Genomic DNA, 49199 nt, shown 5'->3' with positions numbered 1-49199 from the left:
AGTTAAGCTCTACAGCGTCGATGGTACTGCATGGGAGACTGTGTGGGAGAGTAGAACGTTGCCAGGTTATTTTTTTTATGGGGGTATAGCTCAGTTGGGAGAGCACTTGCCTTGCACGCAAGGGGTCAAGGGTTCGAATCCCTTTACCTCCACCAAGCTACGATTTATTTCGTGGCTTTTTTTGTTTATAAAACTATATAATTGCTAATAAAAATATATAATGTTATTATTTTTATATATACTAAATAAGGGTGAGTAGAATGGCTTTTTATAGGATAAAACAATTTATTTGGGGATTTACTTCATTATTTAAAGATATAGATTACGAATATATAAGTAAGTTTTTAAATGATGATGAGATTAAGGTATTTAATAAACTAAAGCATAATGATAAGCATCATTGTATAAGGGTTTGTAAAGATTCAATAAAAATGAGAAAAGAGTTAAATATAGATGTAGATGTTTATAAGTTAGGAAAGGCAGCATTGCTACATGATGTTGGTAAGAGCATAAGACCTTTAAGTTTGATCGAAAAATCAATGGTAGTTTTATTAGATAAGACTACTAAAGGAAAGATAAAAAAATATGATAATATTAAGCAAATAGACATATATTATAATCATCCTAAAATAGGGCAAGAAATTCTGAAAAAGTTTAATTATGATAAAGAGTTTTTACAAGTGGTTAGATATCATCATAATAAAAATAAAATTGAGGATAATGATATACTCAATATTATAAGTGCTTGTGATGATAAAAACTAATATGGAGGTGAATTTATGGGATCTATAGAGAGAAGAGAAGAAATTATAAAATTACTTATTGAAAAAAATAAAGCTATAAAGGGTACTGAACTTGCTTCATTATTTAATGTTACAAGACAAATTATAGTAAAAGATATAGCTATACTTAGAGCAGCAGGAAAGAATATAATAGCAACGCCTGATGGATATATTTACAACAAAAGTACAAATAAGATAAAGGCTATAATTGCAGTGAATCATGAAAGTAACAAAACAATAGATGAATTAGAAGTAGTAGTTAAATATGGAGGAATAATAGAGGATGTTATTATAGATCATCCTTTGTACGGAGAAATAAGAGGAAATTTAATGATAAAAAATTTAAATGATTTAAACAAGTTTGAAAATGAATTTAAGCGAAAAAATGCAAAACCTCTTTCAAATTTAACTAATGGAGTTCACCTTCATACAATAGCAGCAGATAGTGAAGAAGATATTAAAGCTATAAAAAAAGAATTAAAAGAAAAAGGTTTTTTACTATAGAGTATGGGAGTGGTAAACTATGGATTATGATATTCTTATATTAGGTGGAGGAATAATAGGTTGTTCTGTTGCATATGAGCTATCAAAATATAATTTTAATATTGCATTAATAGAAAGGGATTATGATATAGCTGATGATATATCATTTGTGAATACATCCATTGTATATGATGGGTCCGAGACCTCAGATGATGTTATGGCAGGACTTGAGTATATAGGTAATTCAATAATGCAGGAAACATGTGAAAAATTTAAAGTTCCATTTAAAAAAATTGGTGCATTAAGGGTAGTAAGTGATGATAATGGAGTTAAAAAACTTGAGGAAATGTATGATAGAGCTAAAAAGAGAGGTATAGATGGTGTTTATTTAATAGATGATAAGGATGTGTACGATATTGAACCTAATATAAATTCTGATATAAAAAAGGGATTATATTCTGAAAACATAGCAATTGTTGCTCCTTATGATTTAGCAATAGCATATGCTGAAGTTGCATCAGATAACGGCGTTAATTTTAGGTTAGAAGAAGAGGTTTTGAATATACAAAATTTAGCTAAGGGGTTTAGAGTAACTACAAATAAAAACAAGTTTACTTGTAAAGTTGTTGTTAATACAATTCCACATGAAATATATATAAGAGAAAATGGAAAGGTAGAAGATAAAGAATTTGTTAGTGATGAATCTTATTTTAAAAATATGAGTTATTTATTAGTAGATGACAATTATAAGAATAAACTAAATAAGATAATTATTGAAACACTAGATAAAAATACATTTATAATAAGTTCTCCTACAACTACTACAGGATCATTAATAGGAATAAAAAGTACAGAAAAAACAAGTTTAGAAGATAATTTAATATATGCAAATAAACTATTAAGAGGTTTAGATAAAAATAATATAAATAATTTATTTAGAGAAGCGTATAATAAGGATTCAATGCTTATAGACGATAGCGAAATAGATAAAGGATATATAAGAGTTACAGGTACACATTATGGTAAAATAACAATTGCACCAGCAATTGCTAAAATGCTTTGTGATACTATAGCTAATAATTTAAATTGTACATTGAAAAAGAATTTTATAGATAAGAGAAGAGAGGTTTATAAATTTAGAGAGCTTGGAAAAAAAGAAGCAAATGAAATAATAGATTTAGATGAGAGGTATGGCAAGATAATATGTATATGTAATAGTATATCAGAAGGAGAGATTGTAGATTGTATAAGAAGACCATTAGGAGCTAGAACAGTAGAAGGGGTAAAAAGGAGAACAGGATCAGGTTTTGGAAGCTGTCATGGATCTTATTGTTATGAGAAAATAGTAAATATTTTAGCAAGAGAACTAGATAAAAATATAACAGATATAGTTGATGATTCTAAGAATTCTAAGGTTATTTCAAGTAGAATAAAGGAGTTTAAAGATGTATAATTCACAAGATAAAAATATGGGAAAGGATATATTTACATCTATAGTTAGAGTAAAAGGAAATGATAGACATAAAGTTGTTCCTGTAAGATCTAGCAAAGAGGTTGAAAAAGGCTTATGGTTAGAATTATCTAAGGTATTAGCTAGAATATATGTTAGTGTACCTATAAAATCAGGAAGTATAATCTGTAAAAATATATTAAATACAGATATTGATATTATAAGTACAAAAGATATAAATAACGAATAAATATAACAAGAATGTATAACAATATATATAAATCAACTTAGTAAAATATTGACATATATATTTTTTTATAATATATTAAGAGTAAATAAAAATAAACTGCTGAAAAGGCTAGTAATAACATTATTTATTTTAAGAGAGTCGATGTTTGGTGCAAATCGATAATAGTATGTTATGAATCCACCTTGGAGGGATTGCGATGAGCAGTACGGCTTAAACCGTTAAATTTATTAAAGAGAATAGTATTTCATAATACTATTAATTAGGGTGGCAACGCGGAATCTTTCGTCCCTTTAGGGGAAAGGTTCTTTTTTTATTGAAAAAATTAATGAACATAAATTATTAGGAGGTATACATATGTTAGATTTAAAATTTGTAAGAGAAAATCCAGAGATAGTTAAGAAAAATATAAAAAATAAGTTTCAAGATAGCAAGCTTCCATTAGTAGATGAGGTTATAGAACTAGATAAAAATCTTAGAGAAGCTAAACAACAAGCAGAAGCTTTAAGAGCTGATAGAAATAAGCTTTCAAAACAAATAGGAACTTTAATGGCTCAAGGAAAAAGAGAAGAAGCAGAAGAAATAAAAGAAAGGGTAACTGAAAATTCAGAACGTTTAGCTGAGTTAGAAGTTAAAGAAGTAGAATTAGCTGAAAGAGTTAATACAATAATGATGACTTTACCAAATATAATTGATCCAAGTGTTCCTGTTGGTAAAGATGATAGTGAAAATGTAGAAGTTGAACGCTTTGGAGAACCAAGGGTACCTAATTTTGAAGTTCCATATCATACAGATATAATGGAAAAATTAAGTGGATTAGATTTAGATAGTGCTAGAAAAGTAGCTGGAAGTGGGTTTTATTACTTAATGGGTAATGTTGCAAGACTTCATTCAGCAATAATTTCATATGCTAGAGATTTTATGATAGATCGTGGATTTACTTATTGTATTCCTCCATATATGATTCGTAGTGAGGTTGTAACCGGTGTTATGAGTTTTGCTGAAATGGATGCTATGATGTATAAAATTGAAGGTGAAGATTTGTATCTAATTGGAACAAGTGAACACTCTATGATAGGTAAGTATATAGATACTATATTACCTGAAGAGTCATTACCACAAACATTAACAAGTTATTCTCCTTGTTTTAGAAAAGAAAAGGGAGCTCATGGAATAGAAGAAAGAGGCGTGTATAGAATACATCAATTTGAAAAACAAGAAATGATAGTTGTATGTAAACCAGAAGAAAGCATGGAGTGGTACGAAAAGTTATGGGTGAATACTGTAGATTTATTCCGTTCTTTAGATATACCAGTTAGAACTTTAGAATGCTGTTCTGGAGATTTAGCAGACCTTAAAGTCAAGTCAGTAGATGTTGAAGCTTGGTCACCAAGACAAAAGAAATATTTTGAAGTAGGAAGTTGTTCAAACTTAGGAGATGCACAAGCTCGTCGCTTAAAGATTCGTGTAAATTCTAAAGATGGGAAATATTTTGCTCATACATTGAATAATACAGTTGTTGCACCACCAAGAATGTTAATAGCATTCTTAGAGAATAACTTAAATGAAGATGGTTCAGTTAATATTCCAACGGCTCTTCAACCATACATGGGAAACATGAAAGTAATTAAATAGTTTTAGAGTTTAAGGGCTAAATCTGATTTATTAGATTTAGCCTATATTTTTATTATATTAATATAATAAAAATATATAAATTTATAATTGACAATCTATAATGTCATTGCTATAATAATATTTGTCGTTAGACGGAGTATGGAGAGATGGTCGAGCTGGCTTAAGGCACCGGTCTTGAAAACCGGCGTACCTTTGCGGGTACCGTGGGTTCAAATCCCACTCTCTCCGCCATAAAAGCATCTAAGGTTTCTTAGATGCTTTTATTATAACTTATATAATAATTAGAATTATAAATAGCACCATAAATACAAAAGAGTCTAATAAAAAATATAATATTTTATTGAAAAGCTATTATAAATTTAAAATTAGTTTACTAAAAAGTTATTATGTTATAAAAACACTAAAAAATTTAAAATAATAATTGACAATATATATAGTGGTTGTTATAATAATATTTGTCGCAGGACATAAGATGGAGAGATGGTCGAGCTGGCTTAAGGCACCGGTCTTGAAAACCGGCGTACCTTTGCGGGTACCGTGGGTTCAAATCCCACTCTCTCCGCCATAAAATTTTAAAAGAAGGCACATGGAGAAATACTCAAGTGGCTGAAGAGGCGCCCCTGCTAAGGGCGTAGGTCGGGTAACTGGCGCCCGGGTTCAAATCCCGGTTTCTCCGCCAGAAAACATCTAACAATGTTAGGTGTTTTTTTTATTCATAAATAAAAAAGCATAAAATAAAAAAGATAATTATAAAATATTTTTATAAATGTAATACTAGAGAAATAGATTTATTTTACATATGAAATATACTATAATTTTATTAAGTACTTTTTAGGGGGAAGATAAGATGAAAGTTACAATTAAAGATGTAGCTAGGGAAGCAAATGTTGCAACATCAACAGTTTCTAGAGTATTATCTAATAGCCATAAAATAAGTGATAAAACTAAAGAAAGAGTAAACGAAGCAATAAAGAAATTAAATTATACTCCAAATATAATTGCAAGGGGACTTGCTAATAGTAAAACAAGAATTTTAGCTGTAATATTGCCAAAAGAAGCAGAGGATATATTTTCAAATCCATTTTTTGTTCAAGCTATGAAAGGAATAAGTATATATGCCCAGAAAGAAAACTACTATATAATGTATGCTTTTAAGCAAGAAGAAAAAGATGATAAGGAATGGTTTAATAAGTTTATAGACAGCAATTTAGTCGATGGAATCTGTTTATTAAATTCTAAAGAAAATGATGATACAATAAAGTATTTAAACGATATAGAATTCCCATTTGTAGTTATAGGAAGACCAGATGAAATTAATAATGTATTATGGGTAGATAATGATAATGTAAAGGCTATGTATGATCTAGTACAAACGCTTATAGATTATGGCCACCAAAATATAGCTTTTATTGGTGCAAAGTCTAATTTAAATGTGTCTAAAGATAGATTAAGAGGATATAAGCAAGCATTACTAGATAATGGTATAGAAGTAAAAGGTGATTTGGTCTATGAAGCAGAAGAATTTACGCAAAGCAATGGAAGTTTCGCGGCAGATAGGATTCTAAGCCAAAATAAGCCAACAGCCATAGTAGCAACAGATGATTTGCTTGCATTTGGAGTTCAAGAAGTTTTAAATAAGCTTGAAATAAAGGATATATCAGTTGTAGGATTTAATAACATACCAATGTCAGAGTATCAAAATCCTTCATTATCCTCTGTAGACATTAATTCAGAAAAGCTAGGGTTTTATGCATCAAAACTTATTATAGATAAACTAGAGGAAAAAGGTAATAGCCAAAATTCATATATAATAGAAACAAAATTAATAGAAAGAGACTCTATAAAAAAAGTTTAAGTTTCAAATAAATGCAATCGCTTGCACAATAAGCTTTAAATAGTAGAGAAATATAAAGATAATTCAAATTAAATCAAAATTTTGGATTAATTTGAATGTTAAAATTATTGTAAACAGTTTCTCAAAATGATATACTATGTCTATCATGATGAGAGAAATAAAATTAAGTTTATATCTAGGGGGATTGAAATGGAAAAAAAATATGTAGTAGGTGTTGATTTAGGTGGAACTAAAATATACACTGCTTTAGTTGATTTAGAAGGATCTATAATAAAGGAAGTCACTGTTAAAACTGAAGCTAATAAGGGTGAAACTGTAGTTTTAGAAAAATTATTAAAAACAATAGATGATGTATTAGAAGGAACAGACATAAATGAAGTTAAAGCAATAGGTATAGGTTCTCCAGGACCTTTAGATGTTGAAAAAGGGTTAATAGTTTACACTCCTAATTTACCATTTAAGAATTTTAATATAGTTCAGCCTATAAAAGATAGATATAAATTAGATACTTACTTAGACAATGATGCAAATGTAGCTACATTAAGTGAATTTATGTTTGGCGCAGGTAAGGGAAGTAAAAACATGGTTTTCATTACTGTAAGCACAGGAATAGGTGGAGGAGCCATAATAAATGGCAGCTTATTCAGAGGCAGTACGTCAAACGCATTAGAAGTAGGACATACTACTGTAATGAAGGGTGGTCCTAGATGCGGATGCGGTAATACAGGATGTGCAGAAGCAGTTGCGTCAGGAACAGCGATTATGAAAAGAGCGAAAGAAGCACTAGAAAGTAAAGTAGAAACATCATTAAATAGTTACGATCAAGTAACAGCTAAAGAAGTATTTTTAGAAGCAGAAAAGGGAGATAAAGTTTCAAAGGATATATTAAATGATGCATTATCTTACTTAGGAATAACTGTTGCTAATTTAGCAAATACATTTGATCCAGATAAAATTGTTATTGGCGGCGGAGTAAGTGAAGCCGGAAGGATTGTATTTGATAAAATAGAAGAGGAAATGGAAAGAAGATGCCTAAAAACAATTTATAATCATTGTAATGTAGAAAAAGCTGTTTTAGGTAATCAAGCAGGCGTTTTAGGTGCAGCAGCACTAGCTATTTTAGAAAGTAAATAGAATAATGTGTACAGATATATCTGTACACATATTTTAAACCATTTTAGGCAAACGGTTGCACAATTAACTTGATTAAACTGGAGGAAAATATGAAGAAAGTTTGGTGGAAAGAAGTAGTAGCATATCAAATATATCCAAGAAGTTTTATGGACTATAATAACGATGGAATAGGAGATTTAAAAGGAATAATATCAAAGTTAGATTATTTAAAAAATTTAGGTATAGATGTTATTTGGATTTGTCCAATGTATAAGTCACCTAATGATGACAATGGTTATGATATAAGTGATTATCAAGATATAATGAATGATTTTGGAACTATGGACGATTTTAATGAATTATTAATGGAAACTCATAAAAGAAAGATGAAGCTAATAATAGATTTAGTAATTAATCATACTAGTGATGAACATAAGTGGTTTATAGAATCAAAGTCATCAAAGGATAATCCAAAAAGGGATTGGTATATTTGGAGAAAAGGTAAAAATGAATCAGAGCCTAATAATTGGGAAAGTATTTTTAAAGGATCAGCATGGGAATATGACGAACATACTGATGAGTATTTCTTACATTTGTTTACTAAAAGGCAACCGGATTTAAATTGGGAAAATGATGAGGTAAGAAAAGAAATATATAAGATGGTAAACTGGTGGCTTGATAAAGGGATAGATGGATTTAGAATAGATGCCATAAGCCATATAAAGAAAGATATAGAATTTAGTGATATGCCTAATGTAGAAGGTAATAGATATGCAAGTTGCTTTGAAAAGCACATGAATGTTGAAGGGATACATGATTTTTTAGATGAGTTAACTGAAAATACATTTGCAAAATATGATGTTATGACAGTAGCGGAAGCTAATGGGGTAAAGGCTGAAGAAGCAGAAGAGTGGGTTGGAGAAGAAAAAGGTAAATTCAATATGGTCTTTCAATTTGAACATTTGGATTTATGGAATAATGAAGATAATCAAACATTTAATGTAAAGGAATGCAAAGACATATTAACTAGATGGCAAAATGGATTAAATAATAAGGGATGGAATGCATTATTCATAGAAAATCATGATATACCTAGAGTTGTATCAACATGGGGGAATGATAATGAATATTGGAGAGAAAGTGCAACAGCATTAGGACTAATGTATTTCATGCAGCAAGGAACTCCATTTATTTATCAAGGACAAGAAATTGGAATGACAAATGTAAAATATTCATCTGTAGATAAGTACAATGATATAAAGAGTATAAACGCTTATATTGAAATGAAAGAAAATGGATTTAGTGAGGAAGAATGTATTAAGAGTTTATGGGCTACATCTAGAGATAATTCTAGAACACCAATGCAATGGAGTGATTCTAAAAATGCAGGATTTTCTAACAATAAACCTTGGATAGAAGTTAATAAAAATTATAAAGACATAAACGTTGAAAAGCAAATTAATGATGAAAATTCAATATTTAATTTTTATAAAACTATGATAAAAATAAGAAAAAATAATAAAGCAGTTATATATGGAGAATATAAATTAATATTAAAGGATGATAATAGCATATATGCTTATATAAGAGAATTAAAGGATGAAAAGTTTATTATAATAACAAACTTAACAAATAAAACAGCTATATATAATTATAAAGATGAATTACTAAAATATGAAAACTTATTGATATCAAATTATAAGGTTTCTAGACATGCTGAATTAAATAATATAAGTTTAAAGCCATATGAAGCAAGAATGTACAAAATAGATTAAATCTATTAATAAGGAGAGAAATAGTAATGGGAAAAATAAATAAAAATAATAAATTAATATCATTTGATTTTTGGCAAAAGTTTGGTAAGGCGCTACTAGTTGTAGTAGCCGTTATGCCAGCAGCTGGACTTATGATTTCTATCGGAAAATTAATAGGGATGTCTGCTGATATATCTATAATAGATACAATTGCAAGGGTTATGGAAGATATAGGGTGGGCTATAATTGGAAACTTACACGTATTGTTTGCAGTTGCTATAGGAGGATCTTGGGCTAAGGAAAGAGCTGGTGGTGCTTTTGCTGGATTGTTATCGTTTATATTAATTAATCGTATCACAGGAGCTATGTTTGGTGTAAACTCAGGTATGCTATCTGATTCAACAGCAACAGTAAATTCATTATTTGGGTCAAAACTTGTTGTAGCTAACTATTTTACAGATATATTAGGTGCTCCAGCATTAAACATGGGAGTATTTATAGGTATAATTGCAGGATTCTTAGGTGCAGCTTTATATAATAAATATTACAATTACAATAAGTTACCTAAAGCGTTAGATTTCTTTAATGGAAAAAGATTTGTTCCTTTCGTAGTTATTCTAGGATCAGTGGTTACAGCTATAGTACTATCAATTGTTTGGCCATTTATACAAGGAGCTTTAAATAGCTTTGGAGTTTGGTTAGCAGAATCACAAGACACAGCACCAGTTTTAGCGCCATTTGTATATGGAGCATTAGAACGTTTATTATTACCATTTGGGTTACATCATATGCTAACAGTTCCAGTAAACTATACAGAACTTGGTGGTGTATATCAAATATTAACAGGTCAATCAGCAGGCACATTAGTAGCGGGTCAAGATCCATTATGGTTAGCATGGATAGGTGATTTAATAAACTTAAAAGATGCAGGTAATATCTCAGAATACAACACATTATTAACTAGTATAGTTCCAGCAAGGTTTAAAGCTGGTCAAGTTATTCTTTCAAGTGCATCATTATTAGGAGTAGCACTTGCAATGTATAAGAATGTTGAACCAGATAAAAAAAGTAAATATAAGACAATATTTTTATCCGGCGGGTTAGCAGTATTTTTAACTGGTGTTACAGAACCAATTGAATTTATGTTTATGTTTATATCACCTATATTATATGTAGTATATTCTATAATAACAGGTATAGGCTTTGCATTAGCAGATATTATTCAATTAAGAGTCCATGCCTTTGGATTTATAGAATTATTGACAAGAATTCCAATGATGGTTAATGCAGGATTAGTAAGAGATATAATTAATTTTATAATTGCATGCTTAGTATTCTTTGGATTAAATTATGGAATATTTAGTGTATTAATTAAAAGATTCAATATTCCAACCCCAGGACGAAACGGGAACTATATAGATTCAGAAACTGAAGATACAAACATTTCATCTAATAATAATAATTTAAATACAGCAAATGATTTACAAGCAGTTAGGATAATATCACTATTAGGGGAAAAGGATAACATAGAAGATATAGATGCATGTATGACAAGATTAAGAGTTACTGTTAAAGATATGAATTTAGTAGCCGAAGAAAAAGAATGGAAAAGGAATGGAGCTTTAGGACTTATATTAAAAGATAAGGGAGTTCAAGCTATATATGGTCCAAAAGCGGATGTGTTAAAATCAAATATACAAGATATATTAGGAGTTTAAGATGAAGTTATTAACACTTAATTGCCATTCATGGATGGAAGAAAACCAATTAGAAAAAATAAGGTATTTGGCAGAAACAATAAAGGAAAAACAATATGATGTTATAGCGCTTCAAGAGGTAAGTCAAGGTATACAAAAGAAAATAGTTAGTGAAGATATAAAAGAAGATAATTTCATTTATCTACTAAATAAAGAGCTTAATAACTTGGGAGAGTTTAATTACAAATATGTATGGGATTTCTCACATATAGGATATGATATATACGAAGAAGGCTTATCTATACTCACTAGGCATAAAATTAAAGACATAGAATCATTTTATATAACCAAAAGTAGTGAAAAAACTTTCTATAAAAGCAGAAAGATAATAAAATGTACTATAGTTATAGAGAACAAGAGTATTGATTTTTTTACATGTCACTTAGGATGGTGGAATGATGAATCTGAACCCTTTAAATATCAAGTAGATAATCTAGTAAGTAAGATTAATAAGTTAAGTTTTATAATGGGGGATATTAATAATAATGCTTTTATTAGAAATGAGGGATATGATTATTTATTAAATAAAGGATTAATTGACACTTATAATATTGCATTAGATAAAGATAGTGGTATAACAGTTCAAGGAGAAATTGCAGGATGGGAAGGCAAACGAGAAAGTAAAAGGCTAGATATAATATTTACAAATGAAAGTGTTAATGTAAAAAAATCTAATATAATATTCAATGATATAAATAAAAATATTATTTCTGATCATTATGGAGTAGAGGTAGAGATTATATAGAAGAAAAGAGTTCAATTATAAAATTGAACTCTTTTTAATTGTTCTCTTTTTTGCTTGTAAAAATAGATTTATAATTAAAGTATACAAAATTTAAAAATATTGTATAAGCTTTATTAGGAGATGGCAGTATGGTATATGGAGAAAATATATATTTAAGAGATCCAGTAAGAGAAGATATAGATATTTTATATGATATTTGTGCAGATAAAGAAGTACTTAAGTATAATGGTTTATATACAGGAATTATGACTAAGGAATATATAAGAAGTCAATTTCATCATTTTACAAAACCAAATAAAAAAGAATTAGTTATAGTAACCAAAGATAGTGACATGATAGGTTATGTTTATTATAAGGAAAATAGTTATACAAGAGATGTATATTCAATAGGTATAACTATTGGTAAGGGATATTGGGGGAACGGATATGGTAAAGACTCAATAAGAACATTATGTAATTATCTATTTAATAAAAGGAAAGCCCATAAAATTGAATTAGAAGTTGTAAAAGAAAATATTAGGGCTATAAACTGTTATAAGAAATGTGGTTTTAAAGAAGAAGGTATAAGAAGAAGTAAATATTATATTGGTGGTAAATATTTAGATACTATAGTTATGGGATTACTTAAAGAAGAATTTATTCAATACATAGGGGAATAATTTAATATAGAATACTTTTAGGAGTGTGGTTATGGGAATAAGATTTATATTTGGAAGGGCAGGTACAGGAAAAAGTAGATTTTGCCTTGAGCAAATAAAAAAGAAAATAGAGAATTATGATAGTCAAAATAAATTAATTCTAATAGTACCGGAGCAGTATACTTTTGATACAGAAAAAAAATTCCTTGATATAGTAACAGAAAAAGGCTTATTAAGAGGAGAAGTATTAAGCTTTAAGAGAATGGCTCATAGAGTATCAGAAGAATGTGGTGGACGAACAGAGCTTAGAATAAGTGACGCAGGAAGAAACATGCTTATTTATAAGTTATTAAAGGATAAGGTTGATGAATTACAATACTTTAATAGAATGGCTAAACAACAAGGATTTTCATCAATAATATCAAAAATAATAACAGAATTTAAAAAATATAATATTTCCACGGAAATATTAAGTTCAAAAGAAGAAGAAATAAATGATGAAGAACTTAAGAAAAAAATGAATGATTTAAAATTAATATATAATAATTTTAATAATATTCTTCATAAAAATTTTATTGATTCAGATGATGAATTAACCTTTTTAGCAAAGAGATTAAAAGGTTGTAATACTTATGATGATGCAGAAATCTGGATAGATGAATTTACTACATTTACACCTCAACAATTAGAGGTTATAAAAGTGCTTGCAAAGAAGGCTAAGGTTGTAAACATAACTTTATGTAGTGATTCTTTAAGTGGAGGCGCTGATGTAGATTATACAGATATATTTGATGCTATAAAAAATACTGAAAACTCTATATTAAGAATTATGAAAGAGGGAAATTTATCATACTTAGAGCCAATTAATTTAAATAAAGGATATTCACATAGGTTTTTAAATAGTGAAGACTTACAACATTTAGAGAGACACTTTTTTACCTATCCATTTAAAGAGTATAAGGGAAAAGATAATAATGTAAGAATATATAAGGCAAATAATAGCTATGATGAAATTGAAGTTGTGGCGAAGGATATCTTAAGAATGGTTAGAGATAATGGTTATAGATTTAAAGATATAGCTGTTGTTTGTAGAAATATAGATGAGTATGAAAAAATATCTACAGTTATTTTTAATGAATACAATATACCATTTTTCATAGATAAAAAAAGAGAAATACTTAATAACCCATTAGTAGTAGTTATCATTTCATCGCTTGAGATATTAGCAAGTAATTGGTCTTATGAAAGTGTATTTAAATATCTAAAAAGTGGATTAGTAAATGTTGAAAGGGATTATATTGATATATTAGAAAATTATATACTAGCTAATGGAATAAAGGGGTATAAATGGACTAAAGATCTTTATGATAAAGATAATATTTCAGAAGAAGAAAATGTAATTATAGAAATTATGGAAGAAATAAGGTATCCTTTAATGAATTTACATAATAAGTTAAAGGGAAAGCATAAGGTAAAGGATTTTGCAACAGATTTATATGAGTTTTTAAATGAACTAAATGTATTTAAAACTTTAGAAAGATGGTTAGAAGAGTTTAATTCACTTGGCCTTCAGGATAAGATAAAGGAATATATACAAGTTCCTGAAATGGTAATAGAAATTCTAGATCAAGTTGTAGAGGTTTTAGGGGATGAAGTATTAGATATAAAGGAATTTACTAAAATACTTATATCAGGCTTTGAAGAAAAGGAGATAGGAGTAATTCCTATGTCTTTAGATCAAGTAAATATAGGTGATATATCAAGAGTTAAAGGTAGGGAAGTAAAAGCTTTATATTTAATAGGAGTAAATGATGGTGTAATACCAGCTGCAAATAAAGAAGAGGGAATTATAAGTGATAGAGAGAGAGACATTCTAAGAAATATAGGAATAAGATTAGCTTCAGATACAAAGAGCAGAGCTTTTGAAGAACAATTTATAGTTTACACAGCGTTAACTATACCTTCAGAATATTTAATGATAACATTCCCTATGGCAGATTTTGAAGGTAAATCATTAAGACCGTCTATAATAATTCCAAGGCTAAAAAAAATATTGCCAAATGTAGTAGAAGAAAGTGAAATTTATAATATAAGGGACAGAAGAGATAAGTTTAACAAAATAACTGCCCCTACTCCTACATTTAATGAACTTATTTCAGCACTTAGAATGGAATTTGAAAAAGAGAATGTAGATGAATATTGGGCGCAGGCTTTCAAATGGTTTGAGAGTAATGAAGAATTTAAAAATAAATCAAATACAATGTTTAAGGGATTAACATACACTAATTTAGTTGAGAAAATTCCTAGAGAGAAAATAAAGAGGTTATATCAATCAGAAAACAAAAAACTTATATTTAATGTTTCTAGAATAGAAAAATATGCTCAATGTCCTTTTTCTTACTATATTCAGTATGGGCTAAAGGCAAAAGATAGAAAAGTGTATGAATTTTCTGCTCCAGATTTAGGATCATTTATGCATAATGTATTAGATGATTTTACAAATACAATTAGAAATGAAAAAATTGCATGGTCTGATTTAAATAAAGAAAGATGTAAGTTAATAGTGAACGAATTAGTTGATAAAAGGTTAGAAGGTGATTCAAACTCAATATTAAATAGTACAAAGAAGTATAAATACTTTGCAGATAGATTTAAGAGAACTATAACTAAATCTGTTATGGTTATATCAGAGCAAATGAGAAAAGGAAAGTTTGAAGTTTTTAAAAATGAGTTTGCTTTTGGAGGATTCAGTGATGGAGAACCAATAAAAATAGATTTACCATCAAATGAAACGGTATATCTAGTTGGAAGAGTAGATAGAATTGATACTTTAGATTTAGATGGTAATACTTATATAAAAATAGTCGACTATAAATCAGGAGCTAAAAAATTTAACTTAACAGAAGTTTATTATGGTCTTCAAATACAGCTATTGGTTTACTTAGATGCCCTTATAAAAAATTCAAAGTATATATTACACAAGCAGGCAATGCCAGGGGCTATATTATATTTTAGAATTGATGATCCAATAATAAAATCTAAAAAGCAACTTACTGAAGAAGAAATAAAAGATAATATATTAAAGGAATTAAAGATGAGTGGATTACTTCTTAAGGATATAAATGTTGTTAAGGCTATGGATAATGACATGGAGTCATATTCATTAATAATACCAGCTGCAATAAAGAAAGATGGTAATTTTACATCAAGTAGCTCTGTAATAACTGAAGAACAATTTGCTATATTAAGAAAATATGTTAATGATAAGATGTCGGAGATATGTGAGGAAATGTTAAGCGGTGAAATAAAAATAGAACCTTGCAAAAATAATAGTACAGCATATTGTAGTTATTGTGACTATTCATCAGTATGCCAATTTGATACAGCAATAGAAAATAATAAATATAAGGTGGTATTAAAGAAAAGTAATGATGAAGCTTGGAAACTAATAAAAAATGAGGTAGAGAAGGGAGGTAACAACTAATTATGAGTGATACAAAATGGACTGAAGATCAGCTTAAGGCAATAACTACTAGGGGATGTAACTTACTTGTAGCTGCAGCAGCTGGTTCAGGAAAGACAGCAGTTTTAGTAGAAAGAATTATAAGAATAATAACTAATGAAAACAATCCAGTTGATATAGATAGATTGTTAGTTGTTACATTCACATCTGCAGCAGCAGCAGAAATGAGAGAAAGAATAGCAGCTGCAATATCAAAGGCATTAGAAGTGAATCCAAATTCAAAAGTGCTTCAAAGACAATTAACTCTCCTAAGTAGAGCGAATATAACAACAATGCATTCATTTTGCTTGGATGTCATAAAAAACTATTATCATGTTATAGATTTAGATCCTACATTTAGAATCGCTGATGAAACAGAAAATACATTATTAAAGTTAGAAGTTATAAATGATATGTTTGAAGATTATTATGAAAGCGAAAATATAGAGTTTAGAAATCTAATAGAAGCATATAGTGGGTCAAGAGATGATCAAAGATTAAAAGATATAATACTTGATTTATATAGATTTTCAATGAGTGGACCTTGGCCAGAAAAGTGGTTAGTTAACAATGCAGAACGATTTAATATAGAAACTATAGAAGAATTAAATAAAACTATATGGATAGGTATATTAAAGGAAACTATAAGTATAGAAGTAACTGGATATATTAAAATATTAGAAAAGGCTATAGATATAATAAGAGACACTGAAGGTTTAGAACCATATGAAGCAACTTTCTTAGATGACTTAGATATGTTTAAGAAGGTTGAAGAATCATTAAACTTAGGAATAAGAGAACTTTATACATCTATTAATAGTATAAGTTTTTCTAGATTAAAATCTGTGAAAAAAGATAAGGTTTCTGATGAAGAAAATTTAGAAAGAGTTAAAAGTATAAGGGATAGCATCAAAAAGAAGACATCAAAACTAATTGAAGATAGTTTTTCAATGACAATAGAAGATGCTTTAAATGGAATAAAAAATTCATATCCTTATATGAAAATGATAAGTAGGTTAACCTTAGAGTTTATAAATAGATTTAAGGAAAAGAAGAGAGAAAGAAATATTCTAGATTTTAATGATTTAGAGCATTTATGCTTAAAGATATTAATAAAAAGCGATGAAGACAACAATATAAATCCATCTAGTGTTGCAAATGGATTTAGAGAATACTTTGATGAAGTACTAGTTGATGAATATCAAGATTCTAATAATGTTCAGGAAGCAATAATAGATTTAGTTTCTAGAAAAACATTAGAGAATCCAAATGTTTTTATGGTGGGAGATGTCAAGCAAAGCATATATAGATTTAGGCAGGCAAAACCTGAGTTGTTTTTAGATAAATATAATAAATATTCACTAGAAGATAGTGAAGTAAATAGAAAAATACAATTATATAAGAATTTTAGAAGTAGAGAAGAAGTAATTAGTGGAGTAAATTATATATTTAAAGAAGTAATGTCTAAGACTGTAGGTGAACTTGAATATAATGATGATGAAGCTCTTAATCTTGGAGCTAGTTACAAAGAAAATAATGACGATAATACAATTATTGCAGGGCCAATAGAACTTCATATTCTTGATAAGTCAGGGGAATATACCAATGAGATAGAAGAAGAATATGAGGGGGATAATTTAGTAGAAGAGGAAGAAGATATTGATTCAATAGGACTAGAGGCAAGGATAGTTGCTAGAAGGATAAGGGAATTATTAAATCCAGAGCCTAATACAGGGAAGCTATTTAAGGTTTTAGATAAAGAAACCGGAGAATATAGGCCATTAAAATATAAAGATATAGTTATATTACTTAGAGCAACTAGAAATTGGTCGGAAATATTCTTAGAGGAAATTGGATCAGAAGGAATACCTGTTTATGCAGATACAGGAACAGGATATTTTGAAACTATAGAAATAAGAACAATGATGTCATTACTAAAAGTTATAGACAATCCAATGCAAGATGTTCCTATGATTTCTGTATTAAGGTCTCCTTTAGTAAGCTTCAGCGCAGAAGAACTTGGAGATATTAGATTATTAGATAAAGAAAAATATTTCTATGAAATAATAAAAGGTGTCTCTGATAATATATATGAAGTAAATGAAGAACTTAAAAATAAATGCAAAGTCTTTATAAATAACTTAGGAAAGTGGAGAAATAAGTCTATATATACTCCGATAGATGAGTTTATTTGGTATCTTTATATGGATACGGCTTATTATGGTTACGTTGGTGCTATGCCAAATGGTAAGCTAAGACAAGCAAATTTAAAAATATTATTCCAAAGGGCGAAGCAATTTGAGCAAACTAGCTTTAAGGGATTATTTAATTTTATTAACTTTATAAATAAGCTTAGAAATTCATCAGGGGATATGGGAAGTGCAAAAATACTTGGTGAAAATGAAGATGTTGTTAGAATAATGAGTATTCATAAAAGTAAGGGGTTAGAGTTTCCAGTAGTATTTACTTGTGGTTTCGGTAAGCAATTTAACTTAATGGATTTAAATAAATCTATTCTATATCATGATGATCTTGGATTTGGACCAGATTATGTTGATTTAGAAAGAAGAAATTCATATAGTACCTTAGCTAAGGAAGCAATAAAGAAGAAAATATTACTTGAGACTCTTTCAGAAGAAATGAGAATACTATATGTTGCATTTACAAGAGCTAAGGAAAAATTAATTATTACAGGAGCAACTAAAAACTTAGAAAAATCAATATCAAGATGGGTTTCATCAGCTGCTTTAGATGAGGATATCGTTCCAGCATCAGAAGTATTAAAAGGAAAGAGTTATTTAGATTGGATTGGAATGGCTATATGTAAGCATAGAGACGGAGAAGAGCTCAGAAAATATATTGGAGCAAATAGTTGTTCAATAATAAATGACTTTTCAACATGGAAGACTAAGATGTGGACTAAAAATTTATTATCTGTGGAAAAAAATGAAGTAGCTGTGGATGAAAATGAAGAAATAGATTTATTTATCAATTCAGATGTAGATTATATAGATAAGGAAATTGAAAGAAGATTAAACTACAAATATAAATATGAGTTATCAGGAAAATTACCAAGTAATGTTTCTGTATCTGATTTAAAAAGGTCTCTTTATAACAATGAAGATGATGATATCATTACAGTAAATATTTTTAGTGATAAAGAATTTTTAAAACCAAAGTTTTTACAAGAGAAAAGAGGCTTATCAGCATCGGAAAGAGGTACAATAGCACACTTTATAATGCAAAAATTAGATTTAAATAAAGTTAATACAAAAGAAGAAATAGATACTCAAATATATTCTATGAAAGATAAAAATTTACTTACTGAAGAAGAAATAAAAGCTATACAAAGAATTAGTTTTATAAGCTTTTTTAAGAGTAATTTAGGAAAAAGAATGTTAAAAGTATTTAATGAAGGCAAGTTAGTTAAAAGAGAGCTTCCTTTTTATACTGAAATTAGTAGTTTAAATATAGATAATACTTTATCGAAGGATGTATATGGAAATGAGAAAGTTAGGCTACAAGGTATAATAGACTGTATATTTGAAGAAGATGATAAAATTGTTTTATTGGATTATAAGACTGATTATGTTGAGTATGGTAAAGAAAGTGAAATTTTAGATAAGTATAGAATACAAATTAAGTACTATAAAGATGCTGTGGAAAAGATAACAGGAAAAGAAGTGAAGGAAAGTTACTTATATTTATTTGGATTAAATAAGGAAGTAAAAATAGATGTTTAAAAAATTATAAAGTGAAACCCTATAATATAGATTTTAATTATCTATATTATAGGGAATTTTATTTATTAATGAAATTATTAGATAGTAAGATTAGAGTTTCTTTTTTATTTAGTGATGGATTTTCTAAAACTTTCTCTAATAGGTATTTTAAAATTTCGCCAACTATTTTTCCTGAATATAAATTAAGTTCCTTTAATAAGATTTCACCATTTATATCTAAATCGCTTATATATAGTGGCTCTCTTTTTTTAAGTATATCTGAAACAGTATCTTTTATATAATCAACTTTTTTCAAAAAGGGCTTAGGATTATCTAAGGAACGTATATCAGCACTTTGAAGATCAAATAAAAGATATATAATATCTTCACCTACTTCAAGCAGCAATTTTTTTATTTCATATCTTGTTGGTATATAATTTACTTTTAATACAAGATGGTGTTCTATAAGTTTAGAAACTGAATTTATAGTATAATTATCAAATCTTAAATTTCTTAGTATTTCCTTAGAAATTTTAGCGCCTTCAACATTATGATTTGGAAATCTATAGATACCATCATCTTGAAGAGTTAAGGTATTTAATTTTCCTACATCATGTAAAAGAGCTGAAAGTCTTAAAATAAGATTATTATTTGTTTTGCTAATTACATTAAGAGTATGATCAAAAATATTTCTATTATGATTTATGCTTAGAGGGCTAAAATTAACTAATGAATTTATTTCAGGTAGTATTTCAGCTAAAAGCCCGCTTTTTTGAAGCGTATTTATACCTTCAGATGCATTATTAGAAGTTAGTATCTTACAAAGCTCATCTCTAATTCTTTCTCTACTTATATTATTAATTAATTTAGAATTTTTAATAATAGCATTTAAAGTTGCTTCTTCAATTTTAAAATTTAATTGACAACTAAATCTAATTGCACGAAGCATTCTTAAGGCATCTTCTTTAAATCTTTTATCTGCATCACCAACACAACGTATAAGTTTTTTACTAATGTCATTAATTCCATTAAAATAATCTATAAGCCCAAATGATTTATTATAAGCTAGTGCGTTTATAGTAAAATCTCTTCTAGATAAGTCTTCTTTTATATCAGTAACAAAATTGACGCATGATGGACGTCTATTATCTAAATAATTTCCATCAGTTCTATAAGTTGTAACTTCATATGAATTATTATTAATAAGCACAGTAACTGTACCATGGTTTATACCTGTAGGAATAGTTTTTTCAAAAATAGATAGTGTATCCTCTGGCTTTGCAGATGTAGTAATATCATAGTCTTTGGGCGAACTATTTAAAATAGAATCTCTAACACAGCCACCAACCATGAATGCTTCAAAACCATTATTATAAAAAGTATCTATAATAAATTTAACTTCATTTGGAATATATATATTCATTGTTATCCTGCCTTTAAAATCAATAATATTATTATAAATTAATTATATAATTTATAATAATATTGTAAATAATAAAAGTCATATAAAGTGAGAATAGCTCTCTTTTTATATGACTTATTTTAAAATGTTTAGATAGATTAATTAATTATTATCTTAGTATCATTTGCAACATTATCGTACAACCATTTAGCATCTTCCACATTTAATCTTATACATCCATGAGAAGATGGAGTACCAAGGGTATCATCTAAAATAACTGATTGGGTTTCATCAAAAGGAAGAGAGTGAAATAAGTAATCACCCATAAATTGAACCCAATACTTACCCCCTTGACCAAACTCATCTGAGAAGAACCATTCACCCCTATTAGTAACTGCAAATATTCCTTTAGGAGTTTCTTTACCAGGAAGGCCTGTAGAACAAGAAAATTCTTTAACTAAATCCCAATTATTAGTTGATCCTTTATAAACATAAGTTTTTTGCTCTTCTAAATTTAAGTAAACAAAATAATTAGTTTTACTACTAATGGATAAAGTATTTACATTATTAAGTGTTATAGATTGAAGAATTGCATTAGAAGTATATTCTGAATCATCTCCTTGATATTCTTCTCTAAATTGTTTAATGGATTTAATTTTATTTTCTATTTCTGTTATCTGACTTTTACTTAATAGGCTTGAATCGTATTCTGATAAAAGGTTAATAGCTTTTGTATAATATTTATTAGCGGTCAATTCATCAGCATTTTCAATTAAGTAATCTCTATAAATTGCTTTGCAATCAGATATGTATTCTTGGGCAATTTGATAATCATTTTCTAATGACTTAGGAATAAGACTAAAGTACTTCATAGCTGCCGGATAGTCCTTTGAATTAAAAGCTGAAATACCTAAGTTTAAATAATTATCTTTATTTATATTATTAGAAGCATCATTTGAAGAGATAGTAGTATCTACATTATTATTTGAATTTATGGCTTCAGGTTCATTACCATCGAGAGCTAAAATTAGCTTATCTAATGATGAACTAAGGATATTATAGTCTTTAATTTCAGATAAAACAGTTAATGCTTGATTAGTACTAATTTCATTTTTAGATAAAGAAGTACATAATTTATCTACAATATCTGTAAAGTAATCATTTAAATCAGAGTTTAATTGATTTTTCTTTATTAGTAAAATTTTATTATTATTTAATTTAGATTTGGCTTCTAAAAATTCACAATTATTAAATGAATTATAAAAACTATTAGTTATTTCTTCATATTTAGAATTTAAGTAAATATTGGTTCCAAATCCTAATAAAATAAATAAAGTGATAATTGAAAGAATCATAAAAATAGAAATTTTATTTTGGGGTTTGGATTTAGCACTATACATTTAGTAACCTCCTTATAAGATATACTATAATCATTAACAAAAATTATAAAAATTAATCTTAAAAATTTAATTTCAATAAAAAATAACGCCTATTTATAAAAATAACTAAATATGATAAAATAGTTATTAAGTGTTAAATTACTAATAATTGGAGGCAATTATGAAAGAAAATAATATAAATTTTATAAATAAATTTAAAATTAGTTTATACAATATTAAAAAATATAATGACTTGATAATATTGAGATTTTCTCATGCAATAATATACTCGATAATATTGAGTTTAATTGCTGGATCTATACTAGGATGTATTAACTTTTCTAATATAAGTAAATTTCAAAAATTAGTTAAAACGACAATGGAAAATGAAAAATATGAATTTGAATTACATGATGGTATATTAGATTTTAAAAACTCTCCTATAAAAAGTGAATCAGGAAAGTTTATGATTCTAGTTGATACTAATATAGGATTAGAAGATGTAGATACAATAAGAAATATTATTGTACACAAAGATATGGCAATGGTTATTTTGAAAGATGGAATTTATACTAATACGGGCGGGCAGAAAGCAGAATATAAATATAGTGATATGTCGTTATTAGTAGATAATATAAATAATGAAAGCTTAATAAAATCATTAGATTATATGTGGATATTTAAATATATAATTTTTATAGCAAGTATTATAGGGACATATGTAAGTTATATATTTAATTCATTAATACTATCACTGGTAGGATTATTATTAAGTAAAATTAATAATATAAATTTAAAGTACATAGATGTACTTAAGCTATGTATATATTCGATGACTTTACCAATAATAATTAGAATATTTTATCCATTAGGTTCTTTAAGTATTTTAATAGCTGGAGTTTATTTAATACTTTGGATGAATAGAATTAGAAGAGAGGGAACGATATAAACATATTTTATAATTATTATTTAAAATAGTTATTATATAAGAAAAGATACTTTACTATAAAAAGTAAAAAAATGTTGTTGGAAAAAAATGTATATGGTAAACTTATTATATGGTCTTTAAGGGAAAGAATCTAGAGCTGTTATGAAGGGAGTTATTATGGTGGCTAATAACGAATTTATGGGAAATGGATTATTAGATAATAAACGAGACATAAGTGAAATTATATTAGAAGGGGACTTTAATTTTACAAAAGAAGAATTAATAAGTATCATAGCACAATTAAATGGAAAAAGTGGTAGGCAGGAAAATTTTTTGCTTAATATTTCTCATGACCTTAGAGGGCATTTAAATGTAATATTAAGTATAATGCAATGTATAGATTATGGAAGTCTATGTATTAATGATAAAAAAGTATTAGAATATATGAATATGGTAAAAAGAAATAGCTTAAAGATGTTAAAGCTAATAAATAATTTAATAGATACAACAAAGTTAGAAAATAATTATTATGTTTTAAATAAAAGGAATATAGATATTATATCTATGGTTGAGGGAACTATAAGTTGTATAGATAAGTATGCAAAGCAAAAGGATATTCAACTTATATTTGATACTAATGAAGAGGAATGTATAATGTCAGTTGACCCAGAAGCTATAGATAGAATTATAATGAATTTAATATCAAATGCTATTAAATTTTCATATAGTAACACAAATGTGTATATAAATATGCTTGTTATAGAAGATAAAATAAGGATTTCTATAAAGGATGAGGGGCCAGGAATATCACAAGAATATCAAGAGAAAATATTTAATAGATTTTATCAAGTCTCTAAGAAGGACAAAAAAGACGGTTATGGCAGTGGAATAGGATTAGATTTAGTAAATTATTTAGTAAGATCTATGAATGGAGAAATAGAATTAAAAAGTCAATTAGGAAATGGTAGCGAATTCATAATAACATTACCTATAGAAATTGGAGATGAACAAGATAGTTTGGAAAGAGATTTTTGTATGAGAGATAATAGTGGAAAAATACAAATGTTAGAAATAGAGTTTTCGGATATATACAACAATTAGTTGCTTGATTTATTTAAATAGGTATGATAATATAAATATTGTTAAAAAACAATATGCGGTGGTAGCTCAGTTGGATAGAGTAGCTGGCTACGAACCAGTTGGTCGGGGGTTCGAATCCTCTCCGCCGTACCAAAGAGATCTTGAAAATAATAAGTTTTCAAGATCTTTTTTATTTTAATACTAAAATTCTATATTAAGTTAAATTATTTGTAAATATGAATAAAATATAAATAATATGAAAAATATTTAGAACTTGGTGGAGAAAAAGTCACGGTTAACAAGGGTAGTAATGATGGTATCATGTTAAGGAATATATTTAGCTAGAAAAATAAAGAAATTTCCTATATGTTAGGAAATTTCTTTATTTCTATAATTATTTTTCTAATTTATAATAAGTATTAATATAGTAGTTAAATTAACCATTAATAGAAGACTTAATAGTTCAGTTATAATATAATAAAGTTAATTACTAAATTACTATTATTGAAATAAATGGGGGGAATATTATGAGATTAATTGTAAATTGTGATGACTTTGGATATAGTAAAGCTGTGAATTATGGAATAATTGAAGCTTATAAAAATGGAATTGCAACAAGTGCTACTTTAATGGCAGGAATGCCTGGATTTAATCATGCACTAGAACTTATTAGGGAAAATCCAGGACTAGGTTGTGGAGTTCATCTTACTTTAAGTGCATATAAACCAATATTAAAAACACATAAAACAATAGTAAATGAAAAGGGAGAATTTTATAAAAATCTATTAGAATGTAAGGATTTAAATAAAATAGATTTAGATGAGGTTTATAATGAATTTTGTGCACAAATTGAAAAAGTAACAAATGCTGGAGTGAAGATTACCCACTTAGACTCTCATCATCATGTTCATACTTTAGAGTTTTTAAAACCAGTTATTGAAAAAATTATAAGTAAATATAACTTACCAATAAGAGGTGGTTTAAATTATAAATTAAATCATGATAAAGTAGTACCTTTTGAAGGGATATTCTATGGTGAAAATACTTCTGTAGAAACATTTAAAAAGATTATAGAAAAACAATATGATATAGTAGATGTTATGACTCACCCAGCTTATGCAGATAGCTTTTTAATGGAAAGTAGCTCTTATAATATAAAAAGGTTAGAGGAACTTAGTATTCTTACATCAGAGAAGCTAAAGAATCTTTTGGCTGAAAATAAAGTGCTATTATGTAATTATGAAAATATATTTTAATTTAGTTAGGAAATTTTCCTAACTAAATTAAAATATTTAATACAAAAGCAAAGAGATTTCCTAATAGATAGGAAATTTCTTTGCTTTTATATTTATTTTCCTGGTTTATAATAAGTATTAGATGGGGGGAACAATGATGAATAATAGGCAAACAAATATTGTAAGAATATTAGGTGAGCAAAAGGAGTGGATTACAGGAAAAGAGTTATCTAAATTATTAAATGTATCAGATAGAACAATTCGTTCTGATATTGATAATATAAACAAATATTATCAAAGTAGTTTAATCAAATCAAATCAAAGGCAAGGATACCATATAGATGAAAGCTTATTGAACCGTTTAAATATTGAAGTAAAGTATTCAATCCCTCAAACACCAAGTGAACGGTGCGTTTTTATGATTCGTCAATTATTATTTGAAAAAAATGAAATCAACTTAACAATATTGCAATCTCAAATTTATGTAAGTGGGTATTCAATTGAAAATGACTTAAAACGTATCCGAAAAATGTTAGAACCCTATCCAAAATTAAGGCTTATTCGTTCAAAAAATTATATTTATTTACATGGTGATGAAAGAAGTAAAAGGGCGCTGTATAGGGACCTATTAGCAGCTGAAACAAAAGGAAATTTTTTAAATATTAACAGAATTGCTTCTCTTTATAAGAATTTTGATTTGTTATTAGTTAAAGACATACTTTTAGAGGTCTTTGATGAGTATAAATTTTCTGTAAAAGATATTATGTTTCCAATGCTTGTAATACATATAGGCATAAGCATTGAGAGAATAATGAAATATAATTTTATAAAAACAGATAGAAAAGACAAAGAGTTTTATGAATCAAGAGAGTATAAAATTTCTAAGGAATTTTTTAAAAGGGTATCAGATAAAATAAATATTAAACTTGTAGAAGATGAAATTCAACTAATGACATTATTATTAATGGGAAAAAATAGTTTGAATTATTCAACAAATTTATTGAATGTAGATAATAAAAAATTAGATATAGAACAATTAGTTATAAATTTATTAGAGGAAATAAGAGAATTTTTTGGAACTGATTTTATAGATGATATAGATTTGATAGTTGGTTTAAAAATGCATATTCAAGGAATGGTTTCTAGAGCCAAAAATGCAATTTCTATTGATAATGTATTTTTACAAGACATTAAACGTAAGTATCCATTAGTTTTTGAAATGGGGATATATGCATGTCATATGATTGAAGATAGCTTAGGTTTTAGTGTTAATGAAAATGAAGCTGGTTTTATTGCCTTACATTTAGGTGCAGCTAATGAAAGAATGAATAAAAATAGCAAATATAAGGTAATAATTATATCACCACATAACCAATCATTCTCATCTTTATGTCAACAAAAGATAGATGATAATTTTGGTGAACGTTTAGACATTGTAAAAACATTAAACTATTTTGAAGAAGGTGAAGTAATATCTTATCAACCAGATTTAATTTTAACTTTATCTTCACTTCAACACTCTTTGGATATAATGACAATACAAATATCCATGTTTATAAGTAGCGAAGATGAAATGAATATATATCAAGCTATAAAGAAACTAGATAAAAAGAAATTTCAAATTGAATTTAACTCTAAAATATCTAATATTATAAAAAAAGAATTTTTCTATACAAATTTTGATGGAAAAGATGAAAAAGATATTATTAATAAAATGTGCAGTAAATTAGAAGAACATAAAATTGTTCCTAAAGATTTTAAAGAATCTGTCTTGAAAAGAGAAGAAATGTCTCCAACATCTTTTTCCTATGGATTTGCAACACCACATGATTTAAGATCGCAGAGTTATTTATCAACAATTTCAGTAGCACTCTTAAAGGTTCCAGTAAAATGGGGTGGATATGAGGTAAAACTTGTTATGTTACTTGCAATTAATGAAGAAGATAAATCATTATTATTTATGTTTTTAGAATGGTTAGCTAGTACCATTAGCGATGAATTAACATTCTCTGAGTTACTAGAGGTTAAGGATTATGAAGAATTTTTAGAAAGAATAATGGGGTAATTATGAATAAAGAAGTTAAATCTACAAGAGTAAATAAAAGATTAGAAATCAATAATAAATTTAGAGTTTCTCCATCAAAAAGATTATTTGCTTATTTAATAGATCATATAATTTTAGTTTTACTATATGCAATACCTATAAAATATATTTATTCTATTATTACGAAAAAAATTGAGAACAAAATAACACTAGATATGTTTGAGTTCCCCTATGCATTAATGGTATTTACAATATGCTTACTTATTAGTTTTTACTATTTAATTTATTCACCAGTTTATAAACACCCAGGAAAAACTATTGGTAAAAGAGCCTTAGGGCTTAAGGTGGTAAATCAAGATGGAAGCAATCCAGATTTTAGGACAATGTTTATTAGAGAAGGAATTGGAGTTATATTGTTAGAGGGTGCAACTTATCCGATTTCAGGATATCTTTATAGTTTATTAGGACTATTAATAAATACAAATACTGAAAAGATTTTAATATATATTTTTACTGTAATTACAATTATATCAATTATATATGCTTTATTTAATAAGGATAATGCTATGTTTCATGATCGTATTGCTAAAACAAAAGTAATATCAACGAAAGAGTAGAAGGGAGAAATATTATGAATGAAATTGAGTTAGCTTGTTTTAAAATTATTTCAAATGTAGGAATGGCGAGGTCTTCTTATATTGAAGCAATTTCGAAAGCAAAGGATGGAAAGTTTGATATGGCTGAGGAATGTATTAAAGATGGACAAGAATACTTTTCAAAGGGTCATAAAGGTCATGCTGAATTAATTGAAAAAGAAGCAGTAGGAGAAAGTGTAGTATGCTCATTATTATTAGTTCATGCTGAAGATCAATTAATGAGTGCTGAAAATTTTAAAATTATTGCAAATGAAATGATTGATAATTATAAACGTATTATAGCCTTGGAAGAAAAACTAAAATGATGTAAGTATTTCCTAAGAGATAGGAAAGATGGTTCAGTTTATGTAAATGTTTAAATTGGTAAAATAAGAATGGTATTAAATTTATAATAAGGAGGAGAAATATGAAAAAGGTTTATTTATTTTGCAGTGCAGGTATGTCCACAAGTATGTTAGCTAGTTTGATGCAAAAGGTAGCTGATGAACATAACCTACCAATCGAGGTACAAGCATTTCCTGATAATAAAATTGGACAAATTATAGAAGAGAAACATCCAGATATAATTTTACTTGGACCTCAAGTTAAGTATCGATATGACGAAATAGTTAGGCTATATGGGAATACAGGAATACCAATTCAAGTAATTGACCCAGAAGATTATGGAATGATGAAGGGCGATAAAGTTTTAAAGGTAGCTATTCAGCTTTTAAAAGCAAAGAAAAAGTAATTAGGTAAATTAATTTAAGGGAAGAAGGGGAAAAAATTATGTTAAAAAGATTAGAAAATATTTTAATGCCATTAGCTGAAAAAATAGGACGTAATAAATATTTAATGTCAATTCGTGATGGTTTCTTAATATCAACTCCATTACTAATTGTTGGTTCATTCTTCTTATTAATTGCTAACTTTCCAATCCCAGGATGGAATGATTTTTTTACTAATATATTAGGTGAGGGATGGGATGGATTCTTAGCAAAACCAGTATCTGCAACATTTGATGTTATGGCATTATTAGCTGTTGTTGGAATTGCCTATTCATTTTCAGAGAAAATGAAAGTTGATAAGCTTTTTGGAGCTGCAACTGCTTTAGTGAGTTGGCTTATATTAATGCCATACAAGGTTCCGGTCAAAGCTGAATTAAGTAAAACAGGAGAGGCCTTCCTTGTTAATGGTATTCCAACGGGATGGACAGGTGCTAAAGGAATATTCATAGGAATCATATGTGCATTTGCTGCTGTTCACATATACTCATGGGTAAATAAAAAAGGTTGGGTAATTAAAATGCCAGCAGGTGTTCCACCAACTGTAACAAAATCATTTGCTGCATTAATTCCAGCAGGTGTAGTTATGATAACATTTTGTGCAATAAATTGGTTATTTGCATTAACACCATATGAAAATGCCTTTAATTTTATATATGTGATTTTACAAACTCCATTACTTAATTTAGGAAACACTTTAGGGGCTATGATTACTGCTTATATATTCTTACATTTCTTCTGGTTCTTCGGAGTAAATGGGGGATCGGTTGTAGGAGCAGTATTTAATCCAATACTTCAAACATTAGCTGCAGAAAACTTACAAGCATTAAAAGATGGACTACCTATACCAAATATAATATCCCAACAATTCCAAGATTTGTTTGCAACATTTGGGGGATGTGGTTCTACATTATCATTATTAATTGCTATGCTATTCTTCTGTAAATCAAAACGTGTAAAAGAATTAGGAAAATTAGCTTTAATTCCAGGTGTTTTTGGAATAAATGAACCAATTGTATTTGGGCTACCAATAGTATTAAATCCTACAATATTAGTACCATTTATGCTAGTACCAACTATGAATATTGTTATATCATATTTTGCTATGAGAATTGGATTAGTTCCATACTGTAACGGAATACAAATCCCTTGGACAACTCCACCAATTATTTCAGGATTATTAGCAACTGATTGGAGGGGCGCGGTTCTACAAATAATATTACTAGTATTAGGTGTATTTGTTTATTTACCATTTATTAAAATGATGGATAAACAGTATCTTTTAGATGAATCTAATGCAAATGAGCAAGAAGAAGATTTCTCATTTGATGATATATCATTTGACGATTTATAAACTAAAGAGGTGAAAACATGAAAATTATCATGATTTTTGATCAGATCCAATCTGGTCTTGGAACAAAAGATGACAAGATGTTGCCACTTGGAGGCAAAAAGGAACCAATAGGCCCTGCAGTTATGATGGCACCTTTTTTAAAAGAGGTAGATGGTCATGTAATAGCATGCTTATATTGTGGTAATGGCACATATTTAGCAAATCCAGATGAGGTAACCCGTAAGTTATGTGCAATGGTAGATAAGATAAAACCAGATGTTGTTATATGTGGGCCTGCATTTAATTATATTGATTATGCAAGAATGTGTGCTCATGTAGCATATGAAATTAATACATCAACAGATATAAAGGCATTTGCGGCAATGAGTGAAGAAAATGAAGAGACTATAGAATTATATAAAGATAAGATTTCTATTGTTAAAACACCTAAAAAGGGTGGCTTTGGATTAAATGATTCCCTTAGAAATATGTGTAAGCTTGCACAGGTTATTGTTAAAGGTGAAGATACAAAGGACTTAGAAAGTAAGATATGTTATAAATAAAAGTCAAAGGGCTGTCTTGTGACAGCCTCTTTATTTACATATATGCTAAATAAAAAGAGTTGGAGGTAATGTATATGTGGGGTATGATTGCTACTTGGAGAATGGCTGCCGAAGGGATTACTAAAGGCGCTGAAATTTTAAAAAAAGGTGGATGTGCAGGAGATGCTATTGAATCGGCAATTAAGGAAGTAGAGGATTTTCCATATTATAAATCAGTTGGATATGGTGGGCTTCCAAATGAAGAAATGGAAGTTGAACTAGATGCAGCTTATATGGATGGAGATACATTTGATATTGGTGCAGTTGCAGCAATTAAGGATTTTGCTAATCCAATTTCAATTGCACGTTCATTAAGTAATGAAAAGGTAAATTGTGTACTTGTTGGAGAGGGAGCGGAGAAATATGCACATAAATTAGGATTTGAGAGAAAAAACATGTTGAGTGATCGTGCTAAAGCACATTATAGAAAGCGTGTTAAAGAAGTTAAAGAGCAGGAACTTAAACCATACATTGGGCATGATACAGTTGGTATGGTATGTTTAGATGCTAGTGGTAAAATGGTTTCAGGGACATCAACAAGTGGATTATTTATGAAAAGAAAAGGGCGTGTTGGGGATTCTCCAATTATTGGATCAGGGTTATATGTAGATAGTGAGGTAGGAGGTGCTAGTGCAACTGGATTAGGTGAAGACCTAATGAAAGGGTGTATCTCCTATGAGATTGTTAGATTAATGAGTGAAGGAGTACATCCTCAAAGGGCTTGTGAATTAGCAGTAAATAAACTAAATGAAAAATTAAAGAAAAGGCGTGGAGAAGCTGGGGATTTATCTTTAGTGGCAATGAATAATAAAGGTGAATGGGGAGTTGCTACGAATATTGAAGGATTTTCATTTGCAGTAGTAGTGGAAGGTAAGGATACAGAAATTTATTTAACTGAAAATATAAATGGCAAGTTTGTTCATAAATTAGCAACTCAAGAATGGCTTAATAATTATATGAAAACGCGTATGGCACCAATTGAGGAATAGGAGATAATTTCATGAGAGATAAAATAATAAAAAAAGTTGAAGAAGTTTCTCCATTAATGATTGAAAAAATAAAAGAAATAATTTCAATTAATAGCATTGAGTCAGAGGCAATAAAAGAAGCCCCTTTTGGTAAAGGGATAAAAGAAGCTTTACTTAAAGCTTTGGAAATTTCACAGGAATTAGGTTTTGAAAGTGTTAATATGGATTCTTACTTAGGATATGCTCGTTATGGAAAAGGTAGTGAATATGTATGTGCAATTGGACATTTAGATGTTGTTCCAGTTGGTGATGGATGGAGACATCCACCATTCAGTGCTTACGAAGAAGATGGATTTATCTACTCAAGAGGAATATTAGATAATAAGGGACCTATTTTTGCATGCTTATTTGGGCTATATGCCTTAAAAGAGTTAGGAATTAAATTAAGCAAGGAAGTTAGAATAATATTTGGTTGTGATGAGGAAAGTGGATTTGAAGACTTAAAGTATTATTTAAAGCATGAATTACCACCTATATATGGGTTTACACCAGATTGTAAATATCCTGTTATTTATGCGGAAAGAGGTAGAGCAGTAATTAAAGTATCTTCAACATTAGATAAGTTAGGGGAGTTTTTTGAATTTATAAACCAATATTTTATAAATGCAAAAAATAATGGTGAGAATTTAGGCATTGATGTCAATGATAAAGAATTTGGTGAAACATTAATGAGGAATTATCAATTAAGTATGGAAGAAGACTTAGCAACATTTAGAGTTTCAATTAGCTATCCAGCTAGTATTAGTATTGACAAAATAATAAATCAATGTAATATTAAAGCAAAAACATTAAAAGTCGAATTAGAAAGTCACTTTAAGCCTGTTAAATTTAAGAAAGATTGCTTTTTAGTAGAAACATTGCAAAAGTGTTATGAGGAAGTAACAGGACTTGATGGTACTCCTGTTACAACAACAGGAGGAACTTACGCAAAGATAATGCCTAACATTGTTCCCTTTGGACCAAGTTTTCCAGGTCAGAAGGGGATAGGGCATAATCCAAATGAGTGGATGAGCATAGAGGATATAATTACAAATGCTAAAATATATGCATTAAGTTTATATGAACTTGCAAAATAGTTTATAAAAAATGTCCTAATAAAGAGATAAAGAATCTAAAAAGAGGGGTTGTTTATATGAATAAATACGTAGAAATATGCTGTGGCAGTTATTACGATGCACTTGAAAGCTATAAAGGTGGTGCAAAAAGAATAGAATTAAATTCAGCATTACATTTAGGTGGCTTAACACCATCACTTGCATCTTTAAAAATGACAAAACAAAATACTAAGCTTAAAGTTATTTGTATGATTCGTCCTAGAGGTGGTGGATTTTTTTATAATAAGGAAGATGTTGAAGTAATGTTTGCAGATGCAGAAATACTTATGAAAAATGGTGCTGATGGTTTAGCATTTGGTTTTTTAAATGAAGATACTACAATTAATAAGGCTTTAACTAAAGACATGGTTGAATTAATTCATAAGTATAATGGTGAAGCTGTTTTTCATAGGGCATTTGATTGTGTAAGAAAGCCTGGTGAAACTATGAAGGAATTAATTGAAATTGGTGTTGATAGAGTGTTAACAAGTGGATTAAAAGAAAAGGCATGGGATGGTAGAGTAATGCTTGCTCATCTACAAAAGGAATATGGTGATAAGATTGAAATTCTTGCAGGTAGTGGTATTAATGATAAAAATGCAGTTAAATTAATGAATGAAACTGGGATTTATCAAATACATTCATCTTGTAAGGACTGGTTAAGTGATCCAACAACATCAACAGAAAGCGTTAGTTATTCATATGCAAATTTTCCTAATGAAAATAATTATGATGTTGTCTCAAGCTTGAAGGTATCTACTTTAGTAGGAAGTGTATTAAATGAAAGATAATAAAATAACTAAAGCCTTAATAACAATAGTAGCAGTTTTTTTATCTTCATTGTTACAGGCATATGTTATTCAGGTTTTTATACAACCATCAAATTTACTTTCAAGTGGATTTACTGGAGTAGCTATTCTTATTGATAAGATTACGTCCCTATATGGAGGTAATATTTCTGTTTCACTTGCAAATGTAGCACTTAATATACCAGTAGCATTTATTTGCTATAAGTATATTAGCCCTAGGTTTACTTTTTTTTCCTTAACTCAAGTATTTTTAACAAGCTTACTTTTAAAGCTTTGTAATTTTCCACCTATATTTGATGATTTACTGTTAAATGTGGCTTTTGGTGGATTTGCTTATGGAATATCTGTTGTATTTGCATTGAAGGGGAATGCATCGACAGGTGGGACAGACTTTATAGCATTATTTGTATCCAATAAAATAGGAAAATCAATTTGGGAACATGTATTTGTGTTTAATACTATTATATTAATTATATTTGGAGCTATGTTTGGATGGCTTTATGCAGGATATTCTATTTTGTTCCAGTTTATTTCAACAAAAACTATATCAACTTTTCACCATCGTTATGAGCGTGTAACTTTACAAATTACAACGCAAAAAGATGAAGAAATAATTGAGGAATATATAAAGGAGTATCGCCATGGAATATCATGTATTGATGCAGTTGGTGGATATAGCAAAAAGAAAATGAAACTTCTCCATACTGTTGTTTCATCATATGAAGTTAATGAAATTGTAAGTTTAATGAAAAAGATTGATCCTAAGATAATTATTAACGTACTAAAAACTGAGACATTTTTTGGTGGTTTTTATAGGAAACCAATAGAGTAATACTACTTAGTAAGTTGCTTATACTGGGATAAAATTCTTATCCTTTGGATAAATTAAAAATATATAAACTTGAAAAGAAAGGCTAATAGTATGAATGTAGATATATTAATAAATCAACTAGATAATCACAATGGGGCAAATATATTAGCAACAAAAAGATTTAATCCAAGGGAAGTATTATTTATATACGATAAAAGTAAGATAGATTTGATAAATACTGTAGAGAATTATTATAAAAACTATCTTTCATCAATTAAGTTTAATAAAGTTCTAATAGAAGAAGGAAATATAGCTTTATTAAATAAAATTATAAATGAGAGTAAAGATAAAAATCTATTAATTAATTTAACAGGAGGAAGTAGAATAAACTCCTTAATGTTACTCAATATATCTAAAGATAATTCAATAAAATCAATATATATAGATGTTAAAAATAAAAATTTATATATTTTTGATAAAGATATAGAGGTTGCTAAAGAAGAGTATGAAGATATGCAATTAGAGAAAATAATAAAGGCATCAGGAGGAACTCTTTTAAGTGATTCAAGCGATCTTTCTAATAAAGAAGATTTAATCTATTTAACAAAAAGTATATATAAAAATTTAGATTTGTGGCATAAATACAAACAGAAATTATATGATGCTAATATATTTATTCATCATTACGAAGATTCTAAAACTGTTACTATAAAAGTACAACTTTTATTAGAAGAAGAAAAAAATCTGATAAATAAAATACTTAAAAGGCTAAGAGAAATGGGTGGCGTAGATTATAGTCAAATTTCTGATGGAGAAATTACAGTTAATTTTAAGAATGAATACTTAAAATCATTTATATTTAAAAGTGGAACATGGCTAGAGATAGCCACAAATATAATGATTAGAGAAATAAAAGAAATAGATGAAGTAAAAAGTGGCGTTATGTTCTTATGGAATGATAAAAGTAATATAGTGAAAAATGAATTAGATGTAATTGCAGTGAAAGATGCTATTCCTATTTTTATATCATGCAAAGATAGTGATAAGTATAATGAAGAAGCATTAAATGAATTAGATGTATATAGCAAACAAATTGGTGGAAGTAGAGCTTTTAAAATTTTAGTTGCAACAAAGGAACCAATAAAGCTTGCAGTAAAAGAAAGAGCTAAAGAAATGGGAATAAATCTTATAATATTTGATGGAATTGAAGAAAATTTTAAATCTCAAATAAAAAAAATAGTTATAAATAAGAATAAAGAATGATTTAAAAGTAGATTTTCAAATTTTGAAATTGTTTTCCTTGATATGTATATATAATAAAAGTATAAAGTAATATATTAAAGTTATGGGGGTTGGGCATATGAATAAAAAAGGTTTAAAGATAGTTACAATAGGTGGAGGATCAAGTTATACACCTGAATTAGTAGAAGGTTTAATAAAAAGATATGATGAGATGCCTGTAAGCGACTATTGGTTAGTTGATATTGAAGATGGAAAAGAAAAATTAGAGATCGTTGGTGCATTAGCTAAAAGAATGGTAGAAAAAGCAGGAGTACCAATGAATATACATTTAACACTAGATAGAAGAGAAGCGTTAAAAGATGCAGATTTTGTAACTACACAATTAAGAGTTGGATTATTACCAGCAAGAGTAAAAGATGAAAGAATTCCATTAAGTCATGGCTTTTTAGGACAAGAAACTAATGGAGCTGGTGGTCTATTTAAAGCATTAAGAACAGTACCAGTAATATTAGATATAGCTAAAGATATAAGTGAATTATGTCCAAATGCTTGGTTAATAAACTTTACAAATCCAGCAGGAATAGTCACAGAAGCTTTATTAAGATATGGAGTTCATAAAAAGGTTATAGGTGTATGTAATGTTCCAATTGGGTTACAATATGCTTTTGCTGATATATTAGGAGTAAATAGTGATAGAATAACTGTAGATTTTGCAGGATTAAACCATATGGTTTATGCTGAAAAAGTTTATTTAGATGGAAATGATGTTACAGCTGAAATTCTAAAAGAATTAACATCACCTGATTCTAAAACTCAAACAATGGCAAATATAAAAGGATTTGATTGGGATATAGCAACTATGAGAGCTTTTGGAGTAATTCCTTGTCCTTATCACAGATACTATTACAAAACTAGAGATATGCTTAATAGTGAATTAGAAGAATTCAAAAAAGGTAAAACTAGAGCAGAAGTTGTAATGGAAGTTGAAAAGAAATTATTTGAAATGTATAAAGATGTTAATTTACAAGAAAAGCCTGAAGAGTTAGCTAAACGTGGTGGAGCTCATTATTCAGATGTTGCATGTAATGTTATAAACGGAATATATAATGATAAGAATACTATAATTGCAGTAAATACTAGGAATAATGGAACTTTAAAGCAATTCGAAGATGAATCAGCAGTAGAAGTGAGCTGTTATATAGGAAAGAATGGTCCAGTACCAGTAGAAACAGTTACTGATTTACCTATATTTGCACAAGGATTAGTTGGACAAATAAAAACATTTGAAAGACTAGCAGCAGAAGCAGCATATACAGGAGATTACAATATAGCACTATTAGCAATGGTAACAAATCCTTTAATCTCAGATGATATAAGAGGAAGAAAATTATTAAATGAAATGTTACTTGCTCATAAAAAATACCTACCACAGTTCAAAAATGTTATAGAAAAAATTGAAAAGGTAGAAAGAGCTGAATTTTAGATAGGGTACAGTGCACAGAACATAGTTTAAAGAGGGAATAACTCATTAAGACGAGTTAAAGAATAGAGAAATAAGAAAAGAACTCAATATTAAAAAGTGAGTTCTTTTTTTGATTTTCTAATATCAGTTGTCTACTAAAGAAAACTATAAGCTTTTAAATTGTGTACTCTTAACTAAATAAGTTGTGTGCTGAAAAAAGTGTAAATTATGAGTTACTTTTATAAAGAATTCCATATCTAACATAAATGTATTCAATTAAGAAGCTTAAGTCATATCTATGATTTTGAACATATTCATTAGAGTCATTTCTAGGTGGTAGATAAATTATATAATCACTTCTTTTTATATATTCAGTTTTTTTCTTTTCGGTAATAACTACTACTGTGGCTGGGCTTTTCTCTATCTTCTTCCAAAGCCTTTCATGATATAAAGGAAATCTTCCAGTAGGAGAAATAAGAATTGCTAATGAATTTTCATCTAAATCTTCAGCTAATCTTTCTTGCTCTTGAACATCATTAGCATGATAAATAAGTTTAGATAAATTAACTAATTTACGTTGTAAGTCTTGAGCCATAAGTTGGGAGAATTGAGTTCCAAATATGCATACGTTGTTACTATTAAAAATAAGCTCAATTACTCTATCAACAATTTTTAAGTCTATAAATTCCTTAGAGGTTTCTATTTCGTCAATAATTTCTAAGGACATATTCTTTAATATATCTTCTCTTGAAAGATCATAAGAGATTGCTTTAGGTTTCATAAGACCTTCATTATAATGACCAATATTTATTTTTATATTTTCCTTAAATTCTATTAAATTAGAATATCCCAATTTATGACAAAATCTTGTTATAGCAGCTGGTGAAGTAAAGCAAATATCAGCAAGCTTATTTATAGACATTTCTGGAATAGAACGTATATTTCTAAGCATGGTTATTGCTATATTATAATTAATATCATTTTCCTTACTACTATTTAAAAATAATAATAATCTATATATTAAATCCCCCATTAATTTTACTCCTATAATATATTTTCATTATATAAAAAATTATTTTAAACATATATTGTAATTTATACTTATATAGTTTGTAAAAAGTAATTTTAAAAACTATGTTATTAGCTTTTAGTACCTATTACTTCACCCATTAAAACTTTAGATTCAAAACCAAGATCTGTTTGGTGCAATATATCCTCATGAATTTTTATGGTATCTTTCTTAAATAAAAGAATAGTAGTTGAACCACCAAATTTAAAGTATCCCTTTTCTTCTCCCTTTGAAACTTTTTTATTAGGTGTATATGTTTGGATTATTGTTCCAACACATGTCGCACCAACTTCAACATGAATAATATCACCAAAATTATCGGATTTAAATATACTCCATTCCCTTTTATTTTGACAATAAAGTTTAGGGATTCTCTCTAATGCAATAGGATTAACAGAATAATAATTACCATTTATAAAATTGTTTTGTAATGGTAAGCCATTATCAACAAAATGAAATCTATGATAGTCAGTAGGACAAAGTCTTAATACTAAGCATACTCCACCTTCATATTCCATAGCAACAGAAGCATCACCAATTAATTCCGATAAACTATAATGAATTCCCTTAACTTGAACTAGATTATTTATATTAATATTTTCGTATGCAAATAGTCTTCCATCTCCAGGTGATATAAGGAGGTTATTATCTTTTAAAATAGGCCTTGAATCTTCTTTTAAGGTTCTAACAAAAAAGTCATTAAAGCTATTGAAGTCATCTATAGTATTAGAGCTTATATTCATGTCTATGTCAAAGTCCTTTATAAAAGAAGGTATCTTTTTCTTGCTAAAAGAAGTATCGCAATAAGAACCATAAATCTTAGAAAATAACTTTTTCTTTACTAAAAGCTCAGTAAGTCCTTTTCCAACTGGTGATTCATAGGACCACTTAATATAATTTTCTCCAGCAACTTTTTCAATTTCATAATTTTGTGTTTGTCTATTATATACTCGTATCATATGGTACCTCAAATAAATATTTTTATAGTATTATATTAACATAAAAACGCAATAAAAATTCTAATATTATATAAATTACTTTACTTATTTTTAATTATCAAAGATAATTAAATGTAAATAGTAAGTTTGGAGGGGATGAGTCTTGTTAGGACATTTAATAGAAGTAGTGACACCAATAGTAATACATCTTTTGGAATTAATGGGTATATTAATAATAATTGTTGGATCTATTAAAGCTTTTTATAGGTTTATAGTAAATATGATTACAAAGAAGTTCTACCCTATAAAGATAGAATTTGCACAATCATTAACCTTAGCATTGGAATTTAAGCTTGGAGCAGAGATATTAAAGACTGTCATAGTTAGATCAATGGATGAAATGTATATACTAGCAGCAATAATAGTATTAAGAGCTATATTGGCTTTTGTGATTCATTGGGAAATGAAAGCTGATTTAGAAAGCAAGATACATAATTAATTATAAAAATTCATAGATAATTTTAAATGTTAAATAAAAGTTAAAGTTTTCATTTATTAAACTATTATTATAATAGCATTTTATTCCCATTTTGATAAATTTGTTAATAAAGTACATTTTCCACTATAATTTTACATTGTACGCTAACGATTTTTGTCGTAAAATCATAGGTGAAATATATTCTAGAAAGTAATAATTAAAAGATAGCAATTATCTCAAAAATAGAGTAAAATAACATTGTTAATAATATAACGATTTTATTTTTCACACCATGATTATAGGGGGAGTTTTAATGAAAAACATAACTATTAATGGAAATAAAATTCTAGTTAATGAAGATAAAAGTTTAATAAAAATAGCAAAAGATAATGGAATAGATATTCCTGCATTATGTTTTTTAGAAGATTGCAGTAATGTTGGACAATGTGGAGTTTGTTTAGTTGAAGTTGAGGGGCAAGATGAATTAGTTAAAGCATGTTGTTTTATTCCTGAGGATGGAATGGTTATTAATACAAACACAGAAAGAGTTCAAGAAGAAGTTAAAAATACAGTTTCATCATTATTAGATAAACATGAATTCAAGTGCGGACCTTGTAAAAGAAGAGAGAACTGTGAATTTTTAAAGCTAGTAATCAAAACTAAGGCAAGGGCATCTAAGCCTTTTATTGTTGCGGATAAAACTGAATATGTAGATGATAGAAGTAAATCAATAGTTTTAGATAGAACTAAGTGTGTTAAATGTGGAAGATGCGTGGCAGCATGTAGAGTAAAGACTGGAACAGAATCAATAAAGTTTATAGAAGTTAATGGGGAAAATATTATTGGACCAGAAAATCTAAAGTGCTTTGATGAAACTAATTGTTTATTATGTGGACAATGTGTAGCGGCATGTCCAGTAGATGCTTTATCTGAAAAATCTCACATGGATAGAGTTAAAGAGGCATTAGAAAATGAAGAAAAGCATGTTATAGTTGCAATGGCACCATCTGTTAGAACTGCTATGGGTGAATTATTTAAGATGGGTTATGGAGTAGATGTTACAGGTAAATTATATACAGCATTAAGACATCTTGGATTTGATAAGATTTTTGATATAAATTTTGGTGCAGATATGACTATAATGGAGGAAGCAACAGAGTTAGTTCAAAGAATTAAAGCTGGTGGACCATTCCCTATGTTTACATCATGTTGTCCAGCTTGGGTTAGACAAGTTGAAAATTATTATCCGAAATTTTTAGAAAATTTGTCAAGTGCTAAATCACCACAACAAATATTTGGTACAGCAAGTAAAACATACTATCCACAAGTTGCAGATATAGATCCAAAAAGAGTATTCACAGTAACTATAATGCCTTGTACAGCTAAAAAATATGAAGCAGATAGACCGGAAATGGAAAATGATGGATTAAGAAATATAGATGCAGTAATAACAACAAGAGAATTAGCAAAAATGATTAAAGATGCAAAAATAGATTTTGCTAAATTAGATGATAGTGAAGCAGATCCAGCAATGGGAGAGTATACTGGAGCAGGTGCTATATTCGGAGCTACTGGTGGAGTTATGGAAGCAGCTTTAAGATCAGCTAAGGATTTTGTTGAAGGTAAAGATTTAGAAAATATAGAATATGAACAAGTAAGAGGTTTAGCAGGCATAAAGGAAGCAACAGTTGAAATTGGTGGAGAAAGTTATAACATTGCAGTTATAAATGGAGCTTCTAATGTATTCAGCTTTATGAATAGTGATAATTTTGATAAAAAGAAATATCACTTCATAGAAGTAATGGCATGTCCAGGGGGATGTGTAAATGGTGGTGGACAACCTCACATAAATGCATCAGATAGATTAACGATGGATATTAGAAGTGTGAGAGCATCAGTATTATACAATCAAGATAAAAATGTGCTAAAGAAAAGAAAGTCACACGAGAATGGTGCTTTAAATAAAATGTATGAAACATATATGGGAGAACCAGGTCACGGAAAAGCTCATGAATTACTTCATTTTAAATATACTAAATAGATTAAGATAAGATAAAAAGGCAGGATAGCATTATAGTAATGTTGTTCTGCCTTTTATTTTGTTCACTGGGTTGAGAGTTTTCAATAAATATAAGTATATTTTTACCTTTTAAAAATGATTAAATTTATTATTTTATAAAGAGATTTAAGAATTCTGTGACTTTGTTACAGTTTAAATTAAGAAATAAACATATAATCTGAACTATAGTATTTATATTTTATGGGGAGGACTATTATGCCTAGACAGATAATAAGAAGAAAGGCTTATGTAGATACCAAATATTGTGTTGCATGTGGAGAATGTCAGAAAAATTGTCCATTAAAAGCAATTACTATATACAAGGGGATTTATGCAGAAGTTGATTTTAATAAGTGTGTTGGTTGTTCTAAGTGTGCCAAAGTGTGCCCTGCATCTATTATCGAGATAAAGGAAGGTGAAGTTTAATTATGAAGAATATAAGTAAAAAGAAATGGTATGATTACTTATGGATTGTAACTATTTTATATCTGGTCTTAGGATTATTTAATATACTATTTGCTTGGCTTGGATTAATATGTTTTTTAGTTCCATTAATAATAAGCTTCACTAAATATAACAAGGTATATTGCAATATATATTGTGGAAGAGGACAATTGTTGAATTTAATGGGAACTAAATTTTCAAGAAATAAGCCAATTCCTAAATTTCTAAAGACAAAATGGTTTAGATATGGATTTTTAATATTCTTTTTATCTATGTTTATTAATATGTTATTTAATACGTATTTAGTTTTTAACGGAACTAATAATTTAAGAGAAGTAATTACTCTTATTTGGACTTTTAAAGTACCATGGAAATTTAATAATTTATCAAATGTAACTCCATGGATTGCTCAATTTTCATTTGGATTTTATAGTATGATGCTTACATCTACTATAATTGGAATTATTACAATGTTTTTATATAAGCCTAGATCATGGTGTGTATATTGCCCAATGGGAACAGCAACTCAGGGGATATGTATCATAAAAAATAAGTTGAATGAATATTGATAAAATAAAGGATGTCATGTTTTGATATGGCATCCTTATAAAACTATAATTAAATATTTATAAGTGTAAAAATTTCAAGTTATATGCTAATGATTTTTAATCTTTATATATGGAAAAAATAAACCAACTAGAGATAATAATAATCCAATAATAATAATAGAAATGTTTTTAATTATTGTAAAAGATTCATCTATTAATTCTATGACTGAAGAATAAAAAATATTGAATATAGAGTTAGAAAAAAGTATAAAAATTAATCCAACTATAATAAGAAATATTCTTAGCTTCATATATACCTCCATAATATTATAAATATGTATTATTATAACATAAAAAAACATTTTTACTAGTAAGTTTAGAAAACTTTGATATTGACAAGTGAACCATATTTTAATAAAATAACTTTAATTAAATAGTTGAGAGTATTTATGTCGCCGGACATAATATTTGTATAAGAAGCATTAGGGATTCATACCATTAGGCCTTTGGGTATGAACCACCTAATGCTTTTATTTTATGAGGAGGTAACTATATGAGAGATTATAAATTGAATAATAGTATTGTTAAAAAATTTGTAAGGTATGTATCACTTAATATAATTAGTATGATAGGACTTTCTTTTTATATACTTGCGGATACATTTTTTATTGCAAATGGAGTAGGTAGTATTGGATTAACTGCTTTAAACTTAGTATTACCTTTATGGAGTTTAGTTAGTGGTATAGGGTTAATGATAGGTATGGGTGCAGGAATAAGGTACTCTATACAAATGGGTAAGGGAAATAAACAAGGAGCAAATAGGATATTTACGCATGCAATATTTATGGGCATTATAGTGGGTATAATTATAACTGTAATTGGAATTTTATTTTCTTATGATATTGTAAAAGTTTTAGGAGCAGATAAAACTGTAATTCCATTAGCAGGAAGTTATCTAAAAACACTTTTATCTTTTTCATGTGTATTTATATTAAATAATATAGTAACTATTTTTGTAAGAAATGATAATGAACCTAATTTAGCTATGGTAGCAATGATTTTAGGAAGCTTAAGTAATATAGTTTTGGATTATATATTTATATTTCCATTTAAGCTTGGAATGTTTGGAGCTGCTATTGCAACAGGAGCTACACCAATATTAAGCTTAGCTGTATTATCAATTCATTTTATAAGAAAGAAAAATAACTTTAAACTTATTAAATTTAAATTTAATAGAGGGGATATAAAAAGCATAATTTCACTAGGAATACCTTCTTTTATTACTGAATTCTCTTCTGGGATAATAATATTAATATTTAATTTTACCATTCTTAGAATATCTTACAATATAGGAGTTGCTGCTTATGGAATAATTGCAAATTTAGCTTTAATAGTAGTAGCAATTTTTACAGGAATAGCTCAAGGTATTCAGCCTATAATTAGTAAAAGTTATGGAGAAGGGAAACTTAAAGATATCAAATTTATATATAAATATGGATTAATACTATCATTAGTACTAGGTATGTTATGTTACTTATTAAGCTTTAATTTTTCCGAGGAAATAGTCAACCTATTTAATAACGAGGGAAATGCAGAATTATTATCTATGGCTGTAAAAGGAATTAATATTTATTTTAGTGCATTTATTATTATGGGAATAAACATTGTAACTACATCCTTTTTTGCATCTATCAATAATACAAGAAAATCATTTACTATTTCAATGATGAGGGGTTTGGTTATAGTAATACCATTGATATTATTATTGCCTAATTTCTTAGGAATGACAGGGGTATGGCTTACTATTCCTTTGGCTGAAGTTATTACCTTAGGAATAAGCATTATGCTTATAATAAGTAGAAAAGAAGAGGTAGGATCAGAAGTTAATAGGCTTTAAAATTTAATTTATAGATAGTTTATAGATTTATAAATAAAAAAGTCAGCAATGCTGACTTTTTTATTATATTAACTATTTAGCTTTTCCAGAAAACTCTAAGTATTCATCATATGTCATTGCTCTATCTACTATTGAACCATTTTCTTTTATATCAATTATTCTATTTGCAATAGTTTGTATAAATTGATGGTCGTGAGAAGCAAATAAAAGTACACTCTTATAATCTCTTAAGCCATTATTAACAGCAGTTATAGATTCAAGGTCTAAGTGGTTTGTAGGTTGATCTAGCATTAGTACGTTAGCAGATGATAACATCATTCTAGATAACATACATCTAACCTTTTCTCCTCCTGATAAAACACTAGCTTTCTTTAATGCTTCTTCACCAGAGAATAACATTCTTCCAAGGAATCCTCTTAAGTAAGATTCTGATTGCTCTTCTACAGTGTTACCAGAGTATTGTCTTAACCAGTCTACAAGGCTTAAGTCACAGCCATCAAAGAATTCATTATTATCTTTAGGGAAGTAAGATTTTGTTATAGTTATTCCCCATTTGAATTCTCCACTGTCTGCTTCCATTTCTCCATTTAGTATTTTAAATAAAGTTGTGACAGCAATATCATTATCACCAATTAAAGCAATTTTATCTTCTTTATTAACTCTAAAGCTAACATTATCTAAGACCTTAACTCCATCAATAGTCTTAGTTAATCCTTCAACTGTTAAAATTTCATTACCAACTTCTCTTTCAGGTTTAAATCCAACGAAAGGATATCTTCTGCTTGAAGGCTGTATATCATCTAATGTTATCTTATCTAATAACTTCTTACGAGAAGTAGCTTGTTTAGATTTAGAAGCATTAGCACTAAATCTAGCAATAAAGTCTTGTAATTCTTTAATTTTTTCTTCTTTTTTCTTATTTTGATCCTTAGACATTTGTAATGCTAATTGGCTTGATTCATACCAGAAGTCATAGTTACCAACATATAACTTGATTTTACCAAAGTCAACATCAGCCATTACAGTACATACCGTATTTAAGAAATGTCTATCATGGGATACAACTATTACAGTTCCTTCAAATCTTAAAAGGAAATCTTCAAGCCAGTTTATTGATTGTATGTCTAAATGGTTAGTAGGCTCATCCAGAATTAGTATTCCAGGATTTCCAAATAATGCTTGAGCTAGAAGAACTTTAACCTTCTCTCCTCCTACAAGCTCTGACATCCTTTTATAGTGCATGTCAGTTCCTATTCCTAAACCTTGAAGTAAAGAAGAAGCATCTGATTCAGCTTCCCAACCGTTCATATCAGCAAATTCACCTTCAAGTTCAGAAGCTCTTATACCATCTTCATCAGAAAAATCAGCTTTGGCATATAAAGCATCCTTTTCTTCCATTATTTCATATAATCTTTTGTTACCCATTATTACTGTTTGTAAAACTTCAAACTCATCATATTCATAATGATCTTGTTTTAAAACAGACATTCTTGTATTAGCAGGAATAGAAACATCTCCTGTATTTGGTTCAATTTCTCCAGATAATATTTTTAAAAATGTACTTTTACCAGCACCGTTAGCACCTATAACACCATAACAGTTACCAGGATTAAATTTTATATTTACATCTTCGAATAGCTTACGGCCACCAAATCTTAAACTTACGTTCGATACAGTTATCACTGAAAACATACCTCATTTCTAATCTTATTCATTTCGTTATTATACCATAAACTCAACATAATTTCATTGAAAGATAAAATAATATTTAGAAAATTTAAGGAAAACATAGAAAATTCTTTAAACTTTATATTTTATAAGGATTGACACATATGTATAGAGATGATAGTATTTATTAAAATATACTTTTAGGAGAATAAAAATGAGCAAAATAATTAACTTTAAAAAAATAAAAGTTAATATAAATTATTATTATAGCTATTATAGATAGGACTTGTATTTATAAATTAATTATAGATGCAAGCCATAAGCAAGATTTAAGGTTTGTATCTGTGATGGTTATAAGTTATTAATTATGCTCAAATTTATAGAGATAATTTAACCACATAGATAAATACTGTGTGGTATTTGTTTAAATTCCTGTTTATTTACCACATAGTAGAAACTATGTGGTTTTTTTATATATAAACAAGGAGGAATGTAGGTTATGAAGAAAAGAGAGCATTTTACAAGTAGAGCAGGATTTATAATATCTTGCATAGGGGCAGCAGTAGGTTTAGGTAACATTTGGATGTTCCCATATAGGTTAGGACAAAATGGAGGGGCGGTATTTTTAATACCATATTTTATATTTGTTTTATTACTTGGATCTACTGGGCTTATTACAGAGTTTACTTTTGGAAGATCAGCACAAGGAGGATCATTAACAGGAATAAAAGAAGCATTTAAGAAAAAGGGAAAAAAGGGTGGAGTATTAATAGGATCAATACCAGCAGTAGGATTAGCAGGAGTTTTTATGTTTTATAACGTAGTTGTAGGCTGGATTATTAAATATTTCACTTTAAGTACAACAGGAGAAATAAATAAAATACAAATAGATAATTTCTTTAATAACTTTTCAGGAAGTAAAGAAACTATATTATGGAATGCAATTGCTATAATTATTGCTCTTATTATAGTAGTTATAGGAATCACAAAAGGTATAGAGAAGGCAAATAAAATAATAATGCCTTTACTATTTATAATTTTTATTTTATTGGCATTTAGATCATTAACATTACCAGGAGCTATAGAAGGAGTTAGATACTTATTGACACCTAAGTGGGAATACCTATTTAAGATTAATACATGGGTAATGGCTCTTGGACAAGCATTTTTTACAGTATCACTAAATGGATGCGGTATGGTGGTATATGGCAGTTATATAGAAAAGGATATGGATATACCAAGATCAGCAGTTAGTACAGCAATATTAGATACTATATCTGCATTATTAGCTTCATTTGTTATAATGCCAGCAGTATTTGCATTTGGATTAGATCCTATGTCAGGACCACCATTATTATTTATAACATTACCAACTATATTTAAGTCAATGCCAGCAGGTCAAATATTATCAATGTTATTTTTCTTAAGTGTAATATTTGCTGCTGTAAGTTCATCAATCAATATGTTGGAAGGACCAGTAGAAGCTTTAATGTCCCAAACAAGATTAAGTAGGAAAAAGGCTACAATTTTAATATCAATTATATTATTTATATTATCAATACCTCTAAATTTAAATATGGATTTATTTAATAATTTTGCAGATTTTATAACTATAGTAATATCCCCACTTGGAGCATTAATAGTACTTATAGTTTTCTATTTTATGAGAGATAAAGAAGATATCTTAGAAGAAATAAACATGGGAGCAAGTAAGAAGGTTGGAGAAAAATTTTTATTATTTTCTAAGTATGGATTCACCACAATAACGGTATTAGTAATAGTACTTGGAATAATATATGGTGGTATATAAATTTTATTAATATTAGTGAATAGAGAGATGATGTGTATAGCATCATCTTTTTTTATTAAAATTATTGACAATAAAAACCAAATGCTATATAGTTAATTACATAAGTAATGAACCATACAACTAAAATGACATATAATATACTATAAAGTTAAAAGGAGGTAGCTATGAACTTAAATTTTTATAGTGAAATACCTATATATATTCAAATAGCACAATCAATAGAAGACGGAATTTTAAATGGAATTTTTAATGAAGATGAAGCAATACCATCAACAACAGAAATATCTGTAAAATTTAAAATTAATCCTGCAACAGTAGCGAAAGGCTTTAATTTATTAGTGGATGAAGGAATTATTTATAAAAGAAGAGGTGTTGGAATGTTTGTTTCAAGTGGAAGTAAGGAAAAGTTAGTACAAAAGAGAAAAGATAAGTTTTATTCTAATTATATAATTTCACTAATTGAAGAAGCAAAAAAGCTGAATATATCTACTGAAGATATTATAGAAATGATTAAGAGGGGGAAATAAATAATGGCATTGATAAATATATCAAATTTAACTAAAGAATATGGAAACCATAGAGTTCTAGATAATGTTTCATTAACAATAGAAGAAAATAAGATATATGGATTGTTGGGTAGAAATGGGGCAGGGAAAACAACACTTTTAAATCTTATAACCAATAGAATCTTCTCAAGTGGAGGTAAGGTTACAATAGATAATGAAGATGTAGTAGA

42 protein-coding genes, 5 tRNA genes and 1 other annotated feature (1 of these 48 cut by a window edge) are annotated in these 49199 nt (G+C 28.0%); of the genes, 41 read left to right on the top strand and 6 right to left on the bottom strand.

Annotation, left to right across the window (positions count from 1 at the left end):
* Window positions 1-79 precede the first annotated feature (79 nt).
* The 17 genes from ABDZ60_RS01785 to addA all read left to right on the top strand — a co-directional run bounded on the left by ABDZ60_RS01785 (window position 80) and on the right by addA (window position 19704).
* A tRNA-Ala gene (locus ABDZ60_RS01785) sits at window positions 80-155 on the top strand.
* A gap of 105 nt (window positions 156-260) precedes the next feature.
* Entirely contained in the window at window positions 261-764 is a 504-nt protein-coding gene (locus tag ABDZ60_RS01780; RefSeq protein WP_016207019.1) for an HDIG domain-containing metalloprotein, read from the top strand.
* Window positions 765-779: 15 nt separating this feature from the next.
* Window positions 780-1286 carry a transcription repressor NadR gene (locus ABDZ60_RS01775; protein ID WP_016207018.1) on the top strand — a complete coding sequence of 169 codons (507 nt, stop codon included), beginning with the start codon at window positions 780-782 and terminating at the stop codon, window positions 1284-1286.
* Window positions 1287-1305: 19 nt separating this feature from the next.
* On the top strand, window positions 1306-2718 hold the full coding sequence (locus tag ABDZ60_RS01770; RefSeq protein WP_016207017.1) for an NAD(P)/FAD-dependent oxidoreductase: 1413 nt from the start codon (window positions 1306-1308) through the stop codon (window positions 2716-2718).
* Window positions 2711-2965: a DUF1667 domain-containing protein gene (locus ABDZ60_RS01765; RefSeq protein ID WP_016207016.1), complete on the top strand. Its 255-nt coding sequence runs from the start codon at window positions 2711-2713 to the stop codon at window positions 2963-2965. The genes ABDZ60_RS01770 and ABDZ60_RS01765 overlap by 8 nt, the downstream gene beginning before the upstream one ends.
* A gap of 90 nt (window positions 2966-3055) precedes the next feature.
* Window positions 3056-3258 (top strand) — a binding site (T-box leader).
* 61 nt (window positions 3259-3319) lie between these two features.
* A complete protein-coding gene (gene serS, locus ABDZ60_RS01760) occupies window positions 3320-4597 on the top strand; it encodes a serine--tRNA ligase (RefSeq protein WP_047000742.1) in 1278 nt (425 codons plus the stop codon).
* A gap of 140 nt (window positions 4598-4737) precedes the next feature.
* Window positions 4738-4828 (top strand) — tRNA-Ser (locus tag ABDZ60_RS01755).
* 243 nt (window positions 4829-5071) lie between these two features.
* A tRNA-Ser gene (locus ABDZ60_RS01750) sits at window positions 5072-5162 on the top strand.
* 23 nt (window positions 5163-5185) lie between these two features.
* Window positions 5186-5276, top strand: a tRNA-Ser gene (locus tag ABDZ60_RS01745).
* Window positions 5277-5444: 168 nt separating this feature from the next.
* Complete coding sequence (locus tag ABDZ60_RS01740; protein WP_343775369.1) at window positions 5445-6452, top strand: LacI family DNA-binding transcriptional regulator; 1008 nt, start codon at window positions 5445-5447, stop codon at window positions 6450-6452.
* A 189-nt stretch (window positions 6453-6641) separates the two neighbouring features.
* Window positions 6642-7586, top strand: coding sequence for an ROK family protein (locus tag ABDZ60_RS01735; RefSeq protein ID WP_016207013.1), 945 nt, complete (start codon window positions 6642-6644; stop codon window positions 7584-7586).
* A gap of 89 nt (window positions 7587-7675) precedes the next feature.
* A complete protein-coding gene (locus tag ABDZ60_RS01730) occupies window positions 7676-9340 on the top strand; it encodes a glycoside hydrolase family 13 protein (RefSeq protein ID WP_343775365.1) in 1665 nt (554 codons plus the stop codon).
* Between the two features lie 26 nt (window positions 9341-9366).
* Entirely contained in the window at window positions 9367-11037 is a 1671-nt protein-coding gene (locus tag ABDZ60_RS01725) for a PTS transporter subunit IIBC (protein ID WP_343775363.1), read from the top strand.
* Window position 11038: 1 nt separating this feature from the next.
* Window positions 11039-11821, top strand: a complete 783-nt coding sequence (locus ABDZ60_RS01720; protein WP_016207011.1) for an endonuclease/exonuclease/phosphatase family protein — start codon at window positions 11039-11041, stop codon at window positions 11819-11821.
* Between the two features lie 128 nt (window positions 11822-11949).
* Window positions 11950-12480 (top strand): GNAT family N-acetyltransferase, encoded by a 531-nt coding sequence (locus ABDZ60_RS01715; RefSeq protein ID WP_016207010.1) that lies wholly within the window; start codon window positions 11950-11952, stop codon window positions 12478-12480.
* A gap of 31 nt (window positions 12481-12511) precedes the next feature.
* Entirely contained in the window at window positions 12512-15943 is a 3432-nt protein-coding gene (gene addB / locus ABDZ60_RS01710; protein ID WP_343775357.1) for a helicase-exonuclease AddAB subunit AddB, read from the top strand.
* A gap of 2 nt (window positions 15944-15945) precedes the next feature.
* Window positions 15946-19704 carry a helicase-exonuclease AddAB subunit AddA gene (addA, locus tag ABDZ60_RS01705; protein ID WP_343775354.1) on the top strand — a complete coding sequence of 1253 codons (3759 nt, stop codon included), beginning with the start codon at window positions 15946-15948 and terminating at the stop codon, window positions 19702-19704.
* A 58-nt stretch (window positions 19705-19762) separates the two neighbouring features.
* Here the strand turns inward: addA and ABDZ60_RS01700 are convergent, their stop codons facing one another.
* Window positions 19763-21106, bottom strand: coding sequence for a CCA tRNA nucleotidyltransferase (locus tag ABDZ60_RS01700; RefSeq protein WP_343775351.1), 1344 nt, complete (start codon window positions 21104-21106; stop codon window positions 19763-19765).
* A gap of 137 nt (window positions 21107-21243) precedes the next feature.
* Window positions 21244-22485 (bottom strand): L,D-transpeptidase, encoded by a 1242-nt coding sequence (locus ABDZ60_RS01695; protein WP_016207007.1) that lies wholly within the window; start codon window positions 22483-22485, stop codon window positions 21244-21246.
* Between the two features lie 160 nt (window positions 22486-22645).
* On the opposite strand from ABDZ60_RS01695, the gene ABDZ60_RS01690 reads away from it, so the two are divergent.
* From ABDZ60_RS01690 to ABDZ60_RS01615, 16 genes are all read left to right on the top strand, one after another.
* Complete coding sequence (locus tag ABDZ60_RS01690; RefSeq protein ID WP_047000749.1) at window positions 22646-23413, top strand: DUF1189 family protein; 768 nt, start codon at window positions 22646-22648, stop codon at window positions 23411-23413.
* A gap of 156 nt (window positions 23414-23569) precedes the next feature.
* A complete protein-coding gene (locus ABDZ60_RS01685; protein ID WP_083935677.1) occupies window positions 23570-24493 on the top strand; it encodes an ATP-binding protein in 924 nt (307 codons plus the stop codon).
* Window positions 24494-24548: 55 nt separating this feature from the next.
* Window positions 24549-24625: transfer RNA gene (locus tag ABDZ60_RS01680), tRNA-Arg, on the top strand.
* Between the two features lie 374 nt (window positions 24626-24999).
* Window positions 25000-25728 (top strand): chitin disaccharide deacetylase, encoded by a 729-nt coding sequence (gene chbG / locus ABDZ60_RS01675; protein WP_016207004.1) that lies wholly within the window; start codon window positions 25000-25002, stop codon window positions 25726-25728.
* Between the two features lie 136 nt (window positions 25729-25864).
* The gene (locus tag ABDZ60_RS01670; protein ID WP_343775342.1) at window positions 25865-27772 is read left to right on the top strand and encodes a BglG family transcription antiterminator; all 1908 of its coding nucleotides are present in this window, start codon (window positions 25865-25867) and stop codon (window positions 27770-27772) included.
* 2 nt (window positions 27773-27774) lie between these two features.
* Window positions 27775-28368, top strand: a complete 594-nt coding sequence (locus ABDZ60_RS01665) for an RDD family protein (protein ID WP_047000752.1) — start codon at window positions 27775-27777, stop codon at window positions 28366-28368.
* Between the two features lie 14 nt (window positions 28369-28382).
* Entirely contained in the window at window positions 28383-28712 is a 330-nt protein-coding gene (locus tag ABDZ60_RS01660; protein WP_016207001.1) for a PTS sugar transporter subunit IIA, read from the top strand.
* Window positions 28713-28813: 101 nt separating this feature from the next.
* The gene (locus ABDZ60_RS01655) at window positions 28814-29137 is read left to right on the top strand and encodes a PTS sugar transporter subunit IIB (protein ID WP_016207000.1); all 324 of its coding nucleotides are present in this window, start codon (window positions 28814-28816) and stop codon (window positions 29135-29137) included.
* Between the two features lie 38 nt (window positions 29138-29175).
* Window positions 29176-30525, top strand: a complete 1350-nt coding sequence (gene celB, locus ABDZ60_RS01650; protein ID WP_016206999.1) for a PTS cellobiose transporter subunit IIC — start codon at window positions 29176-29178, stop codon at window positions 30523-30525.
* 17 nt (window positions 30526-30542) lie between these two features.
* Window positions 30543-31067: a GrdB-related putative oxidoreductase gene (locus ABDZ60_RS01645; RefSeq protein ID WP_343775335.1), complete on the top strand. Its 525-nt coding sequence runs from the start codon at window positions 30543-30545 to the stop codon at window positions 31065-31067.
* 74 nt (window positions 31068-31141) lie between these two features.
* A complete protein-coding gene (locus ABDZ60_RS01640; protein ID WP_343775333.1) occupies window positions 31142-32095 on the top strand; it encodes a glycosylasparaginase in 954 nt (317 codons plus the stop codon).
* A gap of 11 nt (window positions 32096-32106) precedes the next feature.
* On the top strand, window positions 32107-33210 hold the full coding sequence (locus tag ABDZ60_RS01635) for a Sapep family Mn(2+)-dependent dipeptidase (protein ID WP_343775330.1): 1104 nt from the start codon (window positions 32107-32109) through the stop codon (window positions 33208-33210).
* Between the two features lie 56 nt (window positions 33211-33266).
* Complete coding sequence (locus ABDZ60_RS01630) at window positions 33267-34019, top strand: copper homeostasis protein CutC (protein ID WP_016206995.1); 753 nt, start codon at window positions 33267-33269, stop codon at window positions 34017-34019.
* Window positions 34009-34869 (top strand): YitT family protein, encoded by an 861-nt coding sequence (locus tag ABDZ60_RS01625; protein WP_343775326.1) that lies wholly within the window; start codon window positions 34009-34011, stop codon window positions 34867-34869. Before ABDZ60_RS01630 ends, ABDZ60_RS01625 begins: the two co-directional genes overlap by 11 nt.
* A gap of 90 nt (window positions 34870-34959) precedes the next feature.
* Window positions 34960-36111, top strand: a complete 1152-nt coding sequence (locus tag ABDZ60_RS01620; protein ID WP_343775323.1) for a Card1-like endonuclease domain-containing protein — start codon at window positions 34960-34962, stop codon at window positions 36109-36111.
* A 97-nt stretch (window positions 36112-36208) separates the two neighbouring features.
* Window positions 36209-37573 carry a 6-phospho-beta-glucosidase gene (locus ABDZ60_RS01615; protein ID WP_016206993.1) on the top strand — a complete coding sequence of 455 codons (1365 nt, stop codon included), beginning with the start codon at window positions 36209-36211 and terminating at the stop codon, window positions 37571-37573.
* A gap of 205 nt (window positions 37574-37778) precedes the next feature.
* On the opposite strand, the gene ABDZ60_RS01610 is transcribed toward ABDZ60_RS01615, so the two are convergent.
* A complete protein-coding gene (locus tag ABDZ60_RS01610) occupies window positions 37779-38585 on the bottom strand; it encodes a MurR/RpiR family transcriptional regulator (RefSeq protein ID WP_016206992.1) in 807 nt (268 codons plus the stop codon).
* A 107-nt stretch (window positions 38586-38692) separates the two neighbouring features.
* The gene (locus ABDZ60_RS01605; RefSeq protein ID WP_343775318.1) at window positions 38693-39580 is read right to left on the bottom strand and encodes a phosphatidylserine decarboxylase; all 888 of its coding nucleotides are present in this window, start codon (window positions 39578-39580) and stop codon (window positions 38693-38695) included.
* Between the two features lie 142 nt (window positions 39581-39722).
* On the opposite strand from ABDZ60_RS01605, the gene ABDZ60_RS01600 reads away from it, so the two are divergent.
* From ABDZ60_RS01600 to ABDZ60_RS01585, 4 genes are all read left to right on the top strand, one after another.
* A complete protein-coding gene (locus ABDZ60_RS01600) occupies window positions 39723-40058 on the top strand; it encodes a DUF1622 domain-containing protein (protein WP_016206990.1) in 336 nt (111 codons plus the stop codon).
* Window positions 40059-40350: 292 nt separating this feature from the next.
* The gene (locus ABDZ60_RS01595) at window positions 40351-42078 is read left to right on the top strand and encodes a ferredoxin hydrogenase (RefSeq protein WP_016206989.1); all 1728 of its coding nucleotides are present in this window, start codon (window positions 40351-40353) and stop codon (window positions 42076-42078) included.
* Window positions 42079-42312: 234 nt separating this feature from the next.
* The gene (locus tag ABDZ60_RS01590) at window positions 42313-42522 is read left to right on the top strand and encodes a DUF362 domain-containing protein (protein WP_343775308.1); all 210 of its coding nucleotides are present in this window, start codon (window positions 42313-42315) and stop codon (window positions 42520-42522) included.
* 2 nt (window positions 42523-42524) lie between these two features.
* Window positions 42525-43109 carry a 4Fe-4S binding protein gene (locus ABDZ60_RS01585; RefSeq protein ID WP_343775305.1) on the top strand — a complete coding sequence of 195 codons (585 nt, stop codon included), beginning with the start codon at window positions 42525-42527 and terminating at the stop codon, window positions 43107-43109.
* 86 nt (window positions 43110-43195) lie between these two features.
* Here ABDZ60_RS01585 and ABDZ60_RS01580 read toward each other — a convergent pair whose 3' ends face one another.
* Entirely contained in the window at window positions 43196-43399 is a 204-nt protein-coding gene (locus tag ABDZ60_RS01580) for a hypothetical protein (RefSeq protein ID WP_343775302.1), read from the bottom strand.
* A 242-nt stretch (window positions 43400-43641) separates the two neighbouring features.
* Here ABDZ60_RS01580 and ABDZ60_RS01575 point away from each other — a divergent pair, with 242 nt between their 5' ends.
* The gene (locus ABDZ60_RS01575; RefSeq protein WP_343775299.1) at window positions 43642-44985 is read left to right on the top strand and encodes an MATE family efflux transporter; all 1344 of its coding nucleotides are present in this window, start codon (window positions 43642-43644) and stop codon (window positions 44983-44985) included.
* A gap of 72 nt (window positions 44986-45057) precedes the next feature.
* Here ABDZ60_RS01575 and ABDZ60_RS01570 read toward each other — a convergent pair whose 3' ends face one another.
* Window positions 45058-46668 carry an ABC-F family ATP-binding cassette domain-containing protein gene (locus ABDZ60_RS01570; RefSeq protein ID WP_016206979.1) on the bottom strand — a complete coding sequence of 537 codons (1611 nt, stop codon included), beginning with the start codon at window positions 46666-46668 and terminating at the stop codon, window positions 45058-45060.
* A gap of 484 nt (window positions 46669-47152) precedes the next feature.
* On the opposite strand from ABDZ60_RS01570, the gene ABDZ60_RS01565 reads away from it, so the two are divergent.
* The 3 genes from ABDZ60_RS01565 to ABDZ60_RS01555 all read left to right on the top strand — a co-directional run.
* Entirely contained in the window at window positions 47153-48463 is a 1311-nt protein-coding gene (locus ABDZ60_RS01565) for a sodium-dependent transporter (RefSeq protein WP_016206978.1), read from the top strand.
* 164 nt (window positions 48464-48627) lie between these two features.
* A complete protein-coding gene (locus tag ABDZ60_RS01560; protein ID WP_016206977.1) occupies window positions 48628-48990 on the top strand; it encodes a GntR family transcriptional regulator in 363 nt (120 codons plus the stop codon).
* A gap of 3 nt (window positions 48991-48993) precedes the next feature.
* On the top strand, window positions 48994-49199 hold the start of the coding sequence (locus ABDZ60_RS01555) for an ATP-binding cassette domain-containing protein (RefSeq protein WP_343775294.1). 670 nt of this gene lie beyond the right edge of the window; 206 of the gene's 876 nt are visible here — the first part of the coding sequence; the start codon lies at window positions 48994-48996; the stop codon falls past the right edge of the window.

Source organism: Clostridium sartagoforme, from assembly GCF_039521405.1.
Taxonomy (GTDB): domain Bacteria; phylum Bacillota; class Clostridia; order Clostridiales; family Clostridiaceae; genus Clostridium; species Clostridium sartagoforme.
Note: the sequence above shows the minus strand (reverse complement) of the source record. Positions and strands in the feature narration are given on the sequence as shown.

Coding starts and splice junctions, on each gene's coding strand:
- ABDZ60_RS01725 (WP_343775363.1), top strand. CDS start 9,367: ATGGGAAAAATAAATAAAAATAATAAATTAATATCATTTGATTTTTGG.
- ABDZ60_RS01770 (WP_016207017.1), top strand. CDS start 1,306: ATGGATTATGATATTCTTATATTAGGTGGAGGAATAATAGGTTGTTCT.
- ABDZ60_RS01735 (WP_016207013.1), top strand. CDS start 6,642: ATGGAAAAAAAATATGTAGTAGGTGTTGATTTAGGTGGAACTAAAATA.
- ABDZ60_RS01730 (WP_343775365.1), top strand. CDS start 7,676: ATGAAGAAAGTTTGGTGGAAAGAAGTAGTAGCATATCAAATATATCCA.
- addA (WP_343775354.1), top strand. CDS start 15,946: ATGAGTGATACAAAATGGACTGAAGATCAGCTTAAGGCAATAACTACT.
- ABDZ60_RS01665 (WP_047000752.1), top strand. CDS start 27,775: ATGAATAAAGAAGTTAAATCTACAAGAGTAAATAAAAGATTAGAAATC.
- ABDZ60_RS01620 (WP_343775323.1), top strand. CDS start 34,960: ATGAATGTAGATATATTAATAAATCAACTAGATAATCACAATGGGGCA.
- ABDZ60_RS01565 (WP_016206978.1), top strand. CDS start 47,153: ATGAAGAAAAGAGAGCATTTTACAAGTAGAGCAGGATTTATAATATCT.
- ABDZ60_RS01640 (WP_343775333.1), top strand. CDS start 31,142: ATGTGGGGTATGATTGCTACTTGGAGAATGGCTGCCGAAGGGATTACT.
- ABDZ60_RS01610 (WP_016206992.1), bottom strand. CDS start 38,585: ATGGGGGATTTAATATATAGATTATTATTATTTTTAAATAGTAGTAAG.
- ABDZ60_RS01630 (WP_016206995.1), top strand. CDS start 33,267: ATGAATAAATACGTAGAAATATGCTGTGGCAGTTATTACGATGCACTT.
- ABDZ60_RS01655 (WP_016207000.1), top strand. CDS start 28,814: ATGAAAAAGGTTTATTTATTTTGCAGTGCAGGTATGTCCACAAGTATG.
- ABDZ60_RS01635 (WP_343775330.1), top strand. CDS start 32,107: ATGAGAGATAAAATAATAAAAAAAGTTGAAGAAGTTTCTCCATTAATG.
- ABDZ60_RS01715 (WP_016207010.1), top strand. CDS start 11,950: ATGGTATATGGAGAAAATATATATTTAAGAGATCCAGTAAGAGAAGAT.
- ABDZ60_RS01695 (WP_016207007.1), bottom strand. CDS start 22,485: ATGTATAGTGCTAAATCCAAACCCCAAAATAAAATTTCTATTTTTATG.
- ABDZ60_RS01700 (WP_343775351.1), bottom strand. CDS start 21,106: ATGAATATATATATTCCAAATGAAGTTAAATTTATTATAGATACTTTT.
- ABDZ60_RS01580 (WP_343775302.1), bottom strand. CDS start 43,399: ATGAAGCTAAGAATATTTCTTATTATAGTTGGATTAATTTTTATACTT.
- ABDZ60_RS01685 (WP_083935677.1), top strand. CDS start 23,570: ATGGTGGCTAATAACGAATTTATGGGAAATGGATTATTAGATAATAAA.
- ABDZ60_RS01690 (WP_047000749.1), top strand. CDS start 22,646: ATGAAAGAAAATAATATAAATTTTATAAATAAATTTAAAATTAGTTTA.
- ABDZ60_RS01605 (WP_343775318.1), bottom strand. CDS start 39,580: ATGATACGAGTATATAATAGACAAACACAAAATTATGAAATTGAAAAA.
- chbG (WP_016207004.1), top strand. CDS start 25,000: ATGAGATTAATTGTAAATTGTGATGACTTTGGATATAGTAAAGCTGTG.
- celB (WP_016206999.1), top strand. CDS start 29,176: ATGTTAAAAAGATTAGAAAATATTTTAATGCCATTAGCTGAAAAAATA.
- ABDZ60_RS01575 (WP_343775299.1), top strand. CDS start 43,642: ATGAGAGATTATAAATTGAATAATAGTATTGTTAAAAAATTTGTAAGG.
- ABDZ60_RS01585 (WP_343775305.1), top strand. CDS start 42,525: ATGAAGAATATAAGTAAAAAGAAATGGTATGATTACTTATGGATTGTA.
- ABDZ60_RS01660 (WP_016207001.1), top strand. CDS start 28,383: ATGAATGAAATTGAGTTAGCTTGTTTTAAAATTATTTCAAATGTAGGA.
- ABDZ60_RS01560 (WP_016206977.1), top strand. CDS start 48,628: ATGAACTTAAATTTTTATAGTGAAATACCTATATATATTCAAATAGCA.
- ABDZ60_RS01780 (WP_016207019.1), top strand. CDS start 261: ATGGCTTTTTATAGGATAAAACAATTTATTTGGGGATTTACTTCATTA.
- ABDZ60_RS01740 (WP_343775369.1), top strand. CDS start 5,445: ATGAAAGTTACAATTAAAGATGTAGCTAGGGAAGCAAATGTTGCAACA.
- ABDZ60_RS01645 (WP_343775335.1), top strand. CDS start 30,543: ATGAAAATTATCATGATTTTTGATCAGATCCAATCTGGTCTTGGAACA.
- serS (WP_047000742.1), top strand. CDS start 3,320: ATGTTAGATTTAAAATTTGTAAGAGAAAATCCAGAGATAGTTAAGAAA.
- ABDZ60_RS01625 (WP_343775326.1), top strand. CDS start 34,009: ATGAAAGATAATAAAATAACTAAAGCCTTAATAACAATAGTAGCAGTT.
- ABDZ60_RS01720 (WP_016207011.1), top strand. CDS start 11,039: ATGAAGTTATTAACACTTAATTGCCATTCATGGATGGAAGAAAACCAA.
- ABDZ60_RS01590 (WP_343775308.1), top strand. CDS start 42,313: ATGCCTAGACAGATAATAAGAAGAAAGGCTTATGTAGATACCAAATAT.
- ABDZ60_RS01775 (WP_016207018.1), top strand. CDS start 780: ATGGGATCTATAGAGAGAAGAGAAGAAATTATAAAATTACTTATTGAA.
- ABDZ60_RS01670 (WP_343775342.1), top strand. CDS start 25,865: ATGAATAATAGGCAAACAAATATTGTAAGAATATTAGGTGAGCAAAAG.
- ABDZ60_RS01765 (WP_016207016.1), top strand. CDS start 2,711: ATGTATAATTCACAAGATAAAAATATGGGAAAGGATATATTTACATCT.
- addB (WP_343775357.1), top strand. CDS start 12,512: ATGGGAATAAGATTTATATTTGGAAGGGCAGGTACAGGAAAAAGTAGA.
- ABDZ60_RS01615 (WP_016206993.1), top strand. CDS start 36,209: ATGAATAAAAAAGGTTTAAAGATAGTTACAATAGGTGGAGGATCAAGT.
- ABDZ60_RS01595 (WP_016206989.1), top strand. CDS start 40,351: ATGAAAAACATAACTATTAATGGAAATAAAATTCTAGTTAATGAAGAT.